Below are 56,702 nucleotides of genomic sequence, written 5' to 3'. Positions count from 1 at the left end.
GAAGCGCGGCGCCGAGCAGGATGATCCTTACAGCGACTGGTGGATGCTGCGCATCGAGGAAAAACTGGCGCAGACCAAGGACACCCTGCAGGCCTTGCGAGAACAAGTGGATCAAGCCCTGGCCGACGTGCCGCCTGCACTGACACTCGGGGAAAACCTGAATGTTCAGCCGGTGAAGCTGCCGCTGTTCGTGAACGCGCAGCTGGGGTTCGTGGCCGTCTACCTACTGGCCGACTACGACGACCTCGCCCGGAAGCTGATTCTCGCGCATCACACGGCGCTGATCGATCGCAGCACGCTCGAGCGCTGGCTCAACGAAGGGGCCCACGCTCTGCGCAGCCTTTTTTCGCTGGCCCAGCAGTATCGCTTCTCAGGATGCGTGCGAGATGATTTCGCCGCCAAGAATGCGGCAGCGCGAGCGGCTATCGAGAAATTTGGCGAACTGCCAGAGGAGGTGCTCGAAGGCACCCGACGCTCCCGCTATGCGCCGCCCATTGTCCGGCGCTCGGCGCTGGCCGCATCGGCACATCCTGGGGCCGAGAGCGACGACGAGTTCCAGGTTGAGGCCAGCGATTTGCTGATCACGGCCGCCGTCAGTGATGAGGATGAGCCAGCATGACACTCACTCCAGCGGCACCGGCTCGACGCTTTTACCCCTTGGAACAGGCTGACTTCCAGCGCCTGGAACAGGCCGCCTCGCTAAAAGGCCTTTTACGTCCTTTTAAGGGTAAGGGGACGCTTACGGACTGGGCCAGTCAGTGCCACGCGCTCCGCGATGACCTGGTCGTACTGGCACAGCAGCGAATCCTGGCTCAGACCGACGCCTACCCCTTCCGCCTGCTCCCCGTCCAGCTGGCCCAGCAGACCACGGGCGCAGGCACCACCTTTCTGCGATGGCGCAAGCCCGACCGCTCCGCGATGGGTGTGGTGCTGTGGCAGGAGCTGCTCACCAGCCTCACCACGCCCGACACACTGATTGACGACCTCTATGCCATGGAGGTCCAGCGCATCGTGCTGAACATGCAAATCAGCCTGCTGCACACCCTGGGCCGCCAGGCCCAGGAGTGCGCCAGCAAGCTGGCCCAGGCTGAGTCGACCTACCTGCGGCGTGTCCACGGCGACGCCGCTTCCCCCCGCACCACGCCCCCCAAGGAGTCACTATGAGCACGCACTTTGTTGGCGAAGGCAACATCGGCTCTGCGCCGGAGTTCAGGGAGTTCCCCAACGGCAACGATGAGCCGCGGCGATTGCTGCGCCTAAACGTCTACTTCGACAACCCGGTTCCAACCAAGGAGGGCTTCGAGGACCGAGGCGGCTTCTGGGCCCCCGTGGAGTTGTGGCACCGCGACGCCGCGCACTGGCAAACGCTGTATCGGAAAGGCATGCGCGTCCTGGTGGAGGGCCGCACGGTGCGCGATGAATGGGAAGACGCCGACGAGAACGAACGCGTGACGTTCAAGATCGAGGCCCGGCGTATCGGCATCCTGCCGTACCGGCTCGACGCGGTAACGTTGAGCCAGAAACCGGCCGCTGAGCCATCCCCCACCACCGACTAACCGCGCGCAGCAGCAGTCAGTAGAACTATCCCCGGGGGATAGTTCTACTGAGTTCCACTGAGTTCCAGCGGCGCCCTCTGAACGATGCTTCTGGTCATTGAGCTACTGCTTCATCCCTCCACGCTCTGATACATGGCACCTGCTGCACACTGCCGCCGTACATCCTGGTGTCAGTCGCTGCCGCGTTGATTGCTGCCGTGAACATGGCCGGCGGGAATGCTGACGATCATTCGACGATCGCCAGCGTTCCCAGGAGGCCTTATGCGCGTGTTCTTGTGCGAGAAGCCATCCCAGGGCAAGGACATCGCCCGCGTCCTGGGCGCTGGGGAACGTGGCACCGGCTGCTACAGCGGCTCCGGCACCATCGTGACTTGGTGCATTGGGCATCTGGTCGAAGCGGTCCCGCCCGAAGGGTATGGCGAACAGTACAAGCGCTGGACCCTCGAGCACCTGCCCATTATCCCTAAGCGCTGGCGCGTCGAGCCCAAGACTGCGACCGCTGCGCAGTTCAAGATCGTCAAGCAACTGCTGGCCCACGCCAGTGAACTGGTGATCGCCACGGACGCGGATCGCGAGGGCGAGCTGATCGCCCGCGAACTCATCGACCTGTGTGGTTACCGCGGTCCGATCCAGCGGCTGTGGCTGTCGGCACTGAATGATGCGTCGATCCGCACAGCACTCGGCGCCCTCAAACCGTCAGCCGAAACCCTGCCGCTCTATTACTCCGCCCTCGCCCGCTCGCGTGCCGACTGGCTGATCGGCATGAATCTGAGCCGGCTATTCACCCTGCTCGGCCGCCAGGGCGGCTACGACGGAGTGCTCTCGGTCGGCCGGGTGCAAACGCCTACGCTCGCGCTCGTTGTTTTCCGCGACCGGGAGATCGCATGTTTCATCTCGGTGCCGTACTGGGCCGTGGAGGTGTCACTTTCCCAGGCCGGCCAGTTCTTTACCGCGAGTTGGATACCGCCAGATGGCACCACAGATGCCTCGGGGCGCTGCCTACAACAAGCGGTGGCGCAACAGGCGCTTGATCGCATTCGCGCGACACGCGAGGCCCAAGTCATGTCGGTAGACACCGAGCGCGTGCGCGAAGCCCCGCCACTGCCGTTCGACCTGGGAACCTTGCAGGAGGTGTGCTCGCGGCAACTCGGCCTCGACGTACAGGAGACGCTGGACATCGCGCAGTCGCTGTACGAGACGCACAAGGCGACGACCTACCCGCGTAGCGACTCGGGCTACCTGCCTGAGAACATGCTGGCGGAAGTGCCGGCAGTGCTCGATGCCCTAGTCGCGACCGACCCTGGCCTGCGCCCGCTGCTCGCTCAGCTCGACCGGGCACAGCGTTCACGGGCGTGGAACGACAGCAAAGTCACCGCCCACCACGGCATCATTCCAACGCTCGAACCTGCGAAGCTAGCGGCGATGAGCGAGAAGGAACTGGCAGTCTATCGGCTGATCCGGGCGCACTACCTGGCGCAGTTCCTACCTCATCACGAATTCGATCGCACCGTGGCGCTGTTCACCTGCAACGGGCAAACATTGCAGGCGACCGGCAAGCTGGTCGTGGTACCGGGCTGGCATCTGGCGCTAGGTCATAGCACGCCGGAGACCGGGGACGACGAATCGGCACAGCGTAGTCAGATCCTGCCGCCATTGGCCAACGGCACTCATTGCAACATAGGACAGGTCGAGCTGAAGGCGTTGAAGACCCTGCCACCGAGGCCCTACACCCAGGGTGAACTGATCAAGGCGATGAAGGGGGTGGCAAAACTGGTGAGCGACCCACGTCTGAAACAAAAGCTGAAGGACACGACCGGGATTGGCACCGAGGCAACACGCGCCAGCATCATCAAAGGCCTGCTTGACCGAGGCTATCTGCTCAAAAAAGGCCGTGCCGTCCGCGCGTCTGAGCCAGCTTTCACGCTTATCGACGCCGTACCGGCAGCCATCGCCGATCCCGGCACGACCGCCATCTGGGAACAGGCGCTGGACATGATCGAGGTGGGCCAGATGACGCTAGACGCATTCGTCGACAAGCAATCCGCCTGGGTTGCGCAGCTCGTGCAGCAGTACCGTGGCACCACTCTTTCCATCCGTCTGCCTGATGGGCCTGCATGCCCCTTGTGCGGCAACGTCACACGACAACGCAAGGGTAAAACCGGCCCCTTCTGGTCCTGCAGTCGCTACCCTGACTGCAAGGGCGCTGTTCCCATCCAGACCGGCCGGCAAGCTGGCGGGAAACGCCGCTCGGTGAGCAAGCCGTCGCCGCAGTCGAAGTAGCCAGGCTCCACCTCCCCCATCGTATCGATCACAGTCGATACGCAGACCTCGCTCCCGCGAGGAACCCAGCACACCCCATCCTTCTGCAATGTGTGCACGCTGCCGGCAGATGGCCGGCGCCGAGAAGGCGAAATCCTCCGCAATCGGCATGTCGCGATCCCCTACTCTGCGTGCTTCCGCTTCCCCGAGGGGTCTCCTGGTGCCTTGCTGCCGACCTGAACACGAGCCGCCAGGAGACCCCTCGGGTCGAACGGTATTCAGTGCCGGCGCCCACCGGTGAAACAACGGGCGCCCTTTGTGCGCGGATGCGTGCCAAAGGATTTCGACCCCAGCCACGACACGGGTCGAGTGCGAATGCTGCGACAGAGGACGGCTTTGACGACGGCCATGCTCTGAACCGGCTCACGGGTGGTTTCTTTATCGACAGCCGAAGGCCTTCGGCCTTCGGCGTCTTTCTCTTGGTTCCAGGATTCAGTCGACTTTGAACGACAGAAGAACGAACGCAACTCTCGGCACATCGCGCCATTGCGCCGCGCTGACCGGCCCATTGGATTGATGCTGGATATCGCCTGCAGATGACTTGGCTGGACGCTTACACTTGGCCCATGAATGTCACAGATGCGACCAGCGAGGATCGGCCAAAACCGGACACTCGTCTCCAGCACGTCGGCGCTGCGGTAACTTAAACGCCATGCTGGCATCTAGTACACTCATTTAGCGGCGACCGCGCGCGCTCAATAGACGGACACGATCGCTTCTAGCGCTCAGCGCTGTGGCTACTCATTCACCGCTAGCTGACTTCTAACCGGCCATGGGCTTTCTGAGGCTGTAACGCCGTCAGGGGTTGGTGTGAGTGACCATAAACGTGCTTCGATCCCGTCGTTTTGTAGCTTACGCATGAAGTAACGGGCTTGAAGGGCGTCATGGGTTGCAATCACGACCTGGAAACCATGATCGACGATGTAATCACGAAGCACGTCGAATACCGACGCAGCATGGACCAGGTCATGATGCTGGGTTGGGTCGTCTAGAAGCAGGCCGCGCCAGGAAGACCACTGATGATCCAGCGCCATTGACAGCAGGAAGGTTAGCTGCAAATCCGTCAGCTGAGCCTCACTGGCTATCGCCGGTACCGGGACTAATTCCCCGTGGAGCGGCACCGAAACTTCAGCACGCTCCTTTCTATACAGGCTGCGAAAATCCAGATTCGTCCCGGTAAAACGTTGCTCTCTAACCACTCGCTTCAGAAGCGCCTGCCATCGCGGTACCACGGCGAGTACGTGTTTTTGAACATTAGCGATTTCGGAGGATAAGTACTGATTGAGCGTGTCCATCGCATCGGATAGCAGCGACAGACGCTTCTGGCTCAATCGTTCTTTCTCCATACGCTGACGAAGATTTGCAGTGAACTCATCCTCCGACAGCTCGCCGCGCCGACGATCCAGGAGCCCCTGAGCCAGGCGCGCCTGCTCCAGTTTGCTCCAGGCACCAATCTCGATTTTGATCGTTCGTAGCTTTTCTGAGTGTCGAGCCAGCTCGGTGACCGTGGACTGCAACTGAGCCTCACGACTGCTCGCAACCTCGGCAGTTGGATCGCCGGCGAACGATAGCTGGCGCCAGGAAGCTCGGGCAGTAGCGAGTCGAGATTGGGCATCGGATAGCTGGGTTTCCAGGTCAGATACCCTATTCGTCACGTCGGTCAGCTGAACCTGCTGCCGATCCAAGGCGGATTGCTCGGCCGTCACCTTGGAGCTCAGGTCAGCAATCTGATTGGCATTTTGGTTCTGCGCCGAGGACAACTCTTCCAGTGTTTGTGCTGGCGGAGCGTCTGCAGTGATTGCTGCCAATGCCGCGGTAGCCTGCTCAAGCCTGCTGCTGGCCTCTGATCGGCCCTGTCGCGCGGAGTCCAATGCACGAACAGCCGAATCGTAGGCGTTTTTGGTCTGATCAAAGACATTGGGGGCTAGTGGGGGCGCAAGATTGCTCTGCTTCTCATCCAGCTGGAGCTTGGCTGAAGCATTTGCATCTTCGCGACGTCGGATCGACTCTTTCGCGAGGGGTACCGTATCGCCGCCGAGCAGAATGTTGGTTCTGAAATCGTTGATGTCCGCTGCCAGGCCCGCCTGCTGGAACTCCAGCTCAACAATTCTATCCTTGCATGCTCTCAATTCTGCTTCGGCGTGTGTTACCGCCTCTGAGCATTCACGCAAAGCATCGGCTGCCTTCTTGACGCGCCGTTCGGCGTCGACAACATTGGGGTCGATAGCCTCTAATGCCTTGGCAACACGTTCATGAAGGATTATTGCTCCGTGCTCTTCACCACATAAAGGGCAGTCACCGCGATCGCTGGGCAGGTGAGCCGCGATGGACGCAACGGCTTGCCGTATTGAATCAGCGGCCGAGGTCAAAGTCTCGTGATGGCTCTTCGCGGCTAACTCCTCAGCTTCAGCAGCTATCCTTGATGAAACCGCAGTTCGAAGCTGTTCTTGAAGGACATCCTCTTCTGCCTCTTCACCACTGATGGAGCCCGTAACATCTGCAACGTGCTGAATCGTCTGCTCCCAGCGCTCCAGGAGTTGATGAGCGGTGAGAAGGTCAGCGTCTATCTGTAGCAACGCCTTGCGTTGTCTGTTGATGTGGTCATGTTGGACGCCGAGCTGCTCGTTGCCTTCATGCTGGCTACGCAAGGTGGAGGCCAGGGACTCAGCGCTGGTCAGAGTCTTGTCAGCGGTCTCCAATACCTGCTTGCGTTGATCGACCGCCTCTTTGGCCTGGGTCTCATTCACGTGCCGATTGAGCTGCTGACCGATAGCATCACGCTCACCTTCGGCAGTGACCAACTCCTGCTGGAGTCGCTCATGATTGGCAGCGACTAGGACGCGATCTTGTTTCTTCTGTGTAAGCTCCTGAGTAACAGCGATGAGATCGTTACCAAGCTGCTCTGAACGTGCTTGATCAGAAACAAACCGGCCTATGAGTCCGTCAACCTCAGCCAGCGCCGTGATCTGATCACGAAGTCGGTCTAGCTTGGCTTGTACCAATTGCTCCAACGCATCGTGCACCGTTTCCAAACCATCTTGGCCCAGCGGTGGCACAAGTAGGCCTGCGGGCAACTGCTCGAAGCTCTGCGCCTGGCGCGCGATGTCCGAAATGGATTCAGCGATGTTTTCTTTGCTACGAAGTGCACCTTGAGACTGAGAAGCTGCCAGATCCCGGTCAAGGATCAGGCTTTGCCATTCACCAAATTCTGCTTCGAGTGTTTCGAGTGCGCTCTTGGCCTGTTTCAGTTGCTCTGTGAGCGCGCGGCGAATGCCGCCAAGCGCAGAGCTCACCTGGGTGCCATCCTTGCCAATCGGCAACCGTGCCAACTGAGACCCTGCGATTTTTGGTTCTGCCTTTACCAGCCATTCCCCTTCACGCTGATCAAGCAGGTGGGTAAGCCTCAGCAGAAACGGAATGTCCTCAGGGGCTGTCTCTGGGAAAAGAGGGCTGAGGTCGCCCGTTCTCTCAACGACACCAATGTTGCTCACTTGAGCAGAGGCTTGCACATCACCGAAATCGAGGCTCACGCGAGCCATGATTTGAGAATCTCGGATAATCGGGGAAAGATTCCCGTCGAGTCGGGAAATCTTGCCGGTGAGACCGAACTCGATGGCTTCAAAGATCGCGGTCTTTCCGGTGCCATTGGGGGCCAATAAGATGGTTGCCCCGCGGCTGAGCTCAATCGTGGTGTCGGCGCCAAACCTGCGGATGTTGGAAAGTGTAATGGACTTCAAATTTTTCATTGGGGGTCCTCGTCACCAAACGCAACCGCCTTCAAGGCTTCAGCGATCTCTCCGCCAGATCTTCCAGACAACAGCAATTCTCGCCACGTGTCGCGATACGGCTCAACCCAGGAATGCGCTAGGACAAGAGCACTCAGAGACGACAATAATGGATCGCTGATGTTGTCTGAGCTGCCGGCGGGCGAAAGGGTCGCCAAGAAGCTACGGTCGAGAAAGGAGTCGGCATCTTCCTCCTCTCTGACCACTACCTTTCTGCAGAAGCGATCGTCCGTCTCGAGGCGAGCTGCGTCTTCTGACGCAATGCCTTCGATGAGCATGAACATGTAGAGGTCAGCTGTTTGCGGCTCCGCAAGCATGTCACGGACATCCGCTGCCCACCGAAATGCGCCTTGGATTTTTGCCGAATCGAAGGGAAGGGCTGCGATCAACACAGTCCGCCAGCCCGCACCTTCCTGACTGACCCGTTTGAGCTGCACCGTAGCAGAGTCGATCTCAATCGACGGCGACGCCAGTTCAAACGTATCGGACACGGCAACTTCATAACGACCTTCAGCACGCTTCGAGATGGCTGCAACCATCTCCGAGATTGTTAGCATTTCAGAGTCCTTTCGCGTTCGCCTCGATGGCTGACTGGCGGGCAAGCAGTCGATCCTGCCATTGCTTAGTGAAGTGTTGTCGCACAGAGGCCAGACTCCCTCTACGCAGATGATTAAACGCCCCTGACCGGGTGACGAGCAGGTGCGGCTGGCGCTCGGCCGCCATGCTGGTGGCCGCCTCGGCGTCGTCAGCCATCCCTATGTTCAATAGCTCTGAGGGGGAGGCGCTTACGCCTGACAGGATTACGACCGGGGCTGGTGAAGGGCCAATAACCGTCACCAACGGATCGTCAGAGAGCTCACGGACTTCTGGAGCGCTGCCTGCGGGGCCAGACCAGTATTTGAGTGCAATGCTCAGCACCTGACCACAATCCGGGAAGGACGCCCAGTCGGTGCCGCTTCCACCTACCCCCACCGCAACCAGCAACAGGATTTCAACTGCGGTGACCAGCAGATCCAAAGTGCGAGGGCCAAGGCGAAGTGCGTGCTTCGCATTTTTCCCTTCTGTTTCCGGGTACAGAAGCTGATCCAGAAATTTTCGGCGGCTCCCAGGATTCTTGGCGAACCCGTCCAACCATTCCAGCCAAACTGCTTCCATGGCGTCAGCGAGGGCCGGATCTGTAATGGCGGTAAGCTTTTCAGAGACGCCTTGAATGAGGCGCTGCCACATCAGGTCGTCCATGGCGCTTGCGAGCGCATCAGCTTCCGCTCGGGCCGCGCCTTGTGTCTTGAATTCATGATCCAGCGCGCACGCAAGACGCTCAGGGTTTTCGAGCCACGGGAGGTTGTTCAGGTCGCTCTCTGCGCAACCGAGCGTGTGCCCGACTTCATGGCCGACGCTACCGCGCCACGTTGGTTCGCCTAGCATAAGACTCTGACTGCCATTGGGCAGGTGCAAAGCCATGCGCAGTATTGCAGATGGAAGAGTGAGATTCGCCCCGATGGAGGGCGTGTATGGGGCGTATATCCTGAGCTTCCGGTTTCCAGGCCCACTACTCCACATGTGCTCCACAACTCCCTGCGCAGATCGGGGAGCCACCCCACCAAGATCATGAGTCCCTGCGAATGACCATGACCTGCCGGCCGGCAGAACTTCGTCACCTAACAGATACTGAGCCCAGGTTTCGATATCTGGGCGAAGCTCGTCCTTGAGCTCTCGGACTACCGCATGACAGCCCAAAGCTGACACGTCAGATGTCTCGCTAGTGATGTACGTTATCAGGCGTTCAAGCGTCCGTTTCGGATCGGTAAAGTGCCGACCGAGAGATTCAGCGGAGCGTTGCTCCAAGGTCGCATCATTGCCTACGCAGACTATGGTGACTCGACGCAGGGTGTCTCTGATCTGATCCCAGTTTTTGAACCCACACCAGGTAGTGAGCCAAAGATAAGTTCGTTCGGTGGGACCGTCCTTGCGATTGGCAAGTTCGTCCAGATCAAGTCCGTCTTGGCGACACAGTTTGCACAAGGCATCCAAATGGTCCACGGTCAGGTCTTTTTTGATCTTCAGGTGTGCGCCGACGAGGGTCAGCTGAAACTGACGGTCGGGGAGTGAGTCGAAAGTGCCCAAGCCGGCGTGCTTAGCCAGGCTGGCGAATGCCGAGTCTATGACTGAGTCCGCGGGCTCAGTGCCGGCAGTTCCACCTTTGGATGCCTTGGCCGGGTGTTTTGTCTTATCTGGATTCTTGGTGCAGAAATCACTGGCCTGGCGTTTGACCTGCAGATGCTCAAAGGAGTCTGAGGTGTGGAGGATGACCACGTCGTCCCATTCTTCGATACCGCCCTGTTCAGCGCCGATCGCGAGTGGAGCGCGCCGCCCAGCCAGGAACTTCTCAAGCATGTCCGACAAGCGCTGAGCAATCACCAGCCTCTCGTAATAAGACTTCTGCTCCAGCCGAAACCTTCTGATCATACCGACATCCCTTCACTCCATAATTGTCCCGACCAGCTCCGCTGGCAGTGTGCCACATGCTACCAGTCGAGATGACTCAGTGGTGCGCACCTAGCTGAGACGCACAACGAGCGACGCAGTTGGGGGCTCGACGCCCATAGCCCCTGCCCGTTCAGAGCGCTAGAGTTATGCCGAGAACACAAACTACCGAGGGAGAGCCGCCATTTTCTTCACTGTACTCGACGGGAACGCACGGATACCGGGCGACGCAAAGCGCAGGGCTTTCCTATACACAGACAAGTGGGACGACTGGGGCAAGTACAGGACGCAGTTCTTCCTTCACGTCGCCGACGAAAAAGGCCAGGTCCATGAGATCGGCTCGGTGAAAATCGGCCACAAGGGCCTGATGCCCTCCGGGAGAGTCTCTCAGGGCCACCGCGCGCCGGCCTTGCCCGAGACCTTCAACTCGCTGCCCGAGAAATACTTTTCGCTCGGCCAGAGCGAGAGCTACTACGAGGCACTGAACGAACTGAGCGACGTACTTCGGGCGCGCGTTTTCATCGGGCTGCGCGACTGCGCCGCCGACCTCAGTATCTTCGAGGCCCATCGCGATGAAGAGGTGATGCGCGAGTCACTTCTGCGAGACGTTCGCGGCTCGACAGTCACTGGGCGGCTGAACCGCTTGACCCGCGGCGATGCCAAGCTCACTGAGTTTCAGTTCACGTACCACTTGCCCACGGTTGGCCGTACACCGCCGGCGTCGATGACCTTTGAGGTCGCACCCGAATCTCAGCCGCCGACGAACGTTCACGTCCTCATTGGCCGCAACGGCGTGGGCAAGACACGATGCATGCGGCAGTTGACCCTTGCCCTTCTTGGCCGCGAGGCTGATGACGGATCCTCCCCTGGCTCGATTGAGATGCTGGCGGAGGATACCGGTGGCGCAGTGGCCTTTGCCGGACTGGTACTCGTTTCGTTCAGCGCCTTTGACGACTTCGAATTGAAGCCGCCAGAAGAAAGGGATGCCATGAGCTGCAAGCAAGTCGGCCTCAGGCATGCCGAATCCTCCGACCGCAATTCGACGACGAAGAGTTTCGCTGAACTGGGAACTGATTTCGCGAATAGCCTGACACGGTGCCAGTCAGGCGTGCTGGCGGAGCGCTGGCGCAAGGCTGTGAAAACGCTCGAAGAAGACGATCTCTTCGCAGAGGCAGATGTCACATCCCTGCTCGACGACGAAAGCGATGTGAGCCTGAAGACCCGCGCGCGCAGGCTGTTTAAGAAGCTCAGCTCAGGCCATGCCATTGTCCTATTGACTGTAACCCGGCTGGTCGAGCTGGTCGATGAACGAACACTGGTGCTTCTCGACGAGCCCGAAGGACATCTGCATCCGCCGCTGCTTGCCTCGTTCGTGCGCTGCCTGTCTGATCTCCTCATCCGCCGGAACGGCGTGGCTATTGTGGCGACGCACTCGCCGGTCGTCCTGCAGGAAGTACCTCGGTCGTGTGCATGGAAGCTACGTCGAAGCGGAAGAAGGTCCATTGTTGAGCGTCCGACTGTTGAGACGTTCGGCGAAAACATAGGTGTCCTAACCCGAGAAGTCTTCGGCCTGCAGGTCACAAAGTCTGGTTTTCACAAGCTATTGCAGGATGCCGTGTTGGACGGATCCTCCTATCGGCGGGTTCTGAACAGGTTCGGCGGGCAGTTGGGTGATGAGGCCAAAGCAATCGTTCAGGCGCTCATCGCGGAGCGAGACGGAGACGACTATGCGTAGCCTGCCGAGACCTGGCATCACAGGCGCCGAAGCGCTGGAGCTATGTGCATCCAGTATCAGGGATGAGGACCTGAGGAACCGGCTGCTACTGGCCGTAGCCAGCGTAGAAGCAGCCGAAGCGGTGTATGTAGAGAACGGTGAAGGCGCGACGCTGCACGCCTTAGCAGGGACGAAAAATGTTGGCGGATACGTCACAGGAAAAGAGGTGGAGCGTGTATACAACGGCACTTTCGTCAAGAGCAGCAGGACGCGCAACGTATACGCGAAGCTGAAGAAGGCGTGTGTCAACGACATCTGTCCGCTGTGCGGCCAAGGCACGGTTCACCAGCTCGATCACTATCTGCCGATCACAAGCTTTCCAGTCTTTGGCGTGACCGCAATAAATCTGGTCCCGGCCTGCAGCGACTGTAACAAGTACAAGCTCGTGCATGTCCCGGCAACCGCTGCCGAGCAGACTATCCATCCATACTTCGACGAGGTCGATGATGAGAGGTGGCTGTTCGGCGAGGTCGTGGAAGGCACGCCTGCTGCGGTGCGGTTCTCTGTCATCCCTCCGGTATCCTGGGGCGCAGTGAAGGCAGAGCGCATGAGAACTCACTTTCGCATCTACAGATTGGGCACGCTCTACGCAACACATGCCGCGGTGGAGATCGTCAACATGCGCTATGCCTTGAGAAAGATGGCCGCAACGGCAGGCTTCGAACAACGGATCAGGAAGGACTTGCGCGGACGGGCCGAGAGCTGCGCCGATGTCTATGAAAATTCATGGCAAAGGGCGACCTATGATGCGCTCGCGGACTCGGACTGGTTTTGCGCCGGCGGATTCGACGAGACGTAGACACTCCTGGTCGTACGTCATGAGACCATCGACAGCTTCCCGCGAAGGGACCGAGTCCCGCCATCACCGACTGCCAGCGGCAGCTTGCGCACTTGCCCCGTACCTCGCTTCGGGATGTTCTGCTGAAATGGCTACGTAGCGTGATACCCAAGTTCTCTCGGCAACCGAGTTCCGACCAGTGCACCCGCTGGAAAGAGACGAAACGGTGATAGCCTTTACTGGCGATTGCACCTCAAGGTACTACGGGTGCAGGGTGCACGGTACAACAACTATCCGGGAGTTTAGAGCATGGCACTCGACGGCCAGGGACGGATTCTGCTGTCTTATCTTGTTGGCAAGCTGCCGCAGATAGTGCCAGGCAGGCCGCAGAGTTATGTGGGCTACAAGCAGGTTCACGACGATCTAGGGCTTGCGATCCAGCGCGGAACCTTCGGCGAGAGTCTGCAGGTCCAGGGCTTGAACAGTCTGGCGGAATGGACGGCTGAATTGGCGCTGCCCGCAATCACAGGGCTGATCATCGATCGCGACCCACAGAGGATGCGCCCCGGTCACGGCTACTTCAAGCTGTTCGGCCGGAGAGACGAAGACTATCCATGGTGGGAAAGCGAAATCCGGAAGGTTAAAGGGTTCGACTGGGCGCCTTTCATCGCGAATGAGCCACCGCCCGTCACGCCGCCAGCGAATGACTTATCCGCCCCGCCAGGCCGTGTGGAAACTACGGTGAGCCGCATCATCCGCGATAGCCTGCTCTCCCGGCGCGTCAAACAATTGCACGGCTACAAATGCCAGCTTTGCCAGCACTCCATCGAGTTGCCGGCCGGATTGCGTTATGCAGAGGCGCATCATCTTCAACCGCTCGGTTCTCCGCATGACGGACCCGATATCGAAGGGAACATCATCTGCTTATGTCCGAATTGTCATGTCGAACTCGACTACGGTGTCCGTAGCCTGCGTATGGAAGACATCACCGTCGTCCCCGGTCATGTGATTGACGAACGGTTCATCACATATCACAACGAAAAGTGCGTCGAGCGATAGATCGACGCTCCATCTCCTCGACGGCGCGTTAGAACGCAGCATGACACGACTTTTAACCGACGCGGCGTCGAGTGCGACATCAAATCCTAATCCGTCCTTGTGCTGAAACGCGTCACTGATCTTCGGCCAGCTCGCTTCGGCTTGGCCATTCGCCGCGGTGTAGTCCCGCACCACTTAGGCTGTGTGCGATGGTTTGACCATCTTGTCTAGGTGACTGCTTTCGAAGAGTGAAACTGTCTAGCACGAAGTCCGCAGTGGGCCGCTTTCTGCTGATCCCAACCGAGGCTCGCGAGAATGTTTGTACAACCGATTTTCGATAGTGAAGGCAACTCTCCACCAGGCCACGGTTGCCGACGTGCACATGCTCGTGTTCGATGTTGATGCTCCGACGCTGTAGGGGCTGCCGCTGTACGACGCTTCGGTCACTAGCGTGGCGGAGAATGCGCAACGAGCCCCAATCCGCTAACGAAGCGAATGGCAAAACTGGAGCGCCCAAGTAGAACCGCCCCAATTACGGGCGCGTACGAACCGGTTTACCCGGCGCAGCCGCTCATCCGATCCAACATCCTGCGCGCATGTTCGCTGGTGAACCCAGCAGCATGCCCAGGCAGTCGAGACCTTCACGACTGCGGTGCGCTTCATCGCACTGGTCGCTCTGCTCTTCCAGCGCATGTCGCGCTGACCACCCCTCAAGGGATACCCTCCCTTGTAGGCGGGAGTCCCTTGCTTCAATTCGAGGAATCTCCCATGGACCACCAAGCCATCCGCACGCAACTGCCCTCACTGGTTGCGAAACACGTACCGCGTAACTCACGAACTTTTCGCTTCAAAATCTTCGACGGCGAACCCAAGGTATCCACTTTGGGCTTTTTCATCGATCCGCAGCCCTTCGACGGCACGGTAATCGCTACAACCGACGCGGCCATCGTTGTGAAGACCGGCCGTACCGAGTTTGCCGTTCTCGATCGGGACCTGGTCACCGAGCAGCCCGGTGAAGGTGACAAGGTTCAAGTTCGTCCATATGCACGGCGCCGTTTCGACGGTCAGCGCGCGGACACGCCGGAAGAACGAACCGAGCGTTCGTCGGACGGCACGGCCTACACCGTGAAGACGCTAATACTCGGCTCGGCTATCGCCAAGCTGCCCATTCCCACCCCGCAGTGTCCGGAGCTACAAGCACTGATCGAGCAACTGGAAGAGTTGCCAGCACCCGATGGCTACCGACGCATTACCCATCTGTTGGTGGATGCCGATGCGCGGGACTTCACGTGGGTGGATCCCAAGCCCGATGACATCATCAAGTCGCCACCGGCACTCAGCTTCACTGTAGCCACAGACAAGTTCGAGGGGCAGGTAACTGTGCTCTACGAACGTGTCCACGACCTCTACGCAATGGAGTTACGTCACGGTGTGGATGTGGTTGAGCGAGTGGACGAGGTGTACTTCGACTCGCTCGGAGAGGTACTCGAGCGGCTGATCGACGATGGCCGCTGGCGCCAGATACAGGTGGAGATCCTCCGTACCCGAGCTCGAACACCGCGCCAAGAGCTTTCAGCATGACGACTGGTACCTGACCTTTCCTCCTCCATAGCCCCCGTCCGCGGGGGCTTCTTTTGATCGCCCCACGCGTATCTATTACGCGCCGTCTCCAAAAACTGAAATGGCCGCCCTCGCCGGCTGATCCCGGTCAGCCCCAAGGAGACGCCCGCAGGCGCGCCGTTCAACATCGCCCCTTACTGGCACCAGTTTCAGCGGCAGCCGCCAATAGCGGTCAGGACACGGGTTTCTTCGACCCCACCGTTGACCCGATCGCCTGCCATTGCGAGGACTAACCAATGCGGTTTTCCGCGACTGCTGATTCCTCCTGGTCCGGCGAGTCGCCTAGCGCCAGGCTGACGTCATGTGCTGCTGACGACGTCAGCGACATACCAGGCAACCATCGGTCTTCGAGGTTGCGGCGCAGCTTTGCTGCGTGACCAAACCAGTTCGCACCGCATCTTTTGCGCGAACGACTCCCGGCATCCGGGAGTGGATGCAGTTGATCCTTAACCCACCGCGGGGTTACGCACCTCCCCGCTGTGGGTCGGTGTGTTTCCGCTTTCTTGTTCTCAAGTCAATGGAGATTCACCATGACCAGCAACGCTTCCAATCAGAAGTCCTACTTCGACATCCATACGTCCGGCATCGGCTACATCCAGCGCGTGCGCGAAGTCCCGGTGAAGGGCGGCCGCCATGCGCAGCCGTTCCTGGCCTGCACGGTCGCGGCCCTCGTCGGACCTGCCAAGGACCCGACCCTGCGCTACTTCGATGTGCGGGTCTCGGGGGCCGAGGCCAAGCAACTTGTCCAACCCTATGTCGGTGTCGATGATCGCAATCAGCGGCCTTTGGTCCGCTTCCGTCTCGGCGACCTGTGGATCGATCCGTTCCGCCGGCCCTCGGGTGATCCAGCTGCCAGCATGAAGGCCCGGTTACTGAAGGCCGAACTGCTGGAGCGGAGCGTCTTGGGAGAAATCGAGTACCACGAGCTGATTACCCGCGGTATCGGTTACTTGAATGATCCCAAGATGGTCCCGAACAACGGCGACCCGTTTCTGTCCTGCTCGATCGCAGTCTTGGCCGGGCCGGTCGACACTCCCGAATATCGCTACATCGAGACCATCGTCGCCGACAACAGTGCCCAACACCTGGTGCAACGCTGCATTCAGGCCGTGGAAGCACAGAAGAAAGTCCTGCTGGCCTTCACGCTCAACGACATGAAGGCCGAGTCCTACATCCGCATCAAGGGCGAGCATGCCGGCGACGTGGGCGGAAGCCTGAAATCGAAGCTGATCCAGGTCAGCCTGATCAAGATCGACGGCCAGCAAGTCTACCCGCTGAAGGCCGACGTACCCGCCTCCCAGGACGCTTCCACGCCCGACGAGACGGTTCCCCCTGCAGACGACAACGGCAGCGCCAAGCCCACCGAGCCTGCCGAGAACACCCCTCAGGCAGCGTCCTTCTAACTCGCAGCGCCCCACCGGGGCCTTGTCCTGCCCTCCCGGCATTGCCCCGGCACTTCGGTGTCGGCGGCATGTCGGTCACCGCCCCAACCGGCCCCGTCTCACGGGGCCTTCTCCATCCCAGGCAATCACCGGCTATCGAGCTTAAGCCCCGACACGCCAATTGCCAGCATTATCCAGGAGATCACCATGCAACTGGCCTCTCGCTTTGCGCATTGCTCCCCCATGCTGCGCGCAGATCACCCGCTCTCGGATGATCAGATTCGCGCCGTCGTACCCTCAATCTATGCGGAAGCCCCGCACGAAAGCCGATCCGAACGGTACAGCTACATCCCCACCGCCACCGTTCTCTTCGAGTTACGCAAGGAGGGCTTCGAACCCTTCATGGTGTGCCAGACCCGCGTGCGACATGAGGATCGCCGCGAGTACACCAAACACATGCTGCGCCTTCGCCACGCCAGCCAAATCGACGGCAGCGAAGCGAATGAGATCATCCTGCTGAACTCTCACGACGGCACCAGTAGCTACCAGATGCTCGCGGGCATGTTTCGCTTCGTCTGCCAGAACGGCCTGGTGTGCGGGGACACGATGACCGACGTGCGCGTCCATCACAAAGGCAATGTCACGGAGCACGTAATCGAAGGCGCCTACGAAGTCTTGAAGGGCTTCGAGCGCGTGGAGGAATCACGCGATTCGATGCGCGCCATCACTCTCGATGAGAATGAGGCCACTGTGTTTGCCAACTCTGCCCTGTCGCTCAAGTACGACGGCGCCAGCAAGCCGGTACCGATCACCGAGAGCCAGGTGTTGGCGCCACGCCGCTTCGACGACCGGCGCTTCGACCTGTGGTCGGTGTTCAACCGAGTGCAGGAGAACCTGGTCAAAGGCGGCCTATCCGGTCGATCCGCCCGCGGGCGCCACCAGCGCACTCGGGCCGTTGAAGGCATCGATCAGAACGTGCGCCTGAATCGCGCCCTGTGGCTGCTCGCCGACGGCATGCGCCAACTGAAAGCCTAAGCCTCTCACGGACCATCCCCGAACAGGGCATGGTCCGTTTTTTATCTGCTCCTAGCGCGCTTGCCTCGCCCTGCGCAAAAACACGGAGCGTTCGGCTGCCGATTGGCACGCGCCCCCACCCTACCCTTCAAGCAAGCTACCCCTATGTTCGCAGGCGAAGCCTGCAGCATGCCCAGCAGCTTCGACCTTCACAGCTGCGGTGCGTTGTATCGCACTGGTCTTCCTCATCCCCGATGCTTCGGCGTCGATCTGCGCCACTCGCATGGGACTCCGTCCACCGGGGCGGATACCGACCTTGATTTCCCTAGCAGGAGATTCCTTTCCGCGCGTTCGGATGGGCACACCCGGCCCAACATCCTCGAAGGAGAACCCACATGACCGCCACGCCTCGCGCTCAACAGTCCCCCATCATCGTTCCTGGCCAGCTCACCTTGCGCACCATCCATGGTCGCAACGGCCCATTCAATGTCAGCCGCCTCGTCACCCCGATCGGTGAGTTCGTGGTCAAGGATCCCGAGCTGGAGCAGTACGCCGAAGGGAAGTACGAAGGGGAGTTCGTGATTCGTTACATCTTCCCCAAAGCTTACCCCGCTGGCGGAGGCATGCGCTTTGAGATCCGCGCCAAACTCGATGGAATGGCCCTCTCTGGTATTACGCAGCTGAGCAAGGACGAAGCCCGCAAGTTCGGTCCACAGGAGGTCGATCCGCTCGATGAAGAGCAGAACAGCCCTGCGACCGACACCACGACCAATCCACAAAGCCCTGCGGCACCGTCGTCGAAAGACCCATTGATCGATACCACGCCCTTTGGGGTGGACAAGCCGACTGAGGCCTCTGCCTCAACGTCCGCGGCTGACGGCGAAGATGCCGCGCTGTTTGGCCTGCTCTGGCCGCTGGACGATACCGTCAAGCTCGACTCGACCATCGACCGCCGCACGCTGCGCCTGCAGTGTTCGCGCCTCAACCAGCTCGGTTATGCCTTCGATGCGAAGGCACAGAGTTGGCACCGGGAGCCCGACTGTCAGGCTGCCTGACCACTCACATCACCGCGGTGACCTTCACCCACCCGCCGGGGCTCCCCCCTGAGGGGCGGACTCCGGCCAGTTTTCGGAGACCTCATCATGGGTTGGTTTTTCTCTCCCCAGTCCCGATCCGAACTGATCGCTGAACTGATCGCACCACAGGAAACTGAACGCGCCAGCGTCAAGGTCATCGCCCACGCCCTGCGCGGGAATGTGCTGTGGTCCGTCGCCGAGGTGACCGCCAAGGTCGACGGTGTGCATCGAGATCTCGCACGAGGTCAGTCGCTCTGCTACATCCGCTGCGACCTGCTGCAACGTAGTGGCAGCGAATGGGGCTACAAGCCGATGGACGAGTCGATGCACCCGTATTACTACACGTGCCCGCTCCGCTATCTGGACATGGCACCTGAGCAGTCCCACGAGTGGCGCGAACACGTCCGTGCCTACCACACAAAGCGTCACCTGCCCAAAGCACCCGAAAGCGTGCTGATGGCCTAACCCGGAGCACACGCCATGGACTCCCTCCTTGCCGCGCTCCCGGAATCGCTACTCCTTTTCGTCGAGGACCAGTTGTCCAACAACGAAGTGTCCTCCGACGAAGAATTGCTGGAGCACTTCATCGCCAGTGGCCTCAGTGAAGAGCAGGCGCGCCATGCCTTGACCTACCGGGACCGTTACCGCCGCGACATCTACCTGCAAGGCTTCACGCCAATCCGCACACCGGATGCGGCGCTTCGCTTCAATCCTCACACCCGGGACTTCGAGCCCGATTCGTAATCCACCCCACGGGGCAGTCTCTGTCCCTCAGGCAGTGCTGCCCCGCCACCGAGGCCATCACCATGCCTGCATCCTCATCAACCGCAACGCTCTTTGCCATCGACGAGTGCCCCGACCTGATGGCCGACGCCTGCGTCGGCGACGAGCAGGGCACCCTTGTCTTCGCTTCAGTCTGGGGGCGCGACACCGCCATCCAGCAATTCATCGCCCGCTTGACCTTGGGACAGGACCAGGACGGGCTCGACCAGTTCCACCTCCTCACCCAACAGGAGTCGTCGATTCCGCTCTTCGTCGGCAGCGTCGATCGCCTGGAAAAGCGTTTGACCCGTGTCTACCGGCGCACCCTGTTTGGTTCGCTGATCAACCTCTGGCTGTTCGACCGCCGTTGCACGCGGCCCGACAAGAGCAACGCAAGCGCGCTAGCGCTACTGCCGCGCTCCGCTATCGCCCCCGACGCTCGCCTCTGGCGACTGGTACGGGACACCTGTCCGCTGCCCTTGCTCGACCACTGGCAGGCCCCTGTGCTGGCGCATCTACGCGCGCACGGCATGCTCCATCGCCTGCCATTGGCGATCGGTCCCCTCGATGGCCATCGCCTGGCCATGGACGTACCGGCCCTCACCCAGGCGCTGGGCAACCTGATCCGCAGCGGCACCCTCGACGTGCACGAAACCGATCGCCCGCTCCCCCGCCTGCTTGCGGCAGTGGCGTAAGGGCTCCCCAGCAGGCATGCGTCCGTGCATGCCTGCACTCTTCCTCGACAGACAGGAGGCAGCCATGGCCCTCATGTTTCCTCGACTCGCAAGAAACTTCGCCAAGGGCGGCTACTACCCAACTGACGAAGCCACGCTCGAACGAGCACTCGCCGCACTGGCGCCTGGCGACGGGCCGATGTGCATCATCGATCCCTGCGCCGGCGAAGGCGTGGCCGTTGCCGAAGTCGCCCACGCCCTCGGGCGCGAGCAAACCCAGGTGTTCGCCGTCGAGTACGACGGCGAACGTGCCCACCATGCACGGGGGCTGGTTGACCGCTGCATCCACGGCGACCTGATGGATACCCTGATCTCCCGCCAGTCATTCGGCCTGCTGTGGCTCAACCCGCCCTATGGCGACCTGAGCAACGACGCCAATGGCAACCTCGGCTACGACGGCAAAGGCCGCGCCCGGCTCGAGAAGCTGTTCTATCAGCGCACGCTACCGCTGCTGCAGTACGGTGGTGTACTGGTCTTCATCGTGCCGCATTACGTCCTGGACGCTGAACTCGTCGGCTGGCTCACGCGGCACTACAGCGACCTGCGTATCTACCGTGCGGTGGAGACGCAATTCAAGCAGGTCGTGGTGTTCGGCCGCCGCTCGCGGCAACGCGACCAGGCCAGCGACGAAACCAAGTCCGCCCGAGCCCTGCTGCTGCAGATTGGTCAGGGAGACATCGAAGCCGAAGCGTTGCCGGAAGAGTGGCCGCTCCTGCCGTACACCGTCCCCGCGACTCCGTCCGAGCCAGAGCACTTCTACCGCGTGACGCTGGAACCTGCGCAGTTCGCCGATGAAGTCGGTCGGCTGCAAGGGCTTTGGCCGACACTCGAAGCGCATCTGGGTGCCTCGCAACAGTCGCTGCGACCGCCCGCACGGGCGCTGTCGCACTGGCATCTCGCCCTCGCCCTGGCCGCAGGCGCGATCTCTGGCGTCGTGACGTCCAAGACCGGCAAGGTGCTGATCGTCAAAGGCGACACCCATAAGGAGAAAACCCTCCAGCGGGAGTTCACCGAACGCGACGACGGCTCCGTGGCCGAAACACGCATCCTCACCGACAAATTCGTACCGGTTATTCGCGCCTGGGACATGACACCGGACTCCCCTACCCGGGGCGAGGTGTTGACCATCCGCTGAGCACTCTCTGCGAGAGCTGACCGTCACTTTCCGCCACCCACCGGGGCCACGTCATCCCGCTGGGATGCCGTGGCCTCCACCTGAGGAGAAACCCATGGCATCCGCTGCTCGCAACACCCGTGATCGCAGGCTCCTGTTCCCGATAGGCGCGCTGATCTTCAGCAAGGGCGTCGACCAGCTAGTCCGTGAGGGCCGGCTCGACCCGTTGCCCTATTTCCAGCGCCATACCCGCGGTGACTGGGGCGACATTACCGACGACAGGTGGCAGGAAAACAATGCCGCTCTGACATCCGGTCAGCGTCTCGACTCGATCTACCAGGTCACGCGCGAGCTGACCCTGTGCATCTACACCGAAGCGGATCGAAGTGCGACACACATCGCACTCCCACCCGAAATCTGAGTACTCGTTCGACGGTCGCAAACCGTTGCTTTCCTCCCACCCAAGGGGCATGCCATCGCCCCACGGGGACGGTGCATGCCCACTTTCCTGGAGCATCATCATGTCCCACGCTCTTGATCCCGACCCCGAAACCGCTGCGCAGGGCAACCTGCTGGAAGCGGCTGATTCTCCCCTCACGCTCAGTCTGCAGGACTTCGTATCCGAATTCGGCGACGAGTTGCTCGACTCACTCAACCGCGCCAATCCGCCGGTCTATGCCGGGAAGCCGCGAGCACAGCGGCAAACTATCCTAGCGGGCCTCAAGCGGAGGTTGTTCCCCGCGCAGGCCGACGTGGTGCATGCCGTTGCCGAGTTGTTGATCGATCACGGCGAGCGCGCCGCGATCGTCAATGGCGAGATGGGCTGCGGCAAAACGACGGTGGGTATTGCCACCGCCGCCGTCCTCCAGGCCGAAGGCTACCGGCGTACCCTGGTGCTCTCCCCTCCGCACCTGGTTTACAAGTGGCGGCGGGAAATCCAGGATACGGTAGCCGACGCCCGCGTCTGGGTCCTCAACGGCCCGGACACCCTGGTCAAGCTCATCAAGCTGCGCGCGCAGTTGGGTGTGCCGGCCCAGGGCCAGGAGTTCTTTATCCTCGGCCGCGTTCGCATGCGCATGGGCTTCCACTGGAGGCCCGTCTTCACCCAGCACCGCACGCGTCACGGCGACGTGGGCGCCTGCCCTGACTGCGGCCAGGTCATCACCAATCTCGACGGCGAGCCGGTCAATCCGGTGGAGCTGGAAGCCGAGGAATACCGCCGCAAGTGCAGCTGCTGCGCAGCTTCCTTGTGGACGCTGATCCGCCCGCGAAACCTGTCCGCCAACGACCAGTCCTCGGCCGTATTGAAGGCCCTGAAACGCATTCCCACCATCGGCGAAGTCACCGCGCAGAAGTTAATGCAGCAGTACGGTGATGGGTTCCTCGCGTCGATGCTCGGCGACAACATCCACGAGTTCATCAACCTGATGGACGACCAGGGTGAACTGGTCTTCTCGGACCGCCAGGCCCAGCGCATGGAACGTGCGATGGCCAGTATGGAGTTCGGCTTCGGCGAGGGCGGCTATCAACCGTCCGAGTTTGTGAAACGCTACTTGCCGCAAGGCACATTCGACCTGCTCATCGCCGACGAGGCGCACGAGTACAAGAACGGCGGAAGCGCCCAAGGCCAAGCCATGGGTGTGCTCGCCGCGAAGTCGCGCAAAACGCTGCTGCTCACCGGAACTTTGATGGGGGGGTATGGCGACGACTTGTTCCACCTGCTGTTCCGCGCCCTTCCGAGCCGGATGATCGAAGACGGCTACCGGCCGAGCGGTACCGGCAGCATGACGTCGGCCGCCATGGCGTTCATGCGCGATCACGGCGTACTCAAGGATATTTACTCCGAAAGCTTGGGCGCAGCGCACAAGACGGCCAAGGGCACCAAGGTATCGGTGCGCACGGTTAAAGCGCCGGGGTTCGGGCCGAAAGGTGTGCTGCGCTGCATCCTGCCGTTCACGGTATTTCTTAAACTGCGGGACATCGGTGGCAATGTGCTGCCGCCCTATGACGAGGAGTTTCGTGAAGTTGCCATGGACGCGGACCAGGCCAATGCCTACCGCGACCTGTCGCAGCGCCTGAGCCAGGAACTGAAACAGGCCTTGGCCAAACGCGACACGACTTTGCTCGGTGTGGTGCTCAACGTGCTGTTGGCCTGGCCAGACACCTGTTTTCGCTCGGAAACAGTCAAGCATCCGCGCACGCGCGCCTTGCTAGCATTCGTGCCCTCCCAGTTCAATGAGCTGGAGGTGATGCCCAAGGAGCGCGAGCTGATCGAGCTCTGCCGGCAGGAGAAGGCAGAAGGTCGCAAGACCCTGGTCTACTCGATCTACACCGGCACCCGCGATACGACGTCGAGACTCATGACGCTGCTGGAGCAGGAGGGCTTCAAGGTGGCGGTGCTACGCGCGAGCGTGGATGCCTCTCGCCGCGAAGACTGGATCGCCGAGCAGCTCGACCGTGGCATCGACGTACTGATCACCAATCCCGAACTGGTGAAAACCGGCCTGGACCTGCTGGAGTTCCCAACGATTGTCTTCATGCAGTCGGGCTACAACGTGTATTCGCTGCAGCAGGCCGCACGCCGTTCCTGGCGCATCGGCCAGAAACAGGCCGTCCGGGTGATCTACCTGGGCTACGCGGCCACCTCACAAATGGCCTGCCTGGGCTTGATGGCCAAGAAGATCATGGTCTCGCAATCCACGTCGGGAGACGTACCAGAGTCCGGGTTGGATGTCCTCAACCAGGACGGTGATTCCGTCGAAGTGGCACTGGCCAGGCAGCTTCTTGCAACCTGACTCATGTGCCTTATGCCGGCAGCCCCTCGGGCTGTCGGCCCCTTCTCTTCACCTGTACCTCCTTTGAGGTCCTAGAGCACCGAGCAACGATTTTCCACCGTGTGATAACGGCAGCAGGCGACTTATTGCAGCCTGTCGGTACAGGCAGAAATCGGCCGATTCTGTTGAAAGACTCCCTTCGAGATTTCTGCCCACAAAAGTGCATTGCTTACGCTGAAATCTGAGTCATTTCCGGGGCAGAACTGCCTTGGATTTCACGTAGCAACGCGCGAATCAGCCGCATTTGGGCCTATGGGCAGGCGACTCTGGCCAACACCGCCTTTTTCAACAGAATCGGCCAGAAACGGACGTTCAGGGCGGCCTGATTATTAGGCTTGGAGGTTTCTAGGAGGCCCGGGGCTGCTCAAACCGAGAGAAGGCTGAAATTGCGAAGCAGCCTCGTCGCTTCACCTTGAAAATTAATTTCGTACTGGCGTCTTGAAATCCGCAGAAGTGACCTCATTTTAACATCAAAGAGCCAGTACAATGGAGGGGGCATGCCAGCACATAGCGGTGACATCAAAATTCTCAGCCTAAATGGTGGGGGGGCTAGAGGTCTGTAGATCAGCTCCGACTTGCCCTCATCCAGATCGCGATGACGCATTGATGCCGACCATTCCTGAAAGACGCCAGCAGGCTCTACCAATACCGCGGCAGCCACCTTACCTGGCTGGTAGTTGACGAATCGAGTCCGCATTGACAACGGACGCATCCATCCGCGCCCCTGATTGAATGTGACCGCCCCAATGTAAGGATGGCTGCCGCCACCTTCCACATTGGTTATCGACAGCAAGGTATCCCACTCCAAACGCACACTGTGGTTGTGGAATGCCTCAAAGGTAGCGGCGGCTGGGGCCGGCATGACTAACGTGATCTTATGGCGACTCATGACCGAAGGCCGACGGCGGGAGATGAGGGCTAGCCTAGACCAGTCGCACCGGCTCGAACATGCGCATCATCGAGGTATTTTTCGTTCGCTTCGGGTCGCTTTCTGCCGGTCCCACCCGAGGCTCGCGAGCGTTCGCGCATCTGATCTTCGACAATGAGGACAAGCTACAACAGGTCATGACCTCGCATTACCGGCCTTATCTAATGAACGCTCCTTCAGGAGTGCTCTTTTAATTCAGAAGATATCGAAGAGTTCCAGGCTCCACTATTCCTATAAAGGCAATCAGGAGACCTACAGCTTCGCATTTCCAACTGATTCAATGTTCAACGCTGATGCTCCGACTCTGGATGAGTTGGCGCTGTACACTGCAACGTAGCGCCTGCCACCGGCTAGACGAGAAAAATACTTATAATAAAGCTGCCAGTATTAGAAAAGTTTGGAGCTGGACATAGCAGAAGCGCAAGAATCCAAAAAATCACTACGAAGCCCATCTTTAGTGCTTCCAACTCATAAAAACAAATCCAAAAAGTCGAAAAACCGGAGTCAAGCGCCCTATAGCAGTACGCGCAGTAGGGTTTCGCCACAGCAATAGCTTTACAACAGACTATTACAAATAGACCCTTCCAATTTCAACGCTTTTTAAATACACTAAACCCGTTATTAACCAGGAGACACACGATGTCCCGCCTTGCTGAATTTCGTAAGCTTGAAGAACAACTAGCCCAACAATTAGCCGAGCTCGAAGCGCTCAAGAACGACAGCGCGCTGAAAAAAGAGATCGAGTTTGAAGAGAAGCTGCGTGCGCTCATGTCTGAGTACGGTGTAGATGTGCGCGGTCTGATCGCAGTGATGGACCCCGAGTATCGCCCACTCGCTAAGAAAGCTCAGACTGGTAGCGGCCCCCGCAAAGCGCGCGAGGTAAAAGTCTACATGCACCCCAAAACTGGTGAGCGTGTCGAAACCAAGGGCGGCAATCACAGCATCCTGAAGGCTTGGAAAGCCGAGCATGGTGTTGAAACCGTAGAGTCCTGGCGTGTGCAATAATTGCTTCGAAGCCAAAGATTTTGCTTAAAACAAAGGGCCCCGCGGGGCCCTTTGTCGTCCCAGCAGTGGCGACTCAACCAACTGACCCCTAATAAGAACACAAAACTTAACCACAAAATCTGTGGGTAACTCGTTGGATAAAACGTGCGACTTTCGATGCGATAGGCATTGCACGGGCATGCTGCTTTATTGAGCATGAGTTGATCCCCACCCCAAAGAAGCAAATCTCACTGACGAGCAATCGGCAACACGACGATTCCCTTTGTTTGGTGATACCGCATTGCTGAATGGCGATGCTCTCGGCTCGACTCAGCCGGGAGCGCCTCCATGCCCGCCGCCCTTTCCTATCGCTGCTGCCTGCTACTGGCCGTCCTGACGGCTGGCTGCGCAACACCTCCGCCTGCCCCTGTAAGGAATGAGGTGGTGAATCCCCAGCCGGAGCAATTCCCTGTCGTTCGTTACGGCCGCTACACCCTGGTCGAATTGGCGCCGACGGCCGCCCAGCAGGACCTCCTGCTGCAGGTAGTCGATGCATCCATTCCCGACACGCTGAGCGCCAGCGTCGGCGACGCACTGCGACACGTCTTGCGCCGCTCCGGCTATCAGCTCTGCAGCGGTCGTGAAACCGACGCCCTGAACAACCTTCCCCTGCCGGCCGCGCACTACCAGCTAGGGCCTGTCCAACTGCGTGAAGCCCTTCTGCTCTTGGTCGGGCCGCCCCGGACGCTGCACGTTGATCACGTAACCCGCCGTGTCTGCTTCACCCTGTCACGTCATGGCGAAGCGTCAGCGACTGCAGAGGCTGGTCCCCAAGACCATGTCGCATCGCCTGCCGGGAAGGTCCAGCCGTGACGATCCTGGGGAAGGAACACCGCGAGCCCACCCCGCTGATGCGCCCAGCGGCGATTACCTGGCTCCTGCTCGTCAGCGCCTCGGCGGTGATCGACCATGTCGCGCTATTACGCCTGGCCGAGCAGATGCAGACACGTGCTGCGACATCGCAAGTCGAGATACTTCAACAGCGCCTGGACGAACTCACCCTGCAGGTCGAACAGCTGCCACAACCGCAAGCGCTGCCCATGGAGCGCTACGAGTCCGAACGCCAGGTGCTGGAGCAGCGGCTCAGCGCCCTTGAGCACGCCCTCAGCAACCTTGCGACAGCGGACAGCCTGCTGCCCCTGCAAGCGCGTGTGGAGCAGTTGGAAGCGCGGCCCATGACTTCTCGGCAGCCAGCACCGGTCGTGGCACGTCCCCGCTCCCCTGCCCCATCCAAACCCCAGGAGATCCAGCCGCCGTTCCAGGTAATCGGCATCGAGTTACGTGCGAACGAACGCTTCCTGGCGATTCAGCCTTCAACTTCAGGCTCGCTCTCGCAGGTTCGTCTGCTGTTGCCGGGCGAAACTGAAGCCGGCTGGCGTCTCCAGCACATCGAGAGGGATGCCGCTGTCTTCCAGCAGGGTAACGACACCCGCCGAATCACGCTGCCCACTGGCAGGAGCGATAGATGATCGACCGCAGCGGCGCGCTCGTCGTGCTCGCCGCACTGCTGGTGAGTGGCGTGACCGACGGGGCAGAAACGCTCGCCTCGACTGCCCGCCCTAGCAGGGAGCAACCGACCACCATCGAGCGCAGCGACGAACAGCAGGCGCGTGATTGGGGACTGAGCAGCGACGAATGGACCCGCTACCGCGAGCTGATGCGGGGACCATTAGGCATTTACTCGCCCAATCTCGACCCACTCACCGCGCTGGGTATTGAAGCACGCTCCGATGAGGAACAACGCCGCTATGCGGAGCTGCAGGCGCAGGCCGAAGCTCGTCGTGTCGAAAAGCTGCTGGCCTACCAACGCGCCTATGACGCAGCCTGGCAACGGCTCAAACCAGGCATGCCACGCGTCGCCCTGCCCGACGCGGGCGCAGCCTCTTCGCCCGCCGTACCAGCCACGGGCGAGCGGCTCGCCGTATTCGTCAAGGACGCCTGCACGGCCTGCGACCATGCAGTCCAGCAGCTCCAGGCAGCCAGCGTCGGGTTCGACCTCTACCTGGTCGGCAGCCGCAATGACGACGCACTCATCCGTACCTGGGCTCGGCGCATCGGCATCGATCCCGCCAAGGTGAGCAACCGCACCATCACGCTCAACCATGATGCCGGGCGCTGGCTGTTGCTCGGCCTCCCCGGCGACCTGCCCGCTGTGCTGCGCAAGGTGAACGGCCAGTGGCAGCGGCAATAGCGACGTCACGGTGCGCCGTGCTGGCGCTGATGACCTGGGCACTGGCGGGGCACGCCCTGGCGCAGAACGTGCCGCCACCGGCCTACCAAGTCGCGGCGCACCAAGCCGGCATTCCTTCGACCGTGCTCTACGCCGTCGCCCTGCAGGAAAGCGGCACGCGGCTCAGTAGCCGGCTCGTCCCCTGGCCCTGGACACTCAACGTGGCCGGCGTCGGGCGCCGCTTTCCGACCCAAGCCAAAGCCTGCCTCCACCTGCATCAGGCACTGCGCGACGTCCCGCCCACCCGTATCGACGTGGGTCTGGGCCAGATCAACCTGGGCTACCAGCGTCATCGCTACCGTCGCCCCTGCGAGCTGCTCGACCCCTACCGCAACCTCGCTATCGCAGCCGACATCCTGCGCGAGCAACACGCTCCCGGCCAGGACTGGCTGATTACCGTCGGCCGCTACCACCGGCCTGCCGGCGGCGCACCGGCCGCACGCTACCGCCGCAGCGTCGGCCAGCACCTGGCACGCGTATTTAGCGAACCCCACCAAAGGAGCCTGCCATGAAGCCCATTCGCCTCGTTGCCCTCTTCGCCCTGGCCGGGGCACAGGTCACTGCCCGGGTACAAGCCGACGCACTAATTGTTGTGGAAGACCGGGGCGGCGCCTCCGCCCTTCCTTACTACGAAGCACTGAGTCTTCAACCACGACCCCAGGTGCCCTCACCGCACCTTGAGGTTCCACGTCCGCCCCTCGACCCGTTCAGCGAATCCGACATGTTGCCGGTGCGCTCAGTGCGTCTGTCGCCGGGACTGGTGGAACGCCGGGTGATCGAGGCACCAGGCCTGCCGCCGTTCTTTCTCGTCGGCGACGATGCCCAATCCCGCGCCTGGCTGCAGCAGCGGTCACCCCACTTGCGTGAACTCAATGCCGCCGGGCTGGTGGTCAACGTCGACTCGGCCGAGGCCTTGGCTGAACTGCGCGCACTGGTGCCTGGCCTGTCGCTGGCGCCAGCGTCCGGTGACGACTTGGTCGACCGCCTGAGATTACGCCACTACCCGGTGCTGATCACGTCGACCGGCATCGAACAGTGAAACACCGCTCATGGCCCAGCCCCATGCGATCGAGGTACTGCTGCGGCCAGCCGTGGAGCTGTATACGGTGGTGGTCTGCGTCGGCGCCGCGGCAGTGTGCCTGGTGGCACCCTGGTCGCTGGCACTGAGTCCGCTGCTGGGCCTCGGCAGCGCCTTAGCCTTCCTGGCGTTCGGCACGCTACGACTGCGCGATGCCTGGGTGATTCTGCGCTACCGCCGCAACATCCGAAGGCTGCCACGCTACGTGATGACCAGTCGTGACGTACCGGTGAGCCAGCAACGCCTGTTCATCGGCCGGGGCTTTCGCTGGGAACAGCGCCATACCCATCGGCTGATGCAGACCTACCGGCCAGAGTTCCGCCGTTATGTCGAGCCCTCACCGGGCTACCACGTGGCGCGCCGCCTGGAAGCACGGCTGGAGTTCGCCCCGTTTCCGCTGTCGCACCTGGCCAAGCTCACCGCCTGGGACGTCCCCATCAACCCAGTGCGGCCGCTGCCGCCGGTGGGCGGTCTACCCCGGCTGCACGGTATCGAACCCCATGAGACCGACGTTGGCTTGCCGCTCGGCGAGCGTGTCGGCCAGACCCTGGTCCTGGGCGCAACGCGGGTCGGTAAAACACGGTTGGCCGAGCTGTTCATCACCCAGGACATTCGGCGCTGCAATGTAACGGGCGAGTATGAGCCAGTGATCGTCTTCGATCCCAAAGGCGATGCCGACTTGCTCAAGCGGATGTATGTGGAGGCCAAACGCGCCGGCCGTGAAGGCGAGTTCTACCTCTTCCACCTCGGGTGGCCGAACATTTCCGCCCGCTACAACGCCGTGGGGCGCTTCGGACGGATTTCCGAAGTCGCCACGCGGATTGCCGGCCAGCTCTCCGGTGAAGGCAACAGTGCCGCCTTCCGCGAGTTCGCCTGGCGCTTCGTCAACATCATCGCGCGCGCCCTGGTCGAGTTGGGCCAGCGCCCCGATTACCTGCTGATCCAACGCCACGTCATCAACATCGATGCGCTGTTCATCGAATACGCCGCCCACTACTTCGCCCGCACCGAGCCCAAGGCCTGGGACATCATCGTCCAGCTCGAAAGTCGGCTGAACGACAAGAACATTCCGCGCAATATGATCGGCCGCGAAAAGCGCGTGGTGGCGTTGGAGCAGTACCTGTCGCAGGTGCGCGTGTACGACCCGGTACTCGACGGCCTCAGGTCCGCCGTCCGCTATGACCGCACCTACTTCGACAAGATCGTTGCCAGTCTCTTGCCGTTGCTGGAGAAACTCACGACCGGCAAGATCGCTCAGCTGCTGGCGCCGAATTATGCCGATCTCAACGACCCGCGCCCGATCTTCGACTGGATGCAGGTGGTCCGTCAACGAGCGGTGGTCTACGTCGGGCTGGATGCACTGTCCGACGCCGAAGTAGCCGCGGCCGTCGGCAATTCGATGTTCGCCGACCTGGTCTCGGTCGCGGGCCATATCTACAAGTTCGGGATCGACGACGGCCTCCCCGGCGCCGTTGGCGGGACCAAGCTGCCCATCAATGTCCACGCCGACGAGTTCAACGAGCTTATGGGCGATGAATTCATCCCACTCATCAACAAGGGCGGCGGCGCGGGTATGCAGATCACCGCCTACACCCAAACGATGAGCGATATCGAGGCGCGCATAGGCAATCGCGCCAAGGCCGGCCAGGTGATCGGCAACTTCAACAACTTGTTCATGCTGCGTGTGCGGGAGACCGCCACCGCCGAGCTGCTGACCAAGCAACTGCCCAAGGTCGAGGTCTACACGACCACCCTGGTCAGCGGCGCCACCGACAGCTCCGATGTCCATGGTCCCACTGATTTCACCTCCACCGCGCAGGATCGCGTCAGCACCTCCAGCGTGCCGCTGATCGAGCCCGCACACGTCGTCGCGCTGCCCAAAGGCCAATGCTTCGCCCTGCTCGAAGGGGGCAATCTCTGGAAAATCCGCATGCCCCTGCCCGCGCCCGATCCGGACGAGAGCATGCCCGAAGATTTGCAACAGCTCGCCGGGTACATGCGCCAGCACTATACGGAGGCTCGCGACTGGTGGGACAACCCAGGCCAGCCGGGTCTGCAGGACGCTCCGCTGCCCGATGACCTACTCGACGGATTGCCACACCTCGCCGACCGTGAGGGACCGGATGGGGCGGCACGGCCATGAGGGACCCGGCGACCACCGCACAGCGTCAGCAGATTCAGCAACAAGGGCTGATCGCGAATACCGTCACCCTGCCGCTGCGCATGCTGGGTGTGCTGATCGGGTCGTTACTACTGTCCATCGTCATCGAATGCGTCGGCATGCACCTGTTCTGGCCAGACCAGGGCTGGCGCCATGCCCAGGGCATGCTCGACTATGAGTTGAGCCAGCTATCCAGCCACTTCACCCGCAGCGCGCTGGTGCAGGAACCGGGACGTACGGCGCACCAGTTGATCGAGGGGGCCTACGAATGGCTCTTCGTGAAATCCGGACTGCTCGACTGGATGAGCCGCACCTCGGCGCATGCTCGTGCGCCCGGCCACGGCGACACCCGGGACTTTCGCTACTACCTGAGTCAGGTCTACCAGTGGACCGAGAGTTACCTAATCGCCGCGGCGTTCACCACGCTGACCTTCATCGTGCGGATCCTGGTGCTGCTCCTGACGCTACCGCTCTTCATCCTGGCAGCCTTCGTCGGCCTGGTGGACGGGCTGGTCCGGCGCGATATCCGCAAGTTCGGCGCCGGTCACGAATCCGGTTTCGTCTACCACCGCGCAAAAGCCGCGCTGATGCCGCTGGCGGTCATGCCGTGGATCCTCTACCTGACCCTACCCTTCAGCCTTCACCCATTGCTGGTACTGCTGCCGTGCGCGGTGCTGTTGGGGGGTGCCGTGAACATCACCGCCGCGAGCTTCAAGAAGTACCTCTAGGCGCGACACGAACGTGCTTATTTATCTTTAGATATCAGCATCCTAGGAAGTCTTACGAGAAGATAAGCCAGAATCGTCCAGTCGGCCGGGCTCGAGCCCTGCTCTACCCCTCGCGTAGGAAAATCCGCAAGGTCGAGCGGGGCCTTCACTAGATTTTCACCTGCCCAGGAGCACAGTGATTCTGCTGAAGGACCAGCCCCATCCGACGATGTACATGAAGCCCCGCCTGCCCGTGCGGGGCTTTGTGTTTCTACACCACCCTTCCCAACCCTACCCACGCTAGATAGCATTGCGCCATCAACGCATGGAGCATCCGTATGGCACGACGCCGCCCCCTTACCTTTCAAGCATGGGCCTTAGGCTTGGTAGGCACCATTCTCACCGCGCTTGTCATGTACTACGGCAGGCTGGCAATCATCGAGCAGATGGGCCAGCGGCAAATTGCACACACCCAAGCAGCCCTCCAACGGCTGCAAGAACAGCAAGCCCAACAGACTGCTGCTCGCGCCCAGCAAACTCTCCAGCGTCAACATCGCCAGACCATATCTACAGATGAAACCCAACGTCAGGCCGCCATTGATTCACAGCGAGCTGTCGAGGCTCAGCGCGCTCGTATCGATGAGCAGCGCCAGCGAGATGCGGCCTGGGAAAGCTTCTACAAGCCGATGCGGGGCTGCGATAACTGGCAGAGCGATTCCCATATGGTTGAATGCCAGAACCACAAGCTCAGGGCCAAGCGCGAGTTCGAGCAGAAGTGGGCCGCTGGGGAACTCGACCCACCCAAGGGCTGACCATGCTCGATGCCCTGATCGATTTCTGCTTCAACTACCTGTGTTATGGCTTCGGCCACCTCATCATCAGCACCGTATCGCGCGGCCGCTTTCCGGGGCAGAGCAGCTATTGGTTTGGCCTGTGTATGGCGACTGGTGGCGCAGCTTTAGGGGCTGCGCTGGCGTTGGTGATCTACCTTGTTTCACTCATAACCTGATTGAGGACAAGGCCATGTGCGGCCGCATCGCCCAGTTCGGGACCTTTCGCGAGATCGTCGAGCTAATCAATATCTGGAACACCCCCGTACAGGCGGAGGCATCACCGCCTAAGTACAACGTCGCGCCAGCGACGCGGGCTCAGGTACTGAACGTCGCGGGAGACGCCCTGCTGGCCCGGCAAATCAGACTGGCGCCCCCTTCCATAGGCGCCCCTCCCAATGCCCGTCAATCCGGTCACGTCTAGCAACCCATTGTTTAAGGCGCCGCAACCGGCATTTTGAAAGCATTTCGCCATTCCTCGCTTATCGCGGATAGGCCAATGTCGATGCGCTTACTCGTCCCCACCACCCTGCATCCCGAACCGGGGCTGACCCTCGCGCTGCTCCTGCTCAGCCTGTGTGGTTCAAGCTATTCCGCCGCCGACGACAGCACGCCTGAGCAGGCACACCTCGCCGCGGCGCTGCGCCAACTCGACAGTATCGAGCGGCTGGTCGAACAGCATGCTGCGCAGCAGAACCAGGAGCGAACCCGCTTCTACTTCGACTACACCCGCCTGCGCGCCGATTTGCAACGCATGCGCGCCGGCATCCGCGATTACCTCAGCCCCTCCCGCGCGCAACCGCGCGATCCCACGCAACTGCTCGGTGACTACCGGCAAAGCACCGCCACGCCCACCGACACGGGGGTCGCCCCGTGAACGCCGCCCAGGCCAGCGCATTCCAGGCCAACAGCGGTTTCGCCCCCTCCGCCCTATCGGTCGTACTCCTTGGCGCCGTCTTCACCGTCCTGCTCCTGTGGGGCGTCTGGGCGATGCGCGCCGCCTACAACGGCTGGGCGGAAGCACAGCTGTCCCAACGTCAGTTCACCGGTGTCGTGCTGCGCATCGTTGCCCTGTACCTGGTGCTGACCTTTTTCCTGCTCTCCTAGAGGCCGCTACCATGAAGCCGCTCCCTCCTCACCCGATTGCCCGCGTGGCCGCGCTGCCGCTGCTCTCCAGCTTGGCGCCACTCGCGCAGGCCGACCTGCCCACCATGGAAAACCCAACGCGGGGTGCCGGCTCCGGCATCATCGAGACACTGCGCAACTACGGCTACGACATCGTCATGCTCATCGCCCTGCTCGTGGTTGCGTCGATGTTCGTGGGCGTCTGCTATCACGCCTACACCCGCTACGCAGAAATCCACACCGGCCGCTCGACCTGGGGCCAGTTCGGGCTGACGGTGGCCGTCGGCGCGATCCTGCTGGTCGTGGGGATCTGGCTGCTGACCGAAGCCACCGGCGTTCTCTGAGGCACGCGTCATGAGCGACGACATCCGCAAGGACGGCACGGTGGCGTTCCTGCCCCACCGCCTTAACCACCACCCTGTGGTCGTGCGCGGTCTGACCGCAAACGAACTCTGGGTCTGTGCCGGAGTATCGAGCGGGCTCGGCCTCGTCGCCGGGATTCCTCTGGCCATCGCGTTCGCAACCGTCGCCATGATCCCCACGGCCATGGTGTTGGCCGTCGCCGGTGGGGTCTTCATCGGCGGCGGTGCGGTGCGCCGAATCAAGCGGGGCCGGCCGGAGGTCTGGCTGTACCGGCACCTCCAGTGGTGGTTTGCCACCCACCTGCCCCCACTCGCTGCCCTCGTCGGTGGGCACAGCCTGGTGACCCGTTCCGGCTATTGGACGACGCGCCGGAGCCATGCGCCGTGAGCCGGTTCAAGAACGAGGTCGTGCACCTGCAGGCCCATATCCGGACCCTCCGCATCGGCGTCGGCCTGATCGTGCTGCTGGCATTGGTCATGGGGGTCGGCTGGTGGAGCGCACCGCGCGACTTGACCATCCACGTGCCGCCGGATCTGCGCTCGGGCAGCACGCGCAAATGGTGGGACGTGCCGCCTGAAAGCGTGTACGCCTTCACCTTCTATGTCTGGCAGCAACTGCAGCGCTGGCCCACCAACGGCGACGACGACTACCCGCGCAACCTGTATGCGCTGTCGAGTTACTTCACCCCAGCCTGCCAGGCGTTCCTGCAGCAGGACTATGAATTCCGCCGTAATGCTGGGGAGCTGCGCCGGCGCGTGCGCGGCATTTATGAGATTCCCGGCCGTGGCTACGGCGACAACCCCACGCTGCGGGTGCGCACCGTCTCCAATCGCGAATGGGTGGTGACCCTCGACGTCACGGCGGACGAGTACTACGCCTCGGAACAGGTCAAGCGCGCCCTGGTGCGCTACCCGCTCAAGGTGCTGCGCAACGACGTCGACCCGCAGCGCAACCCCTTCGGTCTCGCCATCGATTGCTACGAGGGCGCCCCACAGCGCATCGCCACCCCCACCGAGACGGCGGACACCTCCGCCCCTGTGCAGGAAGACATCCCATGAACCGTCTTATGCCGGCCATCGCGCTGCTCGTGCTGGCCCTGTTCAGCACGGCCCACGCAACCGAAATCCTGCACTGGGAGCGCTTACCGCTGGCGGTACCGCTGGTGGTCGGTCAGGAACGCATCGTCTTCGTCGACCGCAATGTCCGCATTGGGGTGCCGGCGTCAGTCAGCGCCCGCCTGCGTGTGCAGAGCGCCGCGGGCGCGGTGTACCTGATGGCGAGCGAACCGCTCGAACCGGTACGGCTGCAACTGCAGGACGCCGATACCGGCACCGTGATCCTGCTCGACATCGCTGCGGAACCGGCCCAGGAGCACCAACCGCCCCTGGAACCGGTACGCATCGTCGACGCCACCTCAACCTCCATGCACAACGGAGCAACCGACGCGAAAGCGGAAGACGCCACCGAGCCTGCGCGCGCTACGCGGGAGACGCCTCTGCCCGTGGTGCTGACCCGCTACGCTGCGCAGAACCTCTACGCACCGTTGCGCACCGTCGAACCCGTACCAGGTATCACGCGGGCCAATCTGCGGCGTGACCTGACGCTGGACACCCTGATGCCCACCTTACCGGTGCAGGCCAGCGCGCTCGCGGCCTGGCGCCTGGACGACCTGTGGGTCACCGCCGTGCGCTTGCGCAACACCGCCCCGCGCTGGCTCGACCTGGATCCGCGCACTCTACAGGGCAACTTTGCCACCGCCACCTTCCAGCACGCGACCCTGGGCCCGGTCGGCACGCCGGAGAACACCACCGTCGTCTACCTCGTCACCCGCGGGCATGGACTGGCGCAGGCCCTGCTGCCGGCGATGGCCCCCGTCGACGCCGCGCTCAACCTCCCGACGCCGCATGCCCCCGACACCAACGAGGGAGGCCGCGATGCACAGTAATGGCCTGCTCAAGTGGTTGATGATCCCGCTGGCACTGCTGTTGGTGTTAATCGGCCTCAAGCTGTTCTCCGGTGGCAAGGACGCTTCCTCCCCACTGGAGACGGACAGCCGCCTGACGCCCGAGGAAGCCAAGGCGCTCGGCATCGAAGGCGACACGCCACGCGACACAGTCGCAACCCTGGTCGCACAGGTCCGCCAGTTGCGCACCGAATTGCAGACCGCGCTGAGCGACAACAAGACCCAGCGCGAAGAAAACGCGCGGCTGCGCCAGCGTGAGAATGCCATCGACCGACGCATCAAGAGTGCACTCGAGAGCGAACGCAACCAGCTGCGCCAGGATCGGGAACACGTCGCCACGGAGCGACAACAAACGCAAAACCTGCTCCAGGAACTGCAGCAGCGCCTCGAAGGTATGGGTAGCGACCAGGATGGCCAGGACGACCTGCCCGTCGGCCTCGGGCTGGAGCCTGGCGACGGCGCTGAAGCCTTGCGCTGGATCGAGCCGGACGACGCCCGTGACGAGGGAAAACGTCGCACGGCTGGCAACCCCGCCGGCGTCATCTTCCCCACCCGCTTCGGGCCGGCGCAGAAGACCCTCGAAACCAAGGCCAGAGCCGCCGTCGACGCCGGGCGCCGAGCGGCCGGCGTGCCGGACACCCAGGCGGTCTACACGGTGCCCACCAATGCCACGCTGATGGGCTCGATCGCCATGACGGCGCTGATCGGCCGGGTACCGGTGGATGGCACCGTCAACGATCCCTACCCCTTCAAGGTGCTGATCGGCCCGGACAACCTCACCGCCAACGGCATCGACATCCCCGACGTGGCCGGTGCCGTGGTCAGCGGTACGGCCTCGGGCGACTGGACGCTCTCCTGCGTGCGCGGACACATCCGCTCGGTCACCTTCGTGTTCCAGGACGGCACCATCCGCACGGTGCCGGAGGACCGCGGCGCGGGCGCCAGAGGTGGCGGCAGCCAGCGCAGCAGCGACGACAGCACCACGCAGAACAGCCTGGGCTGGATCAGCGACCCCTACGGAATTCCCTGCGTCAGCGGTGAACGGCGCAGCAACGCCCAGCAGTACCTCGGCTCGCAAGCCCTGATCACTGCAGCCGGCGCCGGCGTCGCCTCGCTGATCGACGCCGACAGCGGCCAGGTCCCCTACATGAACAGCGACGGCTCCATCGGCACCCTCGGCATCGGTGGGAACGAGGCGATGGGCCGCATCCTCGCCGGCGGTGTACAGGACCTGTCGCAGTGGGTCAACAAACTCTACGGACAGGCGTTCGCCGCGGTCTACGTCAAGCCCGGCGCCAAGGTGGCCGTGCACCTGGAAGAACCCCTCACCATCGACTACGACCCGGCCGGCCGCCGGGTCGATCATCGCCTTGGAGGACGCCCCCATGCCCAGGAACTGGACTGACAGCCTGACACTGCTGGCCATCGCCCTTGCGCTCGGGGGTTGCGCCACCAGCAAAGACGAGCTGCTGCCGCACGACGACGCGACCATGCTCGACATCTGGAACGTTGGCACGGGTGGCAGCGCGGGTGGTGGCCAGGCAGCCCGGGAGCTGCTCGATGCCCGCCAGTCGCTGCGCCGGCCGCTGACCGAGGCCGATGTGCAGGCCGCGCCGGGCGTGCAGGCCCGCTACACGCGCACCGCGGCCAACGAGATCTACCGGCAGTTTCATCGCCTGCCGAACCCCGATCTGGTGATGTATGTGTTCCCGCACCTGGCCGGCAGCGACCCGGTGCCGGTCCCCGGCTACACGACGGTGTTCCCGCTGTACCAGCGCGTGCAATACGCGCTGCCAGGCGAGCGGGTCGAGGACTACTGATGGCCTCGCTGCGGCGCGAAGCGCACCCGACCCATGCCGAGGCCGAGGAAGCAGCCCCGCCGAAGGACGCCTGGGCCCGCCATGTCGCTGCGTTGCGCGCGCACGGCATTCCCGAACCCGGCACCACGCGGCCCCGGCGCCGGCCCGCCACCCTGGCCGACGAGCAGGCGCTCTACGACGTGGCGCCATCTTTTACCGACCTGCTGCCCTGGGTGGAGTACCTGCCCGACGCCAAATGCATGCTGCTGGACGACGGACAGTCCGTGGCTGCCTTCTTCGAGCTGACCCCGATCGGCACCGAAGGGCGCGAACCCGCCTGGCTGCTGCAGGTGCGGGACACCCTGGAGAACGTGCTGCAGGACTCGTTCGACGAATTGGACGACAACCCCTGGGTCGTGCAGCTCTACGCGCAGGACGACACCAGCTGGGACCTGTACCTGGACGAGTTGCGCAGCTACATCCAGCCGCGTGCCCAGGGCACCGCCTTCAGTGAGTTCTACCTCCGCTTCTTCGGCCATCACCTGCAGGCGGTCGCCAAGCCCGGCGGGTTGTTCGAGGACAGAGCCGTTACCCGCCTGCCCTGGCGTGGGCAGACGCGGCGCACGCGTCTGGTCGTCTACCGCCGTGTCGGTCAAGCGCCCGCGCGCCGCGGACACTCGCCCGAACACGCCCTCAACCTGGTCTGTGACCGTCTCAGCGGGGGGCTGGCCAATGCCGGCGTGCGCAGCCGGCGCCTCGGCGCGGCCGACATCCATGCCTGGCTGCTGCGCTGGTTCAACCCGAACCCGACCTTGCTCGGCCCAACTACAGAAGACCGGGAGCGCTTCTACGCGCTGGTCCGCTACCCGGATGAACAGGAGGCCGGTGAGCTCGAACTGGCCAGCAGCACCGACTTCGCGCAGCGGCTGTTCTTCGGCCAGCCACGCTCGGACGCGGCCCGGGGGCTGTGGTATTTCGACGGCCAGCCCCACTGCACTATCGCCGTCGACCGCCTGCGTACGCCGCCCGCCACCGGCCATCTCACCGGGGAGACCCGCAAAGGCGACGCCATCAATGCCCTGATGGATCAGATGCCCGAAGACACCGTAATGTGCCTTACCCTGGTCATTACCCCACAGGATGTCCTCGAGGCCCACCTGAACCACCTGGCTCGCAAAGCCGTCGGCGACACGCTGGCCTCCGAGCAGACCCGCCATGACGTGCAGCAGGCCCGCGGCCTGATCGGCAGCGACCACAAACTCTTCCACGGCGCCCTCACCTTCTACCTGCGAGGCCGTGACGAAGCCGAACTGGACGCCCGCGGGCTGCAGCTCGGCAACGTGCTGCTCGGCGCCGGCCTGCAGCCCGTGCGCGAGGAGGATGAAGTGGCGCCGCTCAATACCTACCTGCGCTGGCTGCCATGCGTGTACGACCCGGTCAAAGACAAACGGCAGTGGTACACGCAGCTGATGTTCGCCCAGCACGCGGCCAACCTCGCACCGCTGTGGGGGCGCAGCCAGGGCACCGGCCACCCGGGCATCACCTTGTTCAACCGCGGCGGCGGCACCATCACCTTCGATCCCCTGAACCGCCATGATCGGCAGATGAACGCGCACCTATTCCTCGCCGGTCCCACCGGTTCCGGCAAGAGCGCGACCCTCAACAACCTGCTCAACCAGGTCACGGCAATCTATCGGCCACGCTTGTTTATCGTCGAGGCCGGCAACTCCTTCGGCCTGTTCGGCGACTTCGCGGCGCGGCTGGGCCTCACCGTGCATCGCGTGAAGCTCGCCCCCGGCGCAGGCGTCAGCCTGGCGCCGTTTGCCGATGCGCACCGGCTGGTGGAAACGCCGAGCCAAGTGCAGACGCTCGATGCCGATGCGCTGGATAACGACGACGCGGATGTCGACGGCGACGAGCAACGCGACGTGTTGGGCGAGCTGGAGATCACCGCACGGCTGATGATCACCGGTGGCGAGGACAAGGAAGAAGCGCGCATGACCCGCGCCGACCGCAGTTTGATTCGCCAGTGCATTCTCGACGCCGCCCAGCGCTGCGTGGCCGAGCGGCGCAGGGTACTCACGCGGGACCTGCGGGAGGCACTGCGCGAGCGTAGTCGCGACACCTCGCTGCCGGACACCCGGCGCGCGCGGTTGCTGGAAATGGCCGATGCCATGGACATGTTCTGCCAAGGCGCCGATGGCGACCTGTTCGACCGCCCGGGCACCCCGTGGCCGGAGGCCGACATCACCATCGTCGATCTCGCCACCTATGCCCGGGAGGGCTACAACGCGCAGCTGTCGATTGCCTATATCTCGCTGATCAATACGGTCAACAACCTCGCCGAGCGCGACCAGTTCCTCGGCCGCCCAATCATCAACGTCACCGACGAAGGCCACATCATCACCAAGAACCCGCTGCTCGCGCCCTACGTGGTCAAGATCACCAAAATGTGGCGCAAGCTGGGGGCCTGGTTCTGGCTGGCGACCCAGAACCTGGACGATCTACCCAAGGCCGCCGAGCCGATGTTGAACATGATGGAGTGGTGGCTGTGCCTCAGCATGCCTCCGGACGAGGTGGAGAAGATCGCCCGGTTCCGCGAGCTCACGCCCGCGCAGAAGGCCCTGATGCTTTCGGCTAGGAAGGAAACCGGCAAGTTCTCGGAAGGGGTGATTTTGTCGCGCAGCATGGAGCTGCTGTTCCGCGCGGTACCGCCGAGCCTGTACCTGGCGCTGGCACAGACCGAGCCGGAAGAGAAAGCCGAACGCTATCAACTCATGCTGGCCCATGGCCTCAGCGAACTGGATGCCGCATTCAGGATCGCTGAGAATATCGACCGAGCCCGAGGGATCGCCCCGTTGGCGATGTCATCAGTCAAAGCCACTCACCGCGCGTGATTGATCTCCCGCTCCAGCACATCCAGGCGCTCGATGATGCGCTCGAAGGGCAGCGTCTCGCCGTAGAACATTTGCGCAGCCAGCATCGCTTGGTAGTCCCCGCGCAACGCATCGAGCAGCGCAGCCTCCGGGACCAGCCTCAAGCCACCCGCTACGCACCGATCGTAGTGGCTGTGCCCGCTGCGATAGAAGGTCTCCTTGATGCTCAACACATCCCGCAGCAGCTCGACGTCGCACACGGCCTGACGTCCCACCTCATGGTCCGCCAGGCGCGCCAGATCGTACCAATGCCGGGACAGGCGCTCGGCCCCCTGCCGCAAATCCGGGCGGTGGCATTCGACATGGATCAGCGTGGCCTTCTCCCAGAAGGTGCGCAGGGGCGACAGCACGGCAACTTCCGCAGTCGGAAAGGCCAGCCCCGGTACATGCATGGCCACATCCGGCACGATGGTCAGCTGGTCCTGCGGCAAGGTGGCATTGCGACCGCCAAACTCGATCAGCACGCTCGGCCGCAGGTAAGCGTCGGTGTTCTCCACGGCACTCGGGTAATAGAGCCAGAGCTTCTCCGCGTCCTCACTGACCTCGATGGCGATCTCTCGCCCCGGCAACGCCTGCGTGAACGCCTCGCGCAGCGCCGGCAGCAGCTCCGCCGTCACATGCTGCGCCAGTGCCGCCTTGAGCGTGTCGGACAGCCGCCGGCGCTGATGGCTGCCGAGCGTCGCCAGCTCCGGCACGTCATCGACCAGGCTGCGGTAGTCGACGGTGACGTCGATGTCTTCGGAAAATCGCTCGATGGCCTGGTAGACCTTCGACAGCGAGGTACCGCCCTTGAAGGCCATCGGCTTGCGGCACGGCAGGCTGAACAGAATCCCCAGGGCGTGGCACAGCCAGATGTCTTTCTCCAGGATTTCAGCGCGGCGCCCCAGTACGGGCGCCAGGCCATACAGCAGATCAGCCTGCTCCCCCGGGGAAAGATCGAAATAGCGCTCGGGGCTGTCAGGCATGCACAACCTCGTTGCGCTCATAGCTGGTCAACGCCGCTACCATCCAGGCGGGCATCATGGCCTTCGCCTTGCACAGGGCCTCAAACTCGAGGCTCGGCAGCTTCTCGGCGATGCGCCGGAAGGTGGCGGGCGTCACCTGATGCCGCCCCAGATACCACAGCGCGGACAGTGCCTGCCCCGCAGGGCGCCCCGCCAGGGCCAACTTGCGTGGTGCCACATGCTGCAGGCGGACGACCAGCTTGCCCAGGCGCACCGTGCGCGACGAGCCCGTGGTGTAGAACACCGGCTGCGCCGGCACCTGGGTCGAGAAGCCAAAACGCCGCGCCGCCTCGGCGCCATGTACCTCGATGGTCGCGCCCTCGCTCGCGGCCAACACCTGCGCCACTTTCTCCGGCGCGGGCATGGCCTTGATGCCGAAGCGCCCCGCCTTCGGCACGCTGTACAAGCCATGGCCAATGCGCTCGATATGACCGGCCTTGGTCAGCCGCATCAGCGTCTGGTCAATGGCTGCACGCGAGCCTAGCTCCGCGAACAGGGCCGGGGTAAACGGCTCGCCGGCAGGCTGTGCCGCAATGCGTTCTCGAATGGCTTGGGATGTAGTCATACTGATCTCCAGTTGTTAGATATTCTTATCAAAAATCTAACAAACTGCAAACCCAATCAGAGCGGGAGACGCTTCTGCCGGGTTGCAGCACCGCCTGGACGTGAACAGCTACTGGGCTGATCGCCGAAACGCTCGTCGGAGGCAGCCAGGAAGCGGGCAATACCCTCCCCTCACCGCCCATCACTTGAATGGCCCGCGTACACACCCATGAGCACGCGCTACACTGTGCGCCCGCCAACAACCACTCGGTCTCAGAGGTACCGTCGTGACCTTAACCGACGCAACCATTGCCTTGCTGCTCGCGGCGAAGATTCATGGCAGCAGCGCTGCAGTAAAAGCCACGGCAAAACGCTGCGCACAGGCCTTACCCCGTAGCAAACGCGACCTGATGTTCTCTGTCATGAACAGCCACGAACCGCTCAAACTCATCGCCTGTATCGCTGAGAACCTTGATTGAGCGCTGTTCGTACACAACCGGCCAGATTGCCCCAACCTCGCCCGTCAGAACCACGCCATCTGGCATGACCAGCGGCCACGCCGCCTGCAAGCAGCATTAGGTGCCTGTAACAGCGCATCAAATGTCTCTCCCTCCGGGTCGGCCATTCTAGGGAGCCTCCATTTCCGGCTCATCCATCAAACCGGTAGCCTGGACTCCCGTTTGTTTGTCGCTGAACGCTCGTCCTTCGAATCAACTACTGGCACGACACACCCCACGGTAGTTCGATATGCCAGCGCTACGCTCGTCCCAAGCTTTCTCGTGGACTTCCTCCTTCGCGGCAGGTCTTTGTGCCGCGCTACTGGCCCCGCTGGCGCAGGCCGACGACATCCTCGTCATCACCGACAGCCGCCATCCGGTCCAGGCGCCCATCGGTGTTCGGGTCATTGAGTTGGATCAGCCGGCACGCATTGAAGCTGAGCTGACAGCACACCTTGCCAATGTGGCTGGACGCAGCGCAGCCGCCGTACAGCAGCGCCTACGAGCAGGCGGAACGGCACTCCAGCAACGAACTGGCATGGCCTATCAGGGGGTGGTAGATGCCTGGAGCCTCGGCATTACCACGATCCCCGCGGTGGTCGTCGATCAACACTATGTGGTTTATGGCGAGCCGGACGTCGCTAAAGCGGTCGCGCTGATTAACTCGCACCGGACAGTGCGACCATGAAGGGCCCTCACCGTTTGCGCGCCGGCATCGCCACCATCTTGCTCACGACGGGCCTGCCGTCGTTCGCCCTCGACACTGCGACCCTGGTGTCGTCAGTACTCTCCCCCGACTGCCTGGCATACCGCGTCGTCGGTGTTTGCTATTGGTTGTACTGCAGCCACGGCGGCTGCTCGGTCCGAACCTCCGTGAAGGTCAGGCACTACGCGCCCGACGCCGTGGTCTCCAGCTACTCGACCACCGGCGCCAATCCCTGGGTGGAAGTACGAGCGATGAGCCAGCCCAATGCCAAGGCACAAGCGGGTGGAGACGGCACGACAAACCACGGCAACGAGAACAACCTGGCGAAATTCAAGAATGCTGACGTCATCGGCCACCCCAGTGGCTACCTCTTCAGCCAGTTTGCGTCGTCTTATGGCTATTCCTGCCCAGGGGCTGGCAGGCCCTTCATGCCCTACCTGCTGAGCACGCTCGATCCGCTCGCCTGGCGCTTTAACGTGCCCGAGATGGTTTACCCGGAGGCCCTGATACCCGGCAAGCGAGAGATCGGCTCCCGCAGCGCGATGAACCTGTGGGGCAATGTCTATCCACGCGGTGGATTCCTGCATCAGGCCGATGACTACAAGGCCGCCGCGGTGGTGACCCAACGCGCCGGGGACATCGTCACTCGCCGTGGCCAGCTGCACGTCTATCAGCCCCTGCTCGCCAACGCCCGAGACGGCTATTGGCCGGCAGGCGAATTGGTCGAAAGCAACGCGACCACGGGTAAGTGGCAAGAGCTGACACCCATCCTGTCGCGTACCTGCGCGGTCTTCCCCCACGCAGATCCCGCGGTTCAGGCGCAGCAGGGCGACTACGCCTGGGCTCTGTGGCGGCCCTATAGCTGCTGCCGCCGGCGCGGCCAGGTGTTCCTGGGCAGCACGGACCTTCAGTGAGGCAAGCCATCATGCGCCACGCGCTTCTCTCACGCGTCACCTGGTGCCTTGCCCTACTGCTGGGAAACCTGGCACAGACGTCCCCCACCTTGGGCGAGCAGACCGACGTCAGCGACTATGGAGCGCAGCATCAGGGCGCCGTTATCAGCGACGACGTCTTGTACAGCATCGGTGGCGGCCGCGCCGTATCGATGAGTCCAACTTCCAATATGCGTGCCCTCGGCGTCGGAGTGGGTTGGAACAGCAATCTGATCTGCGGCGACATGTCGATATCCACCACCATCCAGAACCAGCTGAACGGTTTGACCAACGGGTTCCAAACGATCATGAGCAGTGTGATTCAGAACGCCACGGCCGCCGTGGCGTCGCTGCCAGCGTTGATCATCCAGCGGGCTGATCCAGGGCTCTACAACCTGCTCACCAATGGCGTGCTGCAGGCCCGACTCGACTTCGACCGCTCCAAACTGACCTGCCGCTCAATGGCAGAGAAGATGGCTGAGACGGCCGGCGGCCAGGCCGGCTGGAACCAACTCGCCGAAGGCATGGCACTGAAGCGCGCGGTTGCCAACACCGATGCCGTCTCTGCCGTCGCGACGGCTGAAACGAGCCGCGGTAACGAGGGTGTTCCCTGGGTCGGCGGCGACAACGCCGGCGGCTCGAACCAGAAGCCGGTCCGCGTGGTGGGCGATGTCACTCGCGCCGGCTACAACCTGGTCAACGGGCGCGATGCCACTGATGAGAGCACGCTTGATCCCAGCAGTTGCGGCGGCAACCTGGCCTGCCAGACCTGGCCCTCGCCTGATGCAGCCGCGCACTGGGCAGTGCGCGTGCTGGGCGAGCAGGAACAGCGCACCTGCGCAGCCTGTACCAAGACCGTCACGACGCCGGGCGTGGGCCTCACGCCTCTGATCCAGGAAGAGTACGAGGCGAAACTCAACCACCTGCAGGAGCTGATCGCCGGCAGTCGACCGTTGAGCTTCGAGAACCTGTTGGCAGCCGGGAGCGCCTCGTTGCCGATCACTCGCGGCGTGATCGAGGCGCTGCGCGACGAGCCCGACCAAGACATCCTGGCCCGGCGCCTGGCCTCGGAGGTCGCGCTGGCGAGCGTGCTGGAGAAGGCTTTGTTACTGCAGCGCACGCTGCTAACCGGGCGGAAAGAGCCCAATGTCGCCGCTAATGAGTTGGCGCAGAGCGCGATTTCGCACGAAAGCGATCTCCTTGATCGCGAGATCCACAATCTGAAAACCGAATTGGAACTGCGCCGCGAACTGGCGGCCAACTCCCCCACCGCGATCATCCAGCGGCACAGCACGCGCTCAGCCGGCTCTCGCGGTATCTATCAAGGCGATCCGACACGCAATCGGCTCAATCAACTGCAGCGCCCACCGAGCCCAGGAGACACGCCATGAGCCAGTGGCGGCCGGACTTGCTGCAACACGCGGCGCGGGTGCTGCTGTGGGGCATGCTGCTGCTGATCGCAGCGACCGCAGCCAATGTGGCTGGCATCCACCTGGCCGGCAGCCTCGACAGCTGGCGGCAGTGGCTGAAGTCGCATACCGACCACTTCCTGATCTGGCGACTGTTGCTCTACGCCGGCACGGCCTGGGGCTGGCTATGGATGCGGCGCCGCGTGCTCGCACGCGAGCCGGGAGGCAAGGCCCAACCACGCCTGCTCCGAGCCGAGATTGCCACTGTACTCGCGGTGGCAGCAATGGAAATCAGCCAGTTCGTCCAGGCCGGATGACCCGGAGGCGACTATGACCCTCTACACCACCGATTACCTGGAGTACTACCTGACCCTGGTGAGTTGGATCGTCCATAACGGCATCTGGTCGATACTGGTGGCCAGTGGCGTATTCGCCATCCCGTTTCTGGCGATCATTCTCCAGGAATGGCTCCGGTCACGTGCCGAGGGCGCAGATGAAGGTAATAAGGGCGCGCTTTCAGCCAGCCGCATCGAGAACCGCATCTTCGTCGCCATCGTGGTCATCATGTTTGCCGGCATTCCGTTCATCGACGTGGATTTCACCACGCTGCACTTCGACCGTTCCCGTTCTGCGCAATGCCAGGTGAGCGTCCCAGCACCTGCAGAGACAGGCTGGTCGCAGTCCTTCAGCACACTCAACAACCAGTCGGCCAAGGTGCCAGTATGGTGGTACTTCGTACACGCCATTTCTCGGGCAGTAACCGGTGCCTCGGTGACGGCGATTCCTTGTGGCACCGATCTGCGGCAGATCCGCATGGAGGTCGATGCCTCACGCCTCGATGATCCCGTGCTGGCACAAGAGGTCGCGGACTTCACCCACGATTGCTACGGGCCAGCCCGCGCCAAGCTCTTTATGAGTCGCCCAAACTTGAGTGAAGAGCAGATGTACGACGTGACCTGGATCGGCGCTCGCTTTTTCCTCGACACCGCGGGCTACTACGACACCTACCGCTCGCAGACACCGCGCGCGGGCTGGCCCTACGACAGTGCACGCGACGCGGGGCTGGCCGAGGTTTCCAGCGGCGCCGGCTACCCCACCTGCCAGCAGTGGTGGTCCGACAATGGCGGACTGCGGGCGCGGCTATTGGGCCAGGTCGATCCCACTCTGCTGACCCGAATCGCCAGCTGGGCGGGTTTTCTGAGCCAGGATCAGGTCAACGACTCGGTGATCCGCGCCATCGCGTCACCCCGGCAGCAAAAGCTCAACCAGGGCGCGATCTACAGCGATTACGGTGGCCGGATCGAATTGACCGTGCCGGACGTCGCCACCCGCGCCGCCAGTGACGTCGGACTCGCGGTGGGCTCTATTGCCTTCTTCCCCGCCATGGACGCCATGCGTCAAGCGCTGCCAATGGTGTTGGCCTTGCTCAAGATGGCATTGGTCATCTGCATTCCCCTCGTGCTCATGATCGGTACCTACGACCTCAAGACCATCGTCACGATCAGCATCGTGCAGTTCGCCTTGTTCTTCGTGGAGTTCTGGTTCCAGCTCGCGCGCTGGATCGACTCAACGATCCTGGATGCCCTCTATGGATGGGGCTGGGGATGGAACCGCCCCCACACGAACTTCGATCCTTTGCTCGGCCTGAACAACGCGTTTGGGGACATCCTGATCAGCTTCGTGATGGCGACGATGTTTATCGCACTGCCTGCGTTTTGGGTCGCGGCCTTGTCTTGGGTGGGTGTGCGCACCGGCGGCCTCCTTCAAGGGCTCTCGGATGGCACGCGCCCCGCAGGTCAAGCAGGCGGGAAAGCACTAGGAATGGTGTCAAGCAAACTCAGGTAAGCCGCCAACTCGACATCCGAGCATGTCAATCATCGTCATACCGCGGGTCAGCGTAGCGTGAATCAGGCGCATCGTTATAAAGTACCGGGTGGTAGCCAGGATTGCTCTTGTGTTCAGCTTGTTCGCCTACCGCCCATTCCTCGGCTCCATAATGGTCAGAGGCGCGCACAGCCCACAACACTGCCACTGCAAATGCCAGCAGCAGCGCCAGCCAAAACGCGGTGTACAGCAGCACACCGAGCACCACCAGCTTGGCGACCCAGAGCAAAGCAGTAGCCCCGCCAGCAGGTACGCCCCGCTCAACAAGCCAGCCATCCAGCTTCCGTTCTTGACGCAGGCAACCCCTCCACATCCGGCCCAACATCAGGCCCGTGCGCTCCGCGAAAGAGGTTTGTGCAGAAGGTTTCATGGCGGTTACCTCAAAGCCGACCCTTGATGTGCAGACTTAATAAATTCTCGTAGTGCGACTGAAGTTCGAGCGCGACCTCATAAGCGGTCTGACCCTATGACACTCCAAAAACTCCATCAGGTGCGCCATTTCTGATAGCCGGCATCATGGGCAATCCACTCGACAAGTCGCTGGGCCCCGGGGCCAAAAGGAAACAGCTCACACCTCATTGACGCTAGCGGACGACTGAATCTAGCCGTTACATCAAAGGGGCCCCGCAAAGGCGCAAGGGAATGGGGATTCAAGGGAAATGGGTCTATTTGGAAAAGGAAAAGGCCCTCACCTGCCACAACTCCAGGTGCCATCGATGCTCGCGCTGTTCCAACGAAAATGCCCTTCACCTACAGCGCCACCTCCCACAGCAGGAGAAAAAGGCAAAGGGCTGACGCGGCCGGAATCGGCCACCGCCCTGCTGTCCACGTCACGCCGACAGCGCCTGCTGGAGCACATCTGGCAGCGCACCTCGCTCTCGCGCAAGCAGTTCGCCTCGCTCTACCTAGCGCCGCTGGAACGCTACGCCGAGCTGGTCCAGCAACTGCCTGCCTCGGAGAACCACCACCACGCCTACCCCGGCGGCATGCTGGACCACGGCCTGGAGATCGTGGCGTATGCGCTCAAGCTGCGGCAGTCGTATCTGCTGCCCACCGGTACCACTCCCGAAGACCAGGTCGTGCAGGCAGAAGCCTGGACCGCCGCCACCGCCTACGCCGCGCTGTTGCATGACCTCGGCAAGATCTCCGTCGACCTGCAGGTCGAGTATGTCGACGGCAGCACCTGGCACCCCTGGCACGGCCCGCTGACGCACCCGTACCGCTTCCGCTACCGTCAGGATCGCGAATACCGGCTGCACAGTGCGGCCACGGGGCTGCTGTACCGGCAGGTGCTCGACCGCGAGATTCTCGACTGGCTCAGCACCTATCCCCCGCTCTGGTCCGCACTGCTGTACGTCCTGGCCGGCCAGTATGAGTACGCCGGGGTCCTCGGGGAACTGGTCGTGCAGGCCGACCGCGCCTCCGTCGCCCAGGCCCTGGGCGGCGACCCAACGCGCGCCATGGCGGCCCCAAAGCATGCCCTGCAGCGCAAGCTGCTCGATGGCCTGCGCTACCTGATAAAGGAGGAGCTGAAACTCAACCAGCCCCAGGCGTCGGATGGCTGGCTGACCCAGGACGCGCTGTGGTTAGTCAGCAAGACGGTTTCGGACAAGCTGCGCGCGCACCTACTGGCCCAGGGCATCGACGGCATTCCCGCCAACAACACCGCCGTGTTCAACGTGCTGCAGGATCACGGCATACTCCAACCCACAGCTGATGGAAAAGCCATCTGGCGAGCCACCGTCACGAGCGCCGCCGGCTGGTCGCACACGTTTACACTGCTGCGGCTGGCCCCGGCTCTGATTTGGGAAGGAGAGGATCGGCCGGCGCCGTTCACCGGCACCATCGCGGTGGAACTGGAGTCCAACGATGACGCTCCCGCGCCACTACCCACCGATACCGGCAGCACCTCACGGGTCGATGTTGCCGCTGCTCTGACCGCCACACCAACTGTTGATAGCGTTGATGCCCTGCTGGCTTTGCTCTCCCCCTCGGATACCGAGTCGCCCACTCAGGCGCCGGCGGCTGAGCCGTCACCAGCAATCGACCTCGATGAGCCGTCCGCACCTTCTAATGGGGACACTCCAACGCCACCACCCTCCCCCGCGCTGTCGCCCACCTCGAACAGTGGAAGCGCACTGGAACAGCCTTCCGGTGAACACTTCATTGCCTGGCTGCGGCAGCGCATCCAGAACCGCAAGCTCATCATCAATGACGCCAAGGCCCTGATACATACCGTGGCTGACTCCGCCTTCCTGGTCAGCCCGGGTGTGTTCCAGCACTACGCACAAGAACACCCGCAAACTACCGCACTCGCCAAGCTGGATCAGGTCGCCGATTGGCAATGGGTGCAAAAACGCTTTGAAAAGCTGCAACTGCACCACAAGCAAGACAACGGCCTGAACATCTGGACGTGTGAGGTGACGGGGCCGCGCAAGTCGCGGCGCCTACATGGGTATCTACTTAAAGCACCTGGCTGTTTGTTTACAGAGTCTCCGCCGAATAACCCCTATCTATTCCTGATAGGTAATCGGGCTGAATAAGACAAAGGCACCTGAGGTCACGCATTTGCTGCAGTAGAGAATGACGAGGGCGTCGTATTGGGCGGGAACATGGAATGCCGCGTGATTCTTGGAATTGACGGATCTTGCCGGTACGCCAGTCAATGATCAGCACCGCCCTGCCGGCATAGACGAAATCAACCTCTCACCGACACAGTGCTCTTGACGCATCACCAGTCCGCCTTGCTGACCCAGGCTCGGAATGCTTGCAGAACCAGTCGGGGACCGGACATTGCTCACTGGGAAAAGAGTGAAACGACAGAAACCGATGGCGCTCGTACTCGGCATCGGACAACGCGGTCGTCTAAGTTGGGCCGCTTGCGGCAAAGGTAATCTCGGGCACTGCTGTGGCCATTGCCCAGGCTGCGGGCGCTCTGGGGAATGGACAAACCGCAGTCGAACTTGAGACGCAGCACCTCGTGAATTCTGCGCGTGGATACACGCTCCACTGCGACATCTTTGCTTCGATAAAGAAGCCAATGGTAGTGGGGAAATCTCGCGTGGCTGGCTGCCAGAGAAGTGTCCGGGTGCTCGTGGATGTCCGAAATCATGGACCTGAAGAAAGAAAAGAACTTCTTCGAGACTCGCGTCATTGAGTACCAAACTGGTGGCGCGCTGAGCTGGAATTGATTCCCCTCTCGTAGTTTTTCAACAAACACTGAAACTTTTTCACTGAATGTTGAAACGGATGCACCGAGACGGTGCACAGCCGCTGCCTGGGGAGGTAGCGGCGCTGGCCATCGAAGGGTGGCTTTAGCAACAGGGCAAGGCCATTAGCCCCAAAGGAACTGGGGGAGAAGGGAGTACGCGAAAGGGCCGGTGGGCAATGCTCACCGGCCCTTTTCCTTGGTAACGGGAAAGGCCTTTAGCCGAAAAGCGGCCATTGAAACAGCTCGTCGCACCATCGTCGCGCTCAAAGCTCCGTAGAGGCTCAGCGCCCGAGATGTCGGAGCCAGAGAGTGCCCGTTTCTGACCGGTCCTCGCCGCTAGCGAAGGGAAGCTAACAGTCGATTGTGTTGAAAAAGTAGCTGCCACCCCCTGCCGCCGGCAAAATCACGCGCTCAGTGAGCGTGGGGACAGGCAGCATGATGGGGCAGTTACCGGGAGGACAGGCGCGCCTGTTCTACTCGTTCAATCTGGAAGAGCACGTCCCAGTCCAACACCTCCTGCGCAGCATCGATCAGTGCCTGGATCTCAGTGACCTGCGTGCTCACCTGGCCGACTTCTACAGCCCCATCGGACGCCCATCGATTGATCCGGAGTTGATGGTGCGCATGCTGGTGGTCGGCTACTGCTACGGCATCCGTTCCGAGCGGCGGTTGTGTGAAGAGGTGCATCTAAATCTGGCTTACCGCTGGTTCTGCCGCCTGGGCCTGGAAGACGAAGTGCCCAATCACTCGACTTTCTCTAAGAATCGCCACGGCCGCTTCCGTGACAGCGGACTGTTCCGCTGGTTGTTCAATGAGGTGCTCCGGCGCTGCATGGCCGCTGGCCTGATCAAGGGCGAAGGCTTCGCCGTCGACGCCAGCATCATCAAGGCGGATGCCAGCCGGCAACGTGGGGTGGCGGGCGATGAAGTCGACTGGCGCGATCCGGCGCTCAGCAGCCGCGCCGTGCGCGAGTACCTCGAAGCCCTTGATGAAGAGGCGCTGGCCGAAGCCCTGCCCAAGAAAATTTCACTCACCGATCCGCAGTCCCGGTGGACCGCCGCGCCAGGTGGTCCGGCCTTCTTTGCCTACGCTACCAACTACCTGATCGACACCGAGCACGGCGTGATCCTGGATGTGGAAGCCACCCCGGCGCATCGGACTGCCGAAGTCGAGTCGACCAAAACGATGGTCGAGCGCGTCGAAGCGCAGTTCGACCTCACACCGGAACGCCTGATCGGCGATACCGCCTATGGCACGGCCCCGATGCTGGCCTGGATGGTCGAGGAGAAGGACATCGAGCCGCATGTGCCGGTGTGGGACAAGACCGAGCGCAAGGACGACAGTCTCTCCAGCAACGACTTTCACTGGAATCAGGAGGCCAAGGAATACCTCTGCCCAGCCGGCAAACCGCTACGCAGTGAATGGCGCGCCTTCACCCAACAGAGAACGCGGGTGACCAAGGCCAACACCATCATCTACCGCTCCAGCCAAGCCGACTGCGCCACCTGCCCGCTGAAAGCCAAGTGCTGTCCCAATACGCCGAATCGGAAGATCGTCCGCAGTATCCATGAGGCTGCTCGCGACGTAGCGCGACGCATCGCCAAGACACCGGAGTACCTCGTCTCTCGCTGCGAGCGCAAGAAGGTGGAGATGCTCTTCGCCCACCTCAAACGGATCATGAAACTCGACCGTTTACGGCTGCGTGGCCTGACCGGCGCCACCGACGAATTCACCTTGGCCGCGACGGTGCAAAACCTGCGACGCATGGCCAAGCTCATGCCTCACGGGCCACCGCTTACGGGATAGGTACGCCTGTGGCGAGCGGAAACCCTCGAATTAACCCACAAACCTGAGCCCGGACGCTCAGTGAAAGGCCGAAAGGCAATGTGAAGTGGCTTGCAGCCACTTCGAACGCTGGCGCGCCTGGCCGACTGGCTGCCGCAGAACCGCCTTTTTCAACAGAATCAGTCCATAACGGCCGGTCATTTAGCTAAGAAAACTTTACCCTTGAGATCGCCAACTCCCACAGGCTGCACCTTCGGCCGTACCATCAAAGATGGCTCTGAACTTCCGCACGTCGCTGTGCTGCACTCAGCGTATTGGCCAGCAAGCAAGCGATCGTCATCGGCCCCACTCCACCAGGTACAGGCGTAATCGCTCCGGCACGCTCAACTGCACTTTCGAAGTGAACGTCGCCCACCAGCTTGGTGGTTCCGTTCTCCTGCTTGATGCGGCTGATACCGACATCAATGACCGTGGCTCCGGGTTTTACCCAATCGCCGGGAATCATTTGGGGAACGCCGGTGGCCACGACCAGAATATCGGCCTGCCGGCACCTTGCCTCAAGATCCACGGTCTTGCTGTGAGCGATCGTCACGGTGCAGCGTTCCTGCAGTAGCAGCCGTGCCATGGGCTTGCCAACGATGTTGGACGCGCCAATCACCAGCGCGTTCATGCCAACAAGAGTGGGATGCAGGTTCCTCAACAAGAACATCACTCCCGTCGGCGTGCACGGCACCAGGGCATCCAGCCCAGTTGCCAGGCGACCGGCATTAGTGATGGTGAAGCCATCAACATCCTTTGCTGGGTCAATGCGCTCGATGACCCGGGTGACATCGATGCCTGCGGGCAGGGGCAGCTGCACCAGTATGCCGTCAACGCGGTCATCAAGATTGAGGGTGTCGATCTGTGCGAGCAGACGCTCCTCCGTGGCGTCGGCGGGCATGCGGTACTCGAACGAGTGCATACCTACCTCTTCCGTCTGCAGCACCTTGTTGCGTACATACACCTCGCTGGCAGGATCGGTCCCCACGAGGATGACTGCCAGGCCGGGCGCGCGACCGTGTCGAGTAGCGAACGCGCTCACGTCCCGCGCAAGGCGTTCACGCAGTTGCCGGGCTTCGGCTTTTCCGTCGATCAGGAATGCGGACATTGTTTCTCCGGGTCTTACAGATGAAGCAGGCCCTGAGACCCAGGGCCTTGCCGACTCAGCTGCGGCGGTTGTCGGTTTTGTACGGTGCGGGCTGGACAGTGGCGCGGATGGGCAGTTGCGGCTCGCCCGGATTGCCCCAGATAACCGTGACTTCAGTACCTACTTCTGCCTGGGCGATGTCCAGGGTGCACAGCGAGAGCATCTCGCGGAAGAAGTAGCTGTAGCCACGAGAGGTGGAAACGCCGACCTCACGGCCGTTCACCAGCACCTTGTCGGCATACATGAAACCGCGCTGATCCCGGGGCATCTCCATGAAGGCGTAGTGCTCGCCCTTCTGGAACAGGGATGCGAATACCTTGAGCACATCATCGGGATTCCACACCAGGGTGCGAATCACCCGGCGTGGGTTGGCCACTTCCTTTTCCAGGGCCTCGCGGCCGATGAAGTCGTGATCGAACTTGATGTTGCGCCCCCAACCGAGCTCGACAGGGCTGCGGTACCAGGCGCTGACATCATCAGCCTCGAAGCTGCCGGCAACGTTGAAGGTCGAGGCGAACGCCGGCAGAGACGCTTCGAATTCGGCGCGATACTCAGCCATGTCCTCGCTGAAGATCGCCGGCAGGTAGTCGGTCACGATAGTGGGGAAACAGGCTTCCAGGTGGTTGATGAAGGCAGCTCGACCACCCAGCTTGCGAATCCCGAACGCTTCGCCGGCTCGCACCACTGCCTCATACACCTCGGCAGCATGTTCGGCAGGACCTTGCAGCTCCACACCAGGCTCCCCGGACATGCCCTGTCGCAGCGCGTAGACCTCATGCCCGGCAATCTTCACCACTTGCGAGTGCATGAACTTGATGTCCGCCAGGGCCACGCCTGTCAGCTTCTCGATCAATGCGGCAGCCTTGGGCCCAGCAACCTGGAATTTGAACCCTTCGACAACCTCCGAGCTGACGTTGTAATCACCCTTGCGTAGGTGGAAGTCCATGAGGAAGCCGCCGCGACCGAAGAGCATGAAGTCATCCTCCCCCCAGCGGCTGAGGATACCCTCATGGATCACCTTGCCATCACGATTGCAGTGGGTGACATGCTTGGACTGCATGATGTCGAACTTGGCGAAGCTGTTGATGGAGGTATCGGAGAAAAGCTTCAACACGTCCGGTCCACGGTAACGCCGCTGCCAAAGGAACGACCAATCACCGATGTAGCAGTGGTCCTTCCAGGACATGCTCTCGTCGAGCCAGTCCGTGTACTCAGGCTGCCCCCAACGGGACGTGAAATAGCCCTCTGGAGTCTTTCTGAAATTCTTGGGGAGCATGTCTTTACCTCGGTTACTTCAACGAATTGTTGTTATGCGTGGCCAGGCGTCAGCCTTCGAACACGATGGTTTTGCGACCGTTCGGAATGACGCGGTCTTCCAGATAGGCGCGCACTGCCCTGGCCAGGACGCGTCGTTCGATGTCACGCCCCTTACGTACGAGATCTTCCGCGCTATCGCGGTGGGAAATGCGCTCGACGTCTTGCTCGATGATCGGGCCCTCGTCCAGGTCGGCGGTGACGAAGTGCGAGGTCGCGCCAATCAGCTTCACGCCACGCTCATGGGCCTGGTGATAGGGACGCGCGCCCTTGAATCCCGGCAGGAAGCTGTGATGGATGTTGATGCAGCGCCCATCCAGCTTGCGCGAGAGGTCATCGGAGAGGATCTGCATGTAGCGAGCGAGCACAACTAGGTCGGTCCTGGTGGACTCGATCAAGGCAAGCAGTTTCTCTTCCTGCTGGGACTTGTTATCCCGGGTCACTGGCAGGTAGTGAAACGCTATGCCCTGCAGATCAACCGCGGCGTATCGCTCCTGGGGATGGTTGGCGACAACGGCCGATATCTCCATCGGCAGCTCGCCGATTCGGCTGCGGTAAAGCAGGTCGCGCAGGCAATGGTCATAGCCGGACACGAGCAGCATTACGCGCTTGCGCTGGTCCTGCGGACGCAGCGACCACTCCATGCCGTACCGATGGGCAACATCGGCGAATCCAGCCTTGATGTCCTCGAGTACCAGTTGCGTCGCGCTGTCTATCGCGTCGAACACCACCCGCATGAAGAACTGCTGAGTATCCAGATCATCGAATTGCTGCGCATCGAGGATGTTGCATCCCTG

The 56,702-nt window shown here is 61.9% G+C and carries 54 protein-coding genes and 2 pseudogenes (1 of these 56 running past the window's edge); 45 read left to right on the top strand and 11 right to left on the bottom strand.

All coding sequences use genetic code 11. From position 1 onward, the window contains the following. The 4 genes from E8F06_RS26570 to E8F06_RS26555 all read left to right on the top strand — a co-directional run. On the top strand, window positions 1-619 hold the 3' portion of the coding sequence (locus E8F06_RS26570) for a PFL_4669 family integrating conjugative element protein (RefSeq protein WP_280359716.1). Its footprint begins 164 nt before the window's first position; the window shows 619 of its 783 coding nt (coding positions 165-783); its start codon lies beyond the left edge, outside the window; its stop codon occupies window positions 617-619. Further along, window positions 616-1,164 carry a DUF3158 family protein gene (locus tag E8F06_RS26565; RefSeq protein WP_280359715.1) on the top strand — a complete coding sequence of 183 codons (549 nt, stop codon included), beginning with the start codon at window positions 616-618 and terminating at the stop codon, window positions 1,162-1,164. Before E8F06_RS26570 ends, E8F06_RS26565 begins: the two co-directional genes overlap by 4 nt. Next, complete coding sequence (locus E8F06_RS26560) at window positions 1,161-1,556, top strand: single-stranded DNA-binding protein (RefSeq protein WP_280359714.1); 396 nt, start codon at window positions 1,161-1,163, stop codon at window positions 1,554-1,556. The genes E8F06_RS26565 and E8F06_RS26560 overlap by 4 nt, the downstream gene beginning before the upstream one ends. Window positions 1,557-1,817: 261 nt before the next feature. Then, window positions 1,818-3,836 carry a DNA topoisomerase III gene (locus E8F06_RS26555; RefSeq protein WP_280359713.1) on the top strand — a complete coding sequence of 673 codons (2,019 nt, stop codon included), beginning with the start codon at window positions 1,818-1,820 and terminating at the stop codon, window positions 3,834-3,836. Between the two features lie 776 nt (window positions 3,837-4,612). On the opposite strand, the gene E8F06_RS26550 is transcribed toward E8F06_RS26555, so the two are convergent. Genes E8F06_RS26550 through E8F06_RS26540 form a run of 3 tightly spaced genes read right to left on the bottom strand, consistent with a single transcriptional unit; the run spans window position 4,613 to window position 10,126 of the window. Then, a complete protein-coding gene (locus E8F06_RS26550; RefSeq protein ID WP_280359712.1) occupies window positions 4,613-7,621 on the bottom strand; it encodes an AAA family ATPase in 3,009 nt (1,002 codons plus the stop codon). Beyond that, window positions 7,618-8,217, bottom strand: a complete 600-nt coding sequence (locus tag E8F06_RS26545; RefSeq protein ID WP_280359711.1) for an ABC-three component system middle component 1 — start codon at window positions 8,215-8,217, stop codon at window positions 7,618-7,620. Before E8F06_RS26545 ends, E8F06_RS26550 begins: the two co-directional genes overlap by 4 nt. 1 nt (window position 8,218) lies before the next feature. Further along, window positions 8,219-10,126 carry an ABC-three component system protein gene (locus E8F06_RS26540; protein WP_280359710.1) on the bottom strand — a complete coding sequence of 636 codons (1,908 nt, stop codon included), beginning with the start codon at window positions 10,124-10,126 and terminating at the stop codon, window positions 8,219-8,221. A gap of 361 nt (window positions 10,127-10,487) precedes the next feature. Here E8F06_RS26540 and E8F06_RS26535 point away from each other — a divergent pair, with 361 nt between their 5' ends. The 13 genes from E8F06_RS26535 (at window position 10,488) to E8F06_RS26475 (ending at window position 24,231) form a co-directional block, all read left to right on the top strand. Further along, window positions 10,488-11,879, top strand: a complete 1,392-nt coding sequence (locus tag E8F06_RS26535) for an AAA family ATPase (protein ID WP_280359709.1) — start codon at window positions 10,488-10,490, stop codon at window positions 11,877-11,879. Continuing rightward, window positions 11,872-12,717: a hypothetical protein gene (locus tag E8F06_RS26530; RefSeq protein WP_280359708.1), complete on the top strand. Its 846-nt coding sequence runs from the start codon at window positions 11,872-11,874 to the stop codon at window positions 12,715-12,717. Before E8F06_RS26535 ends, E8F06_RS26530 begins: the two co-directional genes overlap by 8 nt. Window positions 12,718-13,005: 288 nt before the next feature. Continuing rightward, entirely contained in the window at window positions 13,006-13,755 is a 750-nt protein-coding gene (locus E8F06_RS26525; protein ID WP_280359707.1) for an HNH endonuclease, read from the top strand. A gap of 747 nt (window positions 13,756-14,502) precedes the next feature. Beyond that, the gene (locus tag E8F06_RS26520) at window positions 14,503-15,315 is read left to right on the top strand and encodes a GTPase (protein WP_280359706.1); all 813 of its coding nucleotides are present in this window, start codon (window positions 14,503-14,505) and stop codon (window positions 15,313-15,315) included. A gap of 569 nt (window positions 15,316-15,884) precedes the next feature. Then, window positions 15,885-16,757, top strand: a complete 873-nt coding sequence (locus E8F06_RS26515) for a DUF3577 domain-containing protein (protein ID WP_280359705.1) — start codon at window positions 15,885-15,887, stop codon at window positions 16,755-16,757. 186 nt (window positions 16,758-16,943) lie between these two features. Next, window positions 16,944-17,771: a DUF932 domain-containing protein gene (locus tag E8F06_RS26510; RefSeq protein ID WP_280359704.1), complete on the top strand. Its 828-nt coding sequence runs from the start codon at window positions 16,944-16,946 to the stop codon at window positions 17,769-17,771. A gap of 374 nt (window positions 17,772-18,145) precedes the next feature. Further along, window positions 18,146-18,805, top strand: coding sequence for a DUF3275 family protein (locus E8F06_RS26505; RefSeq protein ID WP_280359703.1), 660 nt, complete (start codon window positions 18,146-18,148; stop codon window positions 18,803-18,805). A gap of 87 nt (window positions 18,806-18,892) precedes the next feature. Beyond that, window positions 18,893-19,291: a hypothetical protein gene (locus tag E8F06_RS26500; protein WP_280359702.1), complete on the top strand. Its 399-nt coding sequence runs from the start codon at window positions 18,893-18,895 to the stop codon at window positions 19,289-19,291. A gap of 15 nt (window positions 19,292-19,306) precedes the next feature. Continuing rightward, window positions 19,307-19,570, top strand: a complete 264-nt coding sequence (locus tag E8F06_RS26495) for a hypothetical protein (protein ID WP_280359701.1) — start codon at window positions 19,307-19,309, stop codon at window positions 19,568-19,570. Window positions 19,571-19,632: 62 nt separating this feature from the next. Further along, window positions 19,633-20,283 (top strand): hypothetical protein, encoded by a 651-nt coding sequence (locus tag E8F06_RS26490; RefSeq protein WP_280359700.1) that lies wholly within the window; start codon window positions 19,633-19,635, stop codon window positions 20,281-20,283. Between the two features lie 64 nt (window positions 20,284-20,347). Then, the gene (locus E8F06_RS26485) at window positions 20,348-21,457 is read left to right on the top strand and encodes a DUF6094 domain-containing protein (RefSeq protein ID WP_280359699.1); all 1,110 of its coding nucleotides are present in this window, start codon (window positions 20,348-20,350) and stop codon (window positions 21,455-21,457) included. A gap of 94 nt (window positions 21,458-21,551) precedes the next feature. After that, window positions 21,552-21,857, top strand: a complete 306-nt coding sequence (locus E8F06_RS26480) for a hypothetical protein (protein ID WP_280359698.1) — start codon at window positions 21,552-21,554, stop codon at window positions 21,855-21,857. Between the two features lie 100 nt (window positions 21,858-21,957). Continuing rightward, window positions 21,958-24,231 carry a DEAD/DEAH box helicase gene (locus tag E8F06_RS26475; protein ID WP_280359697.1) on the top strand — a complete coding sequence of 758 codons (2,274 nt, stop codon included), beginning with the start codon at window positions 21,958-21,960 and terminating at the stop codon, window positions 24,229-24,231. Between the two features lie 403 nt (window positions 24,232-24,634). Here the strand turns inward: E8F06_RS26475 and E8F06_RS26470 are convergent, their stop codons facing one another. Next, window positions 24,635-25,159, bottom strand: coding sequence for a hypothetical protein (locus tag E8F06_RS26470; RefSeq protein WP_280359696.1), 525 nt, complete (start codon window positions 25,157-25,159; stop codon window positions 24,635-24,637). Window positions 25,160-25,837: 678 nt separating this feature from the next. Between E8F06_RS26470 and E8F06_RS26465 the strand changes: the two genes are divergently transcribed. The 19 genes from E8F06_RS26465 (at window position 25,838) to E8F06_RS26375 (ending at window position 41,395) form a co-directional block, all read left to right on the top strand. Continuing rightward, complete coding sequence (locus E8F06_RS26465) at window positions 25,838-26,203, top strand: histone-like nucleoid-structuring protein, MvaT/MvaU family (protein WP_280359695.1); 366 nt, start codon at window positions 25,838-25,840, stop codon at window positions 26,201-26,203. A gap of 327 nt (window positions 26,204-26,530) precedes the next feature. Further along, window positions 26,531-27,055 (top strand): PilL N-terminal domain-containing protein, encoded by a 525-nt coding sequence (locus E8F06_RS26460; protein ID WP_280359694.1) that lies wholly within the window; start codon window positions 26,531-26,533, stop codon window positions 27,053-27,055. Continuing rightward, the gene (locus tag E8F06_RS26455; protein ID WP_280359693.1) at window positions 27,052-27,711 is read left to right on the top strand and encodes a hypothetical protein; all 660 of its coding nucleotides are present in this window, start codon (window positions 27,052-27,054) and stop codon (window positions 27,709-27,711) included. The genes E8F06_RS26460 and E8F06_RS26455 overlap by 4 nt, the downstream gene beginning before the upstream one ends. Next, complete coding sequence (locus tag E8F06_RS26450) at window positions 27,708-28,433, top strand: TIGR03759 family integrating conjugative element protein (protein ID WP_280359692.1); 726 nt, start codon at window positions 27,708-27,710, stop codon at window positions 28,431-28,433. Before E8F06_RS26455 ends, E8F06_RS26450 begins: the two co-directional genes overlap by 4 nt. Before the next feature lie 29 nt (window positions 28,434-28,462). Continuing rightward, the gene (locus E8F06_RS26445; protein WP_280359746.1) at window positions 28,463-28,984 is read left to right on the top strand and encodes a transglycosylase SLT domain-containing protein; all 522 of its coding nucleotides are present in this window, start codon (window positions 28,463-28,465) and stop codon (window positions 28,982-28,984) included. Next, window positions 28,981-29,511 carry an integrating conjugative element protein gene (locus tag E8F06_RS26440; RefSeq protein ID WP_280359691.1) on the top strand — a complete coding sequence of 177 codons (531 nt, stop codon included), beginning with the start codon at window positions 28,981-28,983 and terminating at the stop codon, window positions 29,509-29,511. The genes E8F06_RS26445 and E8F06_RS26440 overlap by 4 nt, the downstream gene beginning before the upstream one ends. Window positions 29,512-29,521: 10 nt before the next feature. Continuing rightward, window positions 29,522-31,693, top strand: a complete 2,172-nt coding sequence (gene traD, locus E8F06_RS26435; RefSeq protein ID WP_280359690.1) for a type IV conjugative transfer system coupling protein TraD — start codon at window positions 29,522-29,524, stop codon at window positions 31,691-31,693. Then, window positions 31,690-32,439, top strand: a complete 750-nt coding sequence (locus E8F06_RS26430; protein ID WP_280359689.1) for a TIGR03747 family integrating conjugative element membrane protein — start codon at window positions 31,690-31,692, stop codon at window positions 32,437-32,439. Before traD ends, E8F06_RS26430 begins: the two co-directional genes overlap by 4 nt. A gap of 317 nt (window positions 32,440-32,756) precedes the next feature. Next, entirely contained in the window at window positions 32,757-33,230 is a 474-nt protein-coding gene (locus E8F06_RS26425) for a hypothetical protein (protein WP_280359688.1), read from the top strand. 2 nt (window positions 33,231-33,232) lie between these two features. Continuing rightward, a complete protein-coding gene (locus E8F06_RS26420) occupies window positions 33,233-33,427 on the top strand; it encodes a hypothetical protein (RefSeq protein ID WP_280359687.1) in 195 nt (64 codons plus the stop codon). A 320-nt stretch (window positions 33,428-33,747) separates the two neighbouring features. Then, window positions 33,748-34,125 carry an RAQPRD family integrative conjugative element protein gene (locus E8F06_RS26415; protein ID WP_280359686.1) on the top strand — a complete coding sequence of 126 codons (378 nt, stop codon included), beginning with the start codon at window positions 33,748-33,750 and terminating at the stop codon, window positions 34,123-34,125. Continuing rightward, a complete protein-coding gene (locus tag E8F06_RS26410) occupies window positions 34,122-34,355 on the top strand; it encodes a TIGR03758 family integrating conjugative element protein (protein WP_280359684.1) in 234 nt (77 codons plus the stop codon). Before E8F06_RS26415 ends, E8F06_RS26410 begins: the two co-directional genes overlap by 4 nt. A gap of 11 nt (window positions 34,356-34,366) precedes the next feature. Further along, window positions 34,367-34,717 (top strand): TIGR03745 family integrating conjugative element membrane protein, encoded by a 351-nt coding sequence (locus tag E8F06_RS26405; RefSeq protein WP_280359683.1) that lies wholly within the window; start codon window positions 34,367-34,369, stop codon window positions 34,715-34,717. A 10-nt stretch (window positions 34,718-34,727) separates the two neighbouring features. Further along, the gene (locus tag E8F06_RS26400; protein WP_280359682.1) at window positions 34,728-35,123 is read left to right on the top strand and encodes a TIGR03750 family conjugal transfer protein; all 396 of its coding nucleotides are present in this window, start codon (window positions 34,728-34,730) and stop codon (window positions 35,121-35,123) included. After that, complete coding sequence (locus E8F06_RS26395) at window positions 35,120-35,794, top strand: PFL_4703 family integrating conjugative element protein (protein ID WP_280359681.1); 675 nt, start codon at window positions 35,120-35,122, stop codon at window positions 35,792-35,794. The genes E8F06_RS26400 and E8F06_RS26395 overlap by 4 nt, the downstream gene beginning before the upstream one ends. Further along, window positions 35,791-36,681, top strand: coding sequence for a TIGR03749 family integrating conjugative element protein (locus tag E8F06_RS26390; protein ID WP_280359679.1), 891 nt, complete (start codon window positions 35,791-35,793; stop codon window positions 36,679-36,681). The genes E8F06_RS26395 and E8F06_RS26390 overlap by 4 nt, the downstream gene beginning before the upstream one ends. Beyond that, window positions 36,671-38,104 carry a TIGR03752 family integrating conjugative element protein gene (locus E8F06_RS26385; RefSeq protein WP_280359678.1) on the top strand — a complete coding sequence of 478 codons (1,434 nt, stop codon included), beginning with the start codon at window positions 36,671-36,673 and terminating at the stop codon, window positions 38,102-38,104. Before E8F06_RS26390 ends, E8F06_RS26385 begins: the two co-directional genes overlap by 11 nt. Next, window positions 38,085-38,519, top strand: coding sequence for a TIGR03751 family conjugal transfer lipoprotein (locus E8F06_RS26380; RefSeq protein ID WP_280359677.1), 435 nt, complete (start codon window positions 38,085-38,087; stop codon window positions 38,517-38,519). The genes E8F06_RS26385 and E8F06_RS26380 overlap by 20 nt, the downstream gene beginning before the upstream one ends. Beyond that, complete coding sequence (locus tag E8F06_RS26375; protein ID WP_280359676.1) at window positions 38,519-41,395, top strand: conjugative transfer ATPase; 2,877 nt, start codon at window positions 38,519-38,521, stop codon at window positions 41,393-41,395. The genes E8F06_RS26380 and E8F06_RS26375 overlap by 1 nt, the downstream gene beginning before the upstream one ends. Here E8F06_RS26375 and E8F06_RS26370 read toward each other — a convergent pair. After that, complete coding sequence (locus E8F06_RS26370; RefSeq protein WP_280359675.1) at window positions 41,383-42,399, bottom strand: nucleotidyl transferase AbiEii/AbiGii toxin family protein; 1,017 nt, start codon at window positions 42,397-42,399, stop codon at window positions 41,383-41,385. The genes E8F06_RS26375 and E8F06_RS26370 overlap by 13 nt on opposite strands. After that, window positions 42,392-43,003 carry a DUF6088 family protein gene (locus tag E8F06_RS26365; RefSeq protein WP_280359674.1) on the bottom strand — a complete coding sequence of 204 codons (612 nt, stop codon included), beginning with the start codon at window positions 43,001-43,003 and terminating at the stop codon, window positions 42,392-42,394. The genes E8F06_RS26370 and E8F06_RS26365 overlap by 8 nt, the downstream gene beginning before the upstream one ends. Before the next feature lie 265 nt (window positions 43,004-43,268). Between E8F06_RS26365 and E8F06_RS26360 the strand changes: the two genes are divergently transcribed. From E8F06_RS26360 to E8F06_RS26335, 6 genes are all read left to right on the top strand, one after another. Further along, window positions 43,269-43,460: a hypothetical protein gene (locus E8F06_RS26360; RefSeq protein WP_280359673.1), complete on the top strand. Its 192-nt coding sequence runs from the start codon at window positions 43,269-43,271 to the stop codon at window positions 43,458-43,460. Between the two features lie 268 nt (window positions 43,461-43,728). Then, window positions 43,729-44,166, top strand: coding sequence for a TIGR03757 family integrating conjugative element protein (locus E8F06_RS26355; protein WP_280359672.1), 438 nt, complete (start codon window positions 43,729-43,731; stop codon window positions 44,164-44,166). Then, window positions 44,163-45,098, top strand: a complete 936-nt coding sequence (locus E8F06_RS26350) for a TIGR03756 family integrating conjugative element protein (protein WP_280359670.1) — start codon at window positions 44,163-44,165, stop codon at window positions 45,096-45,098. Before E8F06_RS26355 ends, E8F06_RS26350 begins: the two co-directional genes overlap by 4 nt. An 11-nt stretch (window positions 45,099-45,109) precedes the next feature. Next, complete coding sequence (locus E8F06_RS26345; protein WP_280359668.1) at window positions 45,110-46,507, top strand: integrating conjugative element protein; 1,398 nt, start codon at window positions 45,110-45,112, stop codon at window positions 46,505-46,507. Further along, on the top strand, window positions 46,504-46,842 hold the full coding sequence (locus E8F06_RS26340; protein WP_280359667.1) for a hypothetical protein: 339 nt from the start codon (window positions 46,504-46,506) through the stop codon (window positions 46,840-46,842). The genes E8F06_RS26345 and E8F06_RS26340 overlap by 4 nt, the downstream gene beginning before the upstream one ends. A 13-nt stretch (window positions 46,843-46,855) precedes the next feature. Then, a complete protein-coding gene (locus tag E8F06_RS26335) occupies window positions 46,856-48,370 on the top strand; it encodes a conjugal transfer protein TraG N-terminal domain-containing protein (protein WP_280359666.1) in 1,515 nt (504 codons plus the stop codon). Window positions 48,371-48,395: 25 nt separating this feature from the next. Here the strand turns inward: E8F06_RS26335 and E8F06_RS26330 are convergent, their stop codons facing one another. Then, window positions 48,396-48,779 (bottom strand): DUF3742 family protein, encoded by a 384-nt coding sequence (locus E8F06_RS26330; RefSeq protein WP_280359665.1) that lies wholly within the window; start codon window positions 48,777-48,779, stop codon window positions 48,396-48,398. 346 nt (window positions 48,780-49,125) lie between these two features. Here E8F06_RS26330 and mobH point away from each other — a divergent pair, with 346 nt between their 5' ends. Next, window positions 49,126-50,952, top strand: a complete 1,827-nt coding sequence (gene mobH / locus E8F06_RS26325; protein WP_280359664.1) for a MobH family relaxase — start codon at window positions 49,126-49,128, stop codon at window positions 50,950-50,952. Window positions 50,953-51,040: 88 nt separating this feature from the next. Here mobH and E8F06_RS26320 read toward each other — a convergent pair. Beyond that, window positions 51,041-51,419: pseudogene (locus E8F06_RS26320) on the bottom strand (IS21 family transposase); the annotation flags it as partial. Window positions 51,420-51,504: 85 nt separating this feature from the next. Here E8F06_RS26320 and E8F06_RS26315 point away from each other — a divergent pair. Beyond that, window positions 51,505-51,600 (top strand): annotated as a pseudogene (locus tag E8F06_RS26315) (hypothetical protein); the annotation flags it as partial. Between the two features lie 455 nt (window positions 51,601-52,055). Next, window positions 52,056-53,426, top strand: coding sequence for an IS1182 family transposase (locus E8F06_RS26310; protein ID WP_280372171.1), 1,371 nt, complete (start codon window positions 52,056-52,058; stop codon window positions 53,424-53,426). A gap of 244 nt (window positions 53,427-53,670) precedes the next feature. Here the strand turns inward: E8F06_RS26310 and folD are convergent, their stop codons facing one another. The 3 genes from folD to purU all read right to left on the bottom strand — a co-directional run. After that, window positions 53,671-54,552, bottom strand: coding sequence for a bifunctional methylenetetrahydrofolate dehydrogenase/methenyltetrahydrofolate cyclohydrolase FolD (folD, locus tag E8F06_RS26305; RefSeq protein ID WP_280358964.1), 882 nt, complete (start codon window positions 54,550-54,552; stop codon window positions 53,671-53,673). A gap of 55 nt (window positions 54,553-54,607) precedes the next feature. After that, the gene (locus E8F06_RS26300) at window positions 54,608-55,867 is read right to left on the bottom strand and encodes an aminomethyl transferase family protein (protein ID WP_179057973.1); all 1,260 of its coding nucleotides are present in this window, start codon (window positions 55,865-55,867) and stop codon (window positions 54,608-54,610) included. A 49-nt stretch (window positions 55,868-55,916) separates the two neighbouring features. Then, on the bottom strand, window positions 55,917-56,702 hold a 786-nt coding region (purU, locus tag E8F06_RS26295; RefSeq protein WP_280358953.1), incomplete at its 5' end, for a formyltetrahydrofolate deformylase.

Source organism: Pseudomonas sp. BN411 (assembly GCF_029871235.1).
Lineage (GTDB): Bacteria > Pseudomonadota > Gammaproteobacteria > Pseudomonadales > Pseudomonadaceae > Metapseudomonas.
Note: the sequence above shows the minus strand (reverse complement) of the source record. Positions and strands in the feature narration are given on the sequence as shown.

Excerpts from the sequence above, each read along its gene's own strand:
- E8F06_RS26565 (WP_280359715.1), top strand. The coding sequence starts at position 616 with ATGACACTCACTCCAGCGGCACCGGCTCGACGCTTTTACCCCTTGGAA.
- E8F06_RS26560 (WP_280359714.1), top strand. The coding sequence starts at position 1,161 with ATGAGCACGCACTTTGTTGGCGAAGGCAACATCGGCTCTGCGCCGGAG.
- E8F06_RS26555 (WP_280359713.1), top strand. The coding sequence starts at position 1,818 with ATGCGCGTGTTCTTGTGCGAGAAGCCATCCCAGGGCAAGGACATCGCC.
- E8F06_RS26550 (WP_280359712.1), bottom strand. The coding sequence starts at position 7,621 with ATGAAAAATTTGAAGTCCATTACACTTTCCAACATCCGCAGGTTTGGC.
- E8F06_RS26545 (WP_280359711.1), bottom strand. The coding sequence starts at position 8,217 with ATGCTAACAATCTCGGAGATGGTTGCAGCCATCTCGAAGCGTGCTGAA.
- E8F06_RS26540 (WP_280359710.1), bottom strand. The coding sequence starts at position 10,126 with ATGATCAGAAGGTTTCGGCTGGAGCAGAAGTCTTATTACGAGAGGCTG.
- E8F06_RS26530 (WP_280359708.1), top strand. The coding sequence starts at position 11,872 with ATGCGTAGCCTGCCGAGACCTGGCATCACAGGCGCCGAAGCGCTGGAG.
- E8F06_RS26525 (WP_280359707.1), top strand. The coding sequence starts at position 13,006 with ATGGCACTCGACGGCCAGGGACGGATTCTGCTGTCTTATCTTGTTGGC.
- E8F06_RS26520 (WP_280359706.1), top strand. The coding sequence starts at position 14,503 with ATGGACCACCAAGCCATCCGCACGCAACTGCCCTCACTGGTTGCGAAA.
- E8F06_RS26515 (WP_280359705.1), top strand. The coding sequence starts at position 15,885 with ATGACCAGCAACGCTTCCAATCAGAAGTCCTACTTCGACATCCATACG.
- E8F06_RS26510 (WP_280359704.1), top strand. The coding sequence starts at position 16,944 with ATGCAACTGGCCTCTCGCTTTGCGCATTGCTCCCCCATGCTGCGCGCA.
- E8F06_RS26505 (WP_280359703.1), top strand. The coding sequence starts at position 18,146 with ATGACCGCCACGCCTCGCGCTCAACAGTCCCCCATCATCGTTCCTGGC.
- E8F06_RS26500 (WP_280359702.1), top strand. The coding sequence starts at position 18,893 with ATGGGTTGGTTTTTCTCTCCCCAGTCCCGATCCGAACTGATCGCTGAA.
- E8F06_RS26495 (WP_280359701.1), top strand. The coding sequence starts at position 19,307 with ATGGACTCCCTCCTTGCCGCGCTCCCGGAATCGCTACTCCTTTTCGTC.
- E8F06_RS26490 (WP_280359700.1), top strand. The coding sequence starts at position 19,633 with ATGCCTGCATCCTCATCAACCGCAACGCTCTTTGCCATCGACGAGTGC.
- E8F06_RS26485 (WP_280359699.1), top strand. The coding sequence starts at position 20,348 with ATGGCCCTCATGTTTCCTCGACTCGCAAGAAACTTCGCCAAGGGCGGC.
- E8F06_RS26480 (WP_280359698.1), top strand. The coding sequence starts at position 21,552 with ATGGCATCCGCTGCTCGCAACACCCGTGATCGCAGGCTCCTGTTCCCG.
- E8F06_RS26475 (WP_280359697.1), top strand. The coding sequence starts at position 21,958 with ATGTCCCACGCTCTTGATCCCGACCCCGAAACCGCTGCGCAGGGCAAC.
- E8F06_RS26470 (WP_280359696.1), bottom strand. The coding sequence starts at position 25,159 with ATGAGTCGCCATAAGATCACGTTAGTCATGCCGGCCCCAGCCGCCGCT.
- E8F06_RS26465 (WP_280359695.1), top strand. The coding sequence starts at position 25,838 with ATGTCCCGCCTTGCTGAATTTCGTAAGCTTGAAGAACAACTAGCCCAA.
- E8F06_RS26460 (WP_280359694.1), top strand. The coding sequence starts at position 26,531 with ATGCCCGCCGCCCTTTCCTATCGCTGCTGCCTGCTACTGGCCGTCCTG.
- E8F06_RS26450 (WP_280359692.1), top strand. The coding sequence starts at position 27,708 with ATGATCGACCGCAGCGGCGCGCTCGTCGTGCTCGCCGCACTGCTGGTG.
- E8F06_RS26445 (WP_280359746.1), top strand. The coding sequence starts at position 28,463 with ATGACCTGGGCACTGGCGGGGCACGCCCTGGCGCAGAACGTGCCGCCA.
- E8F06_RS26440 (WP_280359691.1), top strand. The coding sequence starts at position 28,981 with ATGAAGCCCATTCGCCTCGTTGCCCTCTTCGCCCTGGCCGGGGCACAG.
- traD (WP_280359690.1), top strand. The coding sequence starts at position 29,522 with ATGGCCCAGCCCCATGCGATCGAGGTACTGCTGCGGCCAGCCGTGGAG.
- E8F06_RS26430 (WP_280359689.1), top strand. The coding sequence starts at position 31,690 with ATGAGGGACCCGGCGACCACCGCACAGCGTCAGCAGATTCAGCAACAA.
- E8F06_RS26425 (WP_280359688.1), top strand. The coding sequence starts at position 32,757 with ATGGCACGACGCCGCCCCCTTACCTTTCAAGCATGGGCCTTAGGCTTG.
- E8F06_RS26420 (WP_280359687.1), top strand. The coding sequence starts at position 33,233 with ATGCTCGATGCCCTGATCGATTTCTGCTTCAACTACCTGTGTTATGGC.
- E8F06_RS26415 (WP_280359686.1), top strand. The coding sequence starts at position 33,748 with ATGTCGATGCGCTTACTCGTCCCCACCACCCTGCATCCCGAACCGGGG.
- E8F06_RS26405 (WP_280359683.1), top strand. The coding sequence starts at position 34,367 with ATGAAGCCGCTCCCTCCTCACCCGATTGCCCGCGTGGCCGCGCTGCCG.
- E8F06_RS26400 (WP_280359682.1), top strand. The coding sequence starts at position 34,728 with ATGAGCGACGACATCCGCAAGGACGGCACGGTGGCGTTCCTGCCCCAC.
- E8F06_RS26390 (WP_280359679.1), top strand. The coding sequence starts at position 35,791 with ATGAACCGTCTTATGCCGGCCATCGCGCTGCTCGTGCTGGCCCTGTTC.
- E8F06_RS26385 (WP_280359678.1), top strand. The coding sequence starts at position 36,671 with ATGCACAGTAATGGCCTGCTCAAGTGGTTGATGATCCCGCTGGCACTG.
- E8F06_RS26380 (WP_280359677.1), top strand. The coding sequence starts at position 38,085 with ATGCCCAGGAACTGGACTGACAGCCTGACACTGCTGGCCATCGCCCTT.
- E8F06_RS26375 (WP_280359676.1), top strand. The coding sequence starts at position 38,519 with ATGGCCTCGCTGCGGCGCGAAGCGCACCCGACCCATGCCGAGGCCGAG.
- E8F06_RS26370 (WP_280359675.1), bottom strand. The coding sequence starts at position 42,399 with ATGCCTGACAGCCCCGAGCGCTATTTCGATCTTTCCCCGGGGGAGCAG.
- E8F06_RS26365 (WP_280359674.1), bottom strand. The coding sequence starts at position 43,003 with ATGACTACATCCCAAGCCATTCGAGAACGCATTGCGGCACAGCCTGCC.
- E8F06_RS26355 (WP_280359672.1), top strand. The coding sequence starts at position 43,729 with ATGCCAGCGCTACGCTCGTCCCAAGCTTTCTCGTGGACTTCCTCCTTC.
- E8F06_RS26350 (WP_280359670.1), top strand. The coding sequence starts at position 44,163 with ATGAAGGGCCCTCACCGTTTGCGCGCCGGCATCGCCACCATCTTGCTC.
- E8F06_RS26345 (WP_280359668.1), top strand. The coding sequence starts at position 45,110 with ATGCGCCACGCGCTTCTCTCACGCGTCACCTGGTGCCTTGCCCTACTG.
- E8F06_RS26340 (WP_280359667.1), top strand. The coding sequence starts at position 46,504 with ATGAGCCAGTGGCGGCCGGACTTGCTGCAACACGCGGCGCGGGTGCTG.
- E8F06_RS26335 (WP_280359666.1), top strand. The coding sequence starts at position 46,856 with ATGACCCTCTACACCACCGATTACCTGGAGTACTACCTGACCCTGGTG.
- E8F06_RS26330 (WP_280359665.1), bottom strand. The coding sequence starts at position 48,779 with ATGAAACCTTCTGCACAAACCTCTTTCGCGGAGCGCACGGGCCTGATG.
- mobH (WP_280359664.1), top strand. The coding sequence starts at position 49,126 with ATGCTCGCGCTGTTCCAACGAAAATGCCCTTCACCTACAGCGCCACCT.
- E8F06_RS26310 (WP_280372171.1), top strand. The coding sequence starts at position 52,056 with ATGATGGGGCAGTTACCGGGAGGACAGGCGCGCCTGTTCTACTCGTTC.
- folD (WP_280358964.1), bottom strand. The coding sequence starts at position 54,552 with ATGTCCGCATTCCTGATCGACGGAAAAGCCGAAGCCCGGCAACTGCGT.
- E8F06_RS26300 (WP_179057973.1), bottom strand. The coding sequence starts at position 55,867 with ATGCTCCCCAAGAATTTCAGAAAGACTCCAGAGGGCTATTTCACGTCC.